46 protein-coding genes and 2 riboswitches (1 of these 48 only partly in view) are annotated in these 57671 nt (G+C 50.4%); of the genes, 20 read left to right on the top strand and 26 right to left on the bottom strand.

What is annotated here, in order from left to right; translation table 11 throughout:
- The 8 genes from ACN5NT_RS19795 to ACN5NT_RS19830 all read left to right on the top strand — a co-directional run.
- A protein-coding gene (locus ACN5NT_RS19795; protein ID WP_419176608.1) for a xanthine dehydrogenase family protein molybdopterin-binding subunit crosses the window boundary here: on the top strand, nucleotides 1–1305 show its 3' portion. Its footprint begins 567 nt before the window's first position; the window shows 1305 of its 1872 coding nt (coding positions 568–1872); the start codon falls outside the window, past its left edge; its stop codon occupies nucleotides 1303–1305.
- Nucleotides 1306–1330: 25 nt separating this feature from the next.
- Nucleotides 1331–1936, top strand: coding sequence for a nucleotidyltransferase family protein (locus ACN5NT_RS19800; RefSeq protein WP_419176609.1), 606 nt, complete (start codon nucleotides 1331–1333; stop codon nucleotides 1934–1936).
- A gap of 290 nt (nucleotides 1937–2226) precedes the next feature.
- Complete coding sequence (locus ACN5NT_RS19805; protein ID WP_419176610.1) at nucleotides 2227–2619, top strand: hypothetical protein; 393 nt, start codon at nucleotides 2227–2229, stop codon at nucleotides 2617–2619.
- Nucleotides 2603–3163 carry a hypothetical protein gene (locus ACN5NT_RS19810; protein ID WP_419176611.1) on the top strand — a complete coding sequence of 187 codons (561 nt, stop codon included), beginning with the start codon at nucleotides 2603–2605 and terminating at the stop codon, nucleotides 3161–3163. Before ACN5NT_RS19805 ends, ACN5NT_RS19810 begins: the two co-directional genes overlap by 17 nt.
- A gap of 21 nt (nucleotides 3164–3184) precedes the next feature.
- Nucleotides 3185–3592, top strand: coding sequence for a putative zinc-binding protein (locus tag ACN5NT_RS19815; protein WP_419176612.1), 408 nt, complete (start codon nucleotides 3185–3187; stop codon nucleotides 3590–3592).
- Between the two features lie 567 nt (nucleotides 3593–4159).
- A complete protein-coding gene (locus tag ACN5NT_RS19820) occupies nucleotides 4160–4435 on the top strand; it encodes a hypothetical protein (protein WP_419176613.1) in 276 nt (91 codons plus the stop codon).
- A 230-nt stretch (nucleotides 4436–4665) separates the two neighbouring features.
- Complete coding sequence (locus ACN5NT_RS19825) at nucleotides 4666–5061, top strand: hypothetical protein (RefSeq protein WP_419176614.1); 396 nt, start codon at nucleotides 4666–4668, stop codon at nucleotides 5059–5061.
- A gap of 207 nt (nucleotides 5062–5268) precedes the next feature.
- Nucleotides 5269–5718: a hypothetical protein gene (locus tag ACN5NT_RS19830; RefSeq protein ID WP_419176615.1), complete on the top strand. Its 450-nt coding sequence runs from the start codon at nucleotides 5269–5271 to the stop codon at nucleotides 5716–5718.
- A gap of 209 nt (nucleotides 5719–5927) precedes the next feature.
- Here ACN5NT_RS19830 and ACN5NT_RS19835 read toward each other — a convergent pair whose 3' ends face one another.
- The 10 genes from ACN5NT_RS19835 to ACN5NT_RS19880 form a co-directional block, all read right to left on the bottom strand.
- Nucleotides 5928–6194, bottom strand: a complete 267-nt coding sequence (locus ACN5NT_RS19835; RefSeq protein WP_419176616.1) for a hypothetical protein — start codon at nucleotides 6192–6194, stop codon at nucleotides 5928–5930.
- Between the two features lie 151 nt (nucleotides 6195–6345).
- Nucleotides 6346–7029 carry a hypothetical protein gene (locus tag ACN5NT_RS19840; protein ID WP_419176617.1) on the bottom strand — a complete coding sequence of 228 codons (684 nt, stop codon included), beginning with the start codon at nucleotides 7027–7029 and terminating at the stop codon, nucleotides 6346–6348.
- Between the two features lie 117 nt (nucleotides 7030–7146).
- A complete protein-coding gene (pstB, locus tag ACN5NT_RS19845) occupies nucleotides 7147–7968 on the bottom strand; it encodes a phosphate ABC transporter ATP-binding protein PstB (RefSeq protein ID WP_419176618.1) in 822 nt (273 codons plus the stop codon).
- A gap of 38 nt (nucleotides 7969–8006) precedes the next feature.
- Nucleotides 8007–8885, bottom strand: a complete 879-nt coding sequence (pstA, locus tag ACN5NT_RS19850) for a phosphate ABC transporter permease PstA (protein ID WP_419176619.1) — start codon at nucleotides 8883–8885, stop codon at nucleotides 8007–8009.
- Nucleotides 8882–9853 carry a phosphate ABC transporter permease subunit PstC gene (gene pstC / locus ACN5NT_RS19855; protein ID WP_419176620.1) on the bottom strand — a complete coding sequence of 324 codons (972 nt, stop codon included), beginning with the start codon at nucleotides 9851–9853 and terminating at the stop codon, nucleotides 8882–8884. The genes pstA and pstC overlap by 4 nt, the downstream gene beginning before the upstream one ends.
- A 68-nt stretch (nucleotides 9854–9921) precedes the next feature.
- Nucleotides 9922–10947, bottom strand: coding sequence for a phosphate ABC transporter substrate-binding protein PstS (gene pstS / locus ACN5NT_RS19860; RefSeq protein ID WP_419176621.1), 1026 nt, complete (start codon nucleotides 10945–10947; stop codon nucleotides 9922–9924).
- A 459-nt stretch (nucleotides 10948–11406) separates the two neighbouring features.
- Nucleotides 11407–11838, bottom strand: coding sequence for a hypothetical protein (locus tag ACN5NT_RS19865; protein ID WP_419176622.1), 432 nt, complete (start codon nucleotides 11836–11838; stop codon nucleotides 11407–11409).
- Nucleotides 11839–11911: 73 nt separating this feature from the next.
- Nucleotides 11912–13339 carry a carbon starvation protein A gene (locus ACN5NT_RS19870; RefSeq protein WP_419176623.1) on the bottom strand — a complete coding sequence of 476 codons (1428 nt, stop codon included), beginning with the start codon at nucleotides 13337–13339 and terminating at the stop codon, nucleotides 11912–11914.
- A gap of 310 nt (nucleotides 13340–13649) precedes the next feature.
- Nucleotides 13650–14513: a carboxylate/amino acid/amine transporter gene (locus ACN5NT_RS19875; RefSeq protein WP_419176624.1), complete on the bottom strand. Its 864-nt coding sequence runs from the start codon at nucleotides 14511–14513 to the stop codon at nucleotides 13650–13652.
- 439 nt (nucleotides 14514–14952) lie between these two features.
- Nucleotides 14953–16854, bottom strand: coding sequence for a response regulator (locus tag ACN5NT_RS19880; RefSeq protein WP_419176625.1), 1902 nt, complete (start codon nucleotides 16852–16854; stop codon nucleotides 14953–14955).
- A gap of 774 nt (nucleotides 16855–17628) precedes the next feature.
- Between ACN5NT_RS19880 and pdhA the strand changes: the two genes are divergently transcribed.
- The 5 genes from pdhA (at nucleotide 17629) to ACN5NT_RS19905 (ending at nucleotide 23734) form a co-directional block, all read left to right on the top strand.
- Entirely contained in the window at nucleotides 17629–18750 is a 1122-nt protein-coding gene (gene pdhA, locus ACN5NT_RS19885) for a pyruvate dehydrogenase (acetyl-transferring) E1 component subunit alpha (protein ID WP_419176626.1), read from the top strand.
- Complete coding sequence (locus ACN5NT_RS19890; RefSeq protein ID WP_419176627.1) at nucleotides 18743–19720, top strand: alpha-ketoacid dehydrogenase subunit beta; 978 nt, start codon at nucleotides 18743–18745, stop codon at nucleotides 19718–19720. Before pdhA ends, ACN5NT_RS19890 begins: the two co-directional genes overlap by 8 nt.
- Before the next feature lie 70 nt (nucleotides 19721–19790).
- Nucleotides 19791–21119 carry a dihydrolipoamide acetyltransferase family protein gene (locus ACN5NT_RS19895; protein WP_419176628.1) on the top strand — a complete coding sequence of 443 codons (1329 nt, stop codon included), beginning with the start codon at nucleotides 19791–19793 and terminating at the stop codon, nucleotides 21117–21119.
- A gap of 9 nt (nucleotides 21120–21128) precedes the next feature.
- Nucleotides 21129–22550, top strand: coding sequence for a dihydrolipoyl dehydrogenase (gene lpdA / locus ACN5NT_RS19900; protein WP_419176629.1), 1422 nt, complete (start codon nucleotides 21129–21131; stop codon nucleotides 22548–22550).
- A 71-nt stretch (nucleotides 22551–22621) separates the two neighbouring features.
- On the top strand, nucleotides 22622–23734 hold the full coding sequence (locus ACN5NT_RS19905; RefSeq protein ID WP_419176630.1) for a Glu/Leu/Phe/Val family dehydrogenase: 1113 nt from the start codon (nucleotides 22622–22624) through the stop codon (nucleotides 23732–23734).
- An 11-nt stretch (nucleotides 23735–23745) separates the two neighbouring features.
- On the opposite strand, the gene ACN5NT_RS19910 is transcribed toward ACN5NT_RS19905, so the two are convergent.
- Complete coding sequence (locus tag ACN5NT_RS19910; RefSeq protein ID WP_136796866.1) at nucleotides 23746–24222, bottom strand: PaaI family thioesterase; 477 nt, start codon at nucleotides 24220–24222, stop codon at nucleotides 23746–23748.
- A 92-nt stretch (nucleotides 24223–24314) separates the two neighbouring features.
- Here ACN5NT_RS19910 and ACN5NT_RS19915 point away from each other — a divergent pair, with 92 nt between their 5' ends.
- The 3 genes from ACN5NT_RS19915 (at nucleotide 24315) to ACN5NT_RS19925 (ending at nucleotide 31606) form a co-directional block, all read left to right on the top strand.
- Nucleotides 24315–27413 (top strand): methylmalonyl-CoA mutase family protein, encoded by a 3099-nt coding sequence (locus ACN5NT_RS19915; RefSeq protein WP_419176631.1) that lies wholly within the window; start codon nucleotides 24315–24317, stop codon nucleotides 27411–27413.
- 766 nt (nucleotides 27414–28179) lie between these two features.
- Complete coding sequence (locus ACN5NT_RS19920) at nucleotides 28180–29799, top strand: ABC-F family ATP-binding cassette domain-containing protein (protein ID WP_136796868.1); 1620 nt, start codon at nucleotides 28180–28182, stop codon at nucleotides 29797–29799.
- Between the two features lie 190 nt (nucleotides 29800–29989).
- Nucleotides 29990–31606: an ABC-F family ATP-binding cassette domain-containing protein gene (locus ACN5NT_RS19925; protein ID WP_419176632.1), complete on the top strand. Its 1617-nt coding sequence runs from the start codon at nucleotides 29990–29992 to the stop codon at nucleotides 31604–31606.
- A gap of 482 nt (nucleotides 31607–32088) precedes the next feature.
- Here the strand turns inward: ACN5NT_RS19925 and pepT are convergent, their stop codons facing one another.
- The 6 genes from pepT to ACN5NT_RS19955 all read right to left on the bottom strand — a co-directional run bounded on the left by pepT (nucleotide 32089) and on the right by ACN5NT_RS19955 (nucleotide 40122).
- Entirely contained in the window at nucleotides 32089–33351 is a 1263-nt protein-coding gene (gene pepT / locus ACN5NT_RS19930) for a peptidase T (RefSeq protein WP_419176633.1), read from the bottom strand.
- A 377-nt stretch (nucleotides 33352–33728) separates the two neighbouring features.
- Nucleotides 33729–34937 (bottom strand): gephyrin-like molybdotransferase Glp, encoded by a 1209-nt coding sequence (glp, locus tag ACN5NT_RS19935; RefSeq protein WP_419176634.1) that lies wholly within the window; start codon nucleotides 34935–34937, stop codon nucleotides 33729–33731.
- Nucleotides 34938–35004: 67 nt separating this feature from the next.
- On the bottom strand, nucleotides 35005–36024 hold the full coding sequence (gene moaA, locus ACN5NT_RS19940) for a GTP 3',8-cyclase MoaA (protein ID WP_419176635.1): 1020 nt from the start codon (nucleotides 36022–36024) through the stop codon (nucleotides 35005–35007).
- Nucleotides 36014–36147: riboswitch (molybdenum cofactor riboswitch) on the bottom strand. It overlaps the preceding gene by 11 nt.
- Nucleotides 36148–36332: 185 nt before the next feature.
- Nucleotides 36333–37523, bottom strand: a complete 1191-nt coding sequence (locus ACN5NT_RS19945; RefSeq protein WP_419176636.1) for a YibE/F family protein — start codon at nucleotides 37521–37523, stop codon at nucleotides 36333–36335.
- Between the two features lie 107 nt (nucleotides 37524–37630).
- Nucleotides 37631–39064, bottom strand: a complete 1434-nt coding sequence (locus ACN5NT_RS19950; RefSeq protein WP_419176637.1) for an alkaline phosphatase — start codon at nucleotides 39062–39064, stop codon at nucleotides 37631–37633.
- Between the two features lie 140 nt (nucleotides 39065–39204).
- The gene (locus ACN5NT_RS19955; RefSeq protein WP_419176638.1) at nucleotides 39205–40122 is read right to left on the bottom strand and encodes a LysR family transcriptional regulator; all 918 of its coding nucleotides are present in this window, start codon (nucleotides 40120–40122) and stop codon (nucleotides 39205–39207) included.
- A 130-nt stretch (nucleotides 40123–40252) separates the two neighbouring features.
- Between ACN5NT_RS19955 and ACN5NT_RS19960 the strand changes: the two genes are divergently transcribed.
- Together ACN5NT_RS19960 and ACN5NT_RS19965 are read left to right on the top strand one after the other, a co-directional pair.
- Entirely contained in the window at nucleotides 40253–41296 is a 1044-nt protein-coding gene (locus tag ACN5NT_RS19960) for a YeiH family protein (protein ID WP_136796876.1), read from the top strand.
- A gap of 161 nt (nucleotides 41297–41457) precedes the next feature.
- The gene (locus tag ACN5NT_RS19965) at nucleotides 41458–41817 is read left to right on the top strand and encodes a hypothetical protein (protein ID WP_136796877.1); all 360 of its coding nucleotides are present in this window, start codon (nucleotides 41458–41460) and stop codon (nucleotides 41815–41817) included.
- A 27-nt stretch (nucleotides 41818–41844) separates the two neighbouring features.
- Here the strand turns inward: ACN5NT_RS19965 and ACN5NT_RS19970 are convergent, their stop codons facing one another.
- Nucleotides 41845–44814 (bottom strand): ATP-binding protein, encoded by a 2970-nt coding sequence (locus ACN5NT_RS19970; RefSeq protein WP_419176639.1) that lies wholly within the window; start codon nucleotides 44812–44814, stop codon nucleotides 41845–41847.
- On the bottom strand, nucleotides 44811–45938 hold the full coding sequence (locus ACN5NT_RS19975; RefSeq protein WP_419176640.1) for an ABC transporter substrate-binding protein: 1128 nt from the start codon (nucleotides 45936–45938) through the stop codon (nucleotides 44811–44813). Before ACN5NT_RS19975 ends, ACN5NT_RS19970 begins: the two co-directional genes overlap by 4 nt.
- Nucleotides 45939–46361: 423 nt before the next feature.
- Nucleotides 46362–46579: riboswitch (cobalamin riboswitch) on the top strand.
- Nucleotides 46580–46715: 136 nt separating this feature from the next.
- Here ACN5NT_RS19975 and ACN5NT_RS19980 point away from each other — a divergent pair.
- The gene (locus ACN5NT_RS19980; RefSeq protein WP_419176641.1) at nucleotides 46716–48596 is read left to right on the top strand and encodes a sodium:solute symporter family protein; all 1881 of its coding nucleotides are present in this window, start codon (nucleotides 46716–46718) and stop codon (nucleotides 48594–48596) included.
- 78 nt (nucleotides 48597–48674) lie between these two features.
- On the opposite strand, the gene ACN5NT_RS19985 is transcribed toward ACN5NT_RS19980, so the two are convergent.
- From ACN5NT_RS19985 to ACN5NT_RS20015, 7 genes are all read right to left on the bottom strand, one after another.
- On the bottom strand, nucleotides 48675–49826 hold the full coding sequence (locus tag ACN5NT_RS19985; RefSeq protein ID WP_136796881.1) for an ABC transporter substrate-binding protein: 1152 nt from the start codon (nucleotides 49824–49826) through the stop codon (nucleotides 48675–48677).
- Between the two features lie 30 nt (nucleotides 49827–49856).
- Nucleotides 49857–51953 carry an ATP-binding cassette domain-containing protein gene (locus tag ACN5NT_RS19990; RefSeq protein ID WP_419176642.1) on the bottom strand — a complete coding sequence of 699 codons (2097 nt, stop codon included), beginning with the start codon at nucleotides 51951–51953 and terminating at the stop codon, nucleotides 49857–49859.
- Entirely contained in the window at nucleotides 51953–52717 is a 765-nt protein-coding gene (locus ACN5NT_RS19995; RefSeq protein ID WP_419176643.1) for an ABC transporter ATP-binding protein, read from the bottom strand. The genes ACN5NT_RS19990 and ACN5NT_RS19995 overlap by 1 nt, the downstream gene beginning before the upstream one ends.
- Nucleotides 52704–53792, bottom strand: coding sequence for a branched-chain amino acid ABC transporter permease (locus ACN5NT_RS20000; protein ID WP_419176644.1), 1089 nt, complete (start codon nucleotides 53790–53792; stop codon nucleotides 52704–52706). Before ACN5NT_RS20000 ends, ACN5NT_RS19995 begins: the two co-directional genes overlap by 14 nt.
- A 2-nt stretch (nucleotides 53793–53794) precedes the next feature.
- Nucleotides 53795–54295 carry a 2-oxoacid:acceptor oxidoreductase family protein gene (locus ACN5NT_RS20005; RefSeq protein WP_136796884.1) on the bottom strand — a complete coding sequence of 167 codons (501 nt, stop codon included), beginning with the start codon at nucleotides 54293–54295 and terminating at the stop codon, nucleotides 53795–53797.
- On the bottom strand, nucleotides 54292–56112 hold the full coding sequence (locus ACN5NT_RS20010) for a thiamine pyrophosphate-dependent enzyme (RefSeq protein ID WP_419176645.1): 1821 nt from the start codon (nucleotides 56110–56112) through the stop codon (nucleotides 54292–54294). The genes ACN5NT_RS20005 and ACN5NT_RS20010 overlap by 4 nt, the downstream gene beginning before the upstream one ends.
- 254 nt (nucleotides 56113–56366) lie before the next feature.
- Nucleotides 56367–57227, bottom strand: a complete 861-nt coding sequence (locus tag ACN5NT_RS20015; RefSeq protein WP_419176646.1) for a branched-chain amino acid ABC transporter permease — start codon at nucleotides 57225–57227, stop codon at nucleotides 56367–56369.
- A gap of 126 nt (nucleotides 57228–57353) precedes the next feature.
- Here ACN5NT_RS20015 and ACN5NT_RS20020 point away from each other — a divergent pair, with 126 nt between their 5' ends.
- Nucleotides 57354–57608 (top strand): Trp family transcriptional regulator, encoded by a 255-nt coding sequence (locus tag ACN5NT_RS20020; RefSeq protein ID WP_419176647.1) that lies wholly within the window; start codon nucleotides 57354–57356, stop codon nucleotides 57606–57608.
- Nucleotides 57609–57671 lie beyond the last annotated feature (63 nt).

A 57671-nucleotide genomic window follows, 5' to 3' on the forward strand; every position in this document is an offset into this window, starting at 1 on the left:
ACACCAGGCACAATGCCCGATCTTGATTCCGGGATCATCAAAAGGAGCTTTCAAGAGGGCCTTACCAAACAAGGCGCAGTGGCCGAAGAAACAGGGGATGCCGCCAAAGCAATGATTGAGGCCGACGTCACTGTCGACGGAGATTACACTTTTCCATACCTTGCCCACGCAGCTCTTGAGCCTATCAACTGTACCGCCCATGTGGAAAAGGACCGCTGCCGGGTATGGGTTCCCACCCAGGGGCAGACTATGGCCCAGATGATGGCAGCAAAAATCACCGGGCTCCCGGATAACAAAGTTGAAATTATGACAACTCCAGCAGGTGGCGGTTTCGGGCTACGCAGCGAACCAGATCCGGTTGAAGATAGTGTTACCCTCTCCAAAATAGTTGGTCTCCCTGTCAAAGTGATGTGGACAAGAGAAGATGATTTCACCAATGACTATTTTCGCCCAGGCGCAGCCACCACGATCAAAGCCGGTCTGGATAAAGAGGGAATGCCCATCGCCTGGATCCAGAAAGTTGTCGCACCGTCAATAATGAGCCGCTTCGCACCCCAATCTGTAAAAAACGGCGTTGACTCAACCGCTGTACAGGGGATTCCAGACATGGTCTACAAATTGCCAAACCGGCATGTGGAATATGTCATGACTGACCTGCCCATCCCGGTCGGTTTCTGGCGCTCTGTTGGCTACTCCTACACCACCTTCAGTGTCGAGACAATGATGGATGAACTTGCCGCCAAGGCAAACAAAGATCCGGTGGAGTTTCGTCTCAGCCTGATGGAAAAAGATTCAAGACCTTACCGCGTGCTACAGCTTCTTGCTGACAAATCCGGCTGGGCTGACACTGTGCCAGTCGGCAGGAGTCGGGGTGTCGCCATCGCAGAATGTTTTGGCTCATCTTCAGGCTATATGGCGGAGGTCTCCGTTGATGAGGACAGTGGCGGGATCACGGTACAAAAGCTGGTTGCGGTTATCGACTGTGGGCTTGCAGTATTTCCCAATGCTATCAAAGCTCAGATGGAAGGCGGAGCAATCATGGCCCTCAGCGCAGCTTTCCATGAAGAGGTCGAATTTTCAGGTGGAGGCGTAATTACCTCCAACTATGATGACTATCCGATCCTGACCATGGCTGAGGTACCGGAGATTGAGGTGCATATTGCCCAAAGTGTTCACCCCGTCGGCGGCACCGGTGAACTGCCCGTACCTCCCCTGGCTCCCGCCGTTGCCAATGCAGTCTTCAAAGCTACAGGCGTAATGCTCCGGGATCTGCCATTTAAAACCGACTTACTCAAAAAAACGTAACAGTATTTCCAAGGCAATAGGACCTATGACAAACCATAAATCCGGAGCACTTATTCTTGCCGCAGGTCTTTCTACCCGAATGAAGGGATTCAAACCCCTTCTACGGGTGGGAGACAAACGGTTGATCGAACATGCCATCACTCTATTTGAAAATCTGGGTATCCCCAGCGTTACCGTAGTCGGTAATCGGAGCCAGGAGCTTACGCCTATTATTGCCCAAACCTCATCTCGCCCTGTTTATAATGATAATTTTCAGGATGGCATGTTCTCTTCAATCCAGTGCGGAGTCAAAGAGCTCAAAGATTGTGGCGCATTTTTTTTGTTGCCGGTCGATATTCCTCTGGTTCATCCAGCAACGCTCAAAAAGCTGCTATATGCCAGAGATAATGATGCCTCCCGTCTCATCTACTACCCACAGTTCCTCGGCAGGAGAGGACATCCTCCACTTATCTCAGCGAGGCTCATACCCGAGATTCTCAACTATAATGGTCAAGATGGCATGCGTGGCCTGCTGCGAAGATATACAGATAAAGCCCTTGCGGTGCCTGTGGAAGATCAGTTTATAACAATTGATGCAGACACCAGAGAAGACGTATTGCATCTGCGTGAACAGTTTCTGCAGACTTTTTGAAACCAAATGACTTCAATGTAATTCTTCACCATTACCTTCCTCCTGGATTTACCCGATTACAGTAAAAAATGATTGTTCCGGCAAACGAGTACGCAGATCTGTGAAAATGGTCGAGTCGTAATTTTAAATCGTGGCAAGCAACACTTGCACCAACAACTAAAATAATGTTAATTATTTGACTTCATTGGTTTTTTACACAACCAATTATTACTCTATGCAGCTTGCATAGCGTGTTGCACCGTTGCAATTTCAGATGGTTCAGCCTATGACCTGGGGGGGGTAGAGATACTATGCTGAAATCAATCAAGGTTGTTGTGGCAGCATTATTTATCGCCTTTATTCTTGTACCGTTGGGCAAAAGCAGCAACGATACGGACAGTGCCACCACAATACCTCTACTGTTTTTTGCTATTCCATTCATTCTGGTATACGCAAAAGAACAATCTGTATCCACACCGTCCGGTTATTATTTTTTCACTCTTATTGAGCTAGCGGGATTGACTATTTTCATCAGTTATCTATGTCAGTTATTATTTGAACCTCATCTCCACCCTATTATTTTCGGCCTTCTGGTTCTCGTACTTTCTGCGTTATATATCATAATCCTTCTACTGGAAATCTATCAGATGTTCACCGCTTCTCAACCACCTTCAACTTACAGAAAAGATGAGCGGATTAGTTGAGCAGTGCAAAAAAATCATAGGTTACCTCTGGGGGAAGAAGGGAGAACTCCAGGATATGGATGCACGGGACGCGCTCCTCGCCAAAGTAGTGCTCGATATACACAGAAAGCGTACCCAATCCGATTTCGTCATGGTACCACTCTTTTCCCTATTGCCGATCCATCCAATCAACAGGGAAAATGCCCTGATTGCAACCCAGGCCAGAATTGATACCCTTACACAGCACCGGGATGAATTAACAGAAATCAAATTGCTTCCCAGGGATATTCTCAACCGCTACATGCCATCAGTTTCCGGTATTAAGACCGTCCGGATTTCTACGGGCTGTCACATTGCATTTGAGGGAAACGGCCGCCTCTATGCCCTGCAGAATGTGTTCAACCCCGGAGATGGTCTTGTGGTTGAAGTAGAGCAGTATCAATTTGACAACAGCAACACCATATGTCGCCGAATCGAGAGAGTCCGAAGAACGCATGGTCTGGATAAAATAGAATGCCCGGAATTCTCTACTACCAGCACCAACGATGCCAAAGGCCTGATGTGAAATCGAAAAACCATTTTTACTATGGATAAAACGTACCCGAAGAAAGAAATACTCTACATCTTACCTTGCCGTGGTCCATCGAACGCAGGCAGGCTTACCGTTGCTGCAACTCAGGAATTGGTTCTCGAAAAAGAGGGCCGCTGGCTCGACACTGAGCACATTGCGCTCTGCCAAAAGACAGAGGCAAACGGTCCTGAAATGCCACCAACCATAATTGTAGATGGCTGCGAACGTAGATGTGGAGCAAGGTACGCTGAACAGACCGGTCTCCAGGCTGATTTCCATCTGGTCCTCTCCGATCTGGGAATCGATGATAACGATCTACAGGAAAACTTTGCCGAAGCGCTTATCCTGGCAAAGGATGGTATCGTGGCAGAGGCCACTTTAGTCACCATGACAATTCCCATGATTCCTGGTTGTTGCTGTTAATGCTTTTTATGCTGTCCCTGCTCAATTAAACTCTCTTCATCTTTCGCTGCGTCACTCCTACCGACCATCCTGACAGTCCCTGGCCAAAGCAGCCATATCGGACCTAAGGCAACGAAATCACACCGCAATATTAAGCTATTTGACCTGCACAGCCTGCTTTTTATTTACAAGTTCCCATTCCCCTGCTATTTCAGGCGTGCCATAAAATCACATAAAAATTTGACTAATTTAAATATATTACAACTTCTACAGTACATCATCCCAGGAAGATGGGGATACGATGGTAACTCATATGCCCACCCCCTCTCTCACTAGTACCTGTTCAGAAATCATCCCAAATGAAAACCACATCTCTTTAAAGATTTTTGGCTTTTTCAAGTGCTATACTGCTAAGTTCAGCATCATTTACCGTCGCGGGCAAACAGGAGAACAAAACTAAGGAATCTCCTACCCGCTTTTACCAGCAATTCGACAAACAGCTTGGTCAATCAAGGTACACGCAGCCATGAGGCCAGATCAACCGCTGCGCCAGAAAATTGCAAAACGCGATCAACAGACAACTGGCAATTGACATTATCCCTCACACTTCCCAACTCACCTCAATGCCCCAGACACTCAGCGAAAAAATGGGGGGGGGAAGAACTCATCCCGGTGTTGGTTTTTGAAGATGTGACATTCATTGAGAAAAAGCACGGTTACCTCCTGAACAACGTGCAAAAGAGCCTGGTCGATCTCTACACCGAGATCAAGAAATACAGCGAAGACGTCAACGTAAACCGGGCTGCCAAGGGATTGAACAATGCTGTCATCAACCACGAACAAACATTGCCTATTACGATCTGATTCACTATATGGTGATCCTTGACACGCTCATGGGAGAGGCGGTGAATAACCTTGGAAAGAGGGAAACAGCACGCCAGGAAACCATGAAAGTGGCGAGATCTGGAACGGTTTCGTAGCCAGTTCCATCTCTCTGAGGCTCACCTCGCCCAATGGCCTAATGGCCTAATGGCATGAGCTTCGCAACTCCAGCGAAATGAAGCCGATTTCAGATGAATGGAGGCAGGAATTTCATGACGCGCCCGGTGTACTGGAAGCCCTGGACGCTATCCTGCTGGCAGATGACAAGCTGGAAACAACTGCCGAAAAGCAACATTCAACAGGATGAGAACACCCAGGAGCAGGTTCTTAACCCCCTGCAGCATTTCGCGGAAAAACATGAATACCTGAATGACATCAAGCCCGCACCATACCAGACCAGTAGATCGTGGTATCAGGAGAACCATTCACTTACCGGTGAACCCCAGAAGCAGGAAGCAATTTTCACGGCAGGAGTACAAAATGCTGAAGGTGTTTGCCACGTACTGAAAATCACCCTCTCCCCTATCCACACCGGCGGCGGCAACTGGAGCAAGGCTTCGGTAGATGGCTTTTACAGGGAAAATCGCATTCTGTGTGATCGCCTTTAGTTGAAATTAATTCAGGGAGGTTATGATAATATCTTTTCATGCAGCCTCCCTGATTTCTCCCGTCTGGGTTTCAATGCTGATTACAATTGCCCAACCCTCACCGGTTCTTTATATTAAAAGAGTTCACTCCCCACCCGAACTGATGGTCAGGCAAGGCTCAAACTCAACTTTTCGTCACTTTGATACGCTGATAGCTGAAAGATACTCATGACCAATCCAGATACTGACCCGCTTCGCTTTCGTCAACGCACCTTCATCGGTTGCGCACTTGCACTACTGTTTACAATTGGTGCTTGCACTTCTCAAGTACAGGATATTCAGTTTGAGACACGTTCTCTTCATTCTCTGCCAGCGCAGATTGAAATGGAAAGTACCGCCTCCGATGTTATTTTTGAAGTTTTCTCCAAATCGGGAATAGGCAGAGCTTCAATCACTAAAGCTTACGGGAGCTGGCCCGCCAAAACAATCATCCGCCTCCGCCTAAACAACCTCGAGGGCTTCACATTTACGGCTGCAGACAGAATTTTTCAGATAGACGAGTTGGAAATCAGGAGCGGCATTGACCAGAACGGGAAGTATTTTGATGTCTGCCTGGCAAGAGAAACATTCAGCGACGCCAATAGCATATTCTTTAGCTGGGTGGATTATTACAGGTAAACCAATGTGTTGGAGGGCATGCCGCGCGAGAAGGTGATACAGCGCAGAACGCACAACGCACAACAACCATTTCTTACCCTGAAAAATTATGCCCCACTTCAGGATAGGAAAACCCGAAATGAGGCAACCGATATCTCCTGCCACCCTGCTCTCATTGCAGCCCTGGCACAACCCACTTTGAGCGTTGGGCTATTGTATACTTCGAACATTTATTTTGACAGGCGCTCGCTGATTCTCTTATAAGCCTCTTTTAATTCATTACCTACAACTTTGGCCTTATCGAGATATTCTTCCGAGGTCTCCACTGCCTCGTCTGTGACATTTGCTGCCTTGTTTTTCAGCTGCTGCCACTTCTTTTCTGCCTCATCAAACTCCTCACGCACCTCCATAGAGCCGAGGTGAAGTTTGAGTTTCAAGTTGTCTCTTTCTGTTTTTAGACGCTCAAATAGTTTTTCAAAATCAGATGATACGGCCATAATCCACCTCCCGTTTGAGTTCAAACCATGATAGCAGTCATGCCTATCACTCAATTATACCACGACGCATATCCTAAGATGAAGAGAACCAGGTCACGCCAGAAAATACAAAAAAACTGAAACAGTATTCTTACCGGCCCTTGAGCGACACTTAACGTTTTGATTTCTTAATTTTAGTGTTTAAAAAATCGAAATTCGCCTGGGCTTCCAGAAAAGTGCAAAAGTTTCGTTTAACTTTAGGCAGCTTATAGTAGACGCCCAGAAAATCTTTGTTCGTCTGCTTGGCCAGTGTCGATGGGTCGAAATAGGGTTTTGCATTGTCAACCGTCAGCACAAAAGGTGGAAAACCGTTTCGAACCAGGATGTGACTCATGAGCAATGCCCCCGTCCTGTGATTCCCTTCAAGGAAGAGCTGTGGTTGACTGATGAGCATTACATAAACACCAGCCGCCTGAATCCAGGGAGAGTCATGCTTATGCTTTTTAGCCCATTTTTTAATAAGCCCGATACTGCATTTATCCTGATTATAAAAACGCTCGGTTGTTACTTTGATATGATGTTCAAAATCCTTTCTCTGTTTGGGATCCGGACCACAGAGAACAATATGATTGAGCTCCAGCAGATGATTCAATTCGTGTTTGTTCAGCAAACTCGAACCTTTTGTCAGGTGCTTATCCAGATATATGTACCCGGCCAGCATGTTCTCCAGGATAACATCCTCCAGCACCTCACGGCGCATCAGAAGAGTATCATTAATTTTGGCAAAATTTTCCTGAACGTTTCGCAGAGACCATTCTATCTCTTCGAGATTAAGTCGAAACTTATCTTTTGGCATCGTTATTCACTGAGTTCCGCACCACTTTTTTCGATATGAAACACGACCAATAGAATGGTGGTGAAATTTGCACAAAACAATTGCAATTGCAATCTCATATCATCGTCCTCCCTACCATTAGGAGAATTCACCGTGGAGGTACTCTTTGGTTAACTCTTCTTTCGGATCTTCAAACAGCTCCATGGTGGGCCGCATCTCAACCAGGTAACCGGTTCGGCCTCCATGGGAAATATCCACCGCAAAAAAGGCTGTTTGATCGGCGACACGTTGGGCCTGCTGCATGTTGTGGGTCACGATAGCCACCGTAAAACGCTTTTTCAAATCATGCATCAACTCTTCGATCTGCCTGGTGGCAATCGGATCCAGTGCGGAGCATGGCTCATCCATGAGCAGGACCTGCGGTTCGGTAGCAATAGCCCGGGCAATGCAGAGGCGCTGCTGCTGACCGCCGGATAATGCAAGGCCATTGCTTTTGAGTTTATTTTTCACCTCATCCCACAAGGCAGCACCCTTTAGAGCTTTTTCCACCTGTTCATCCATATTTCCTTTGAATCTGCTGAGACGCAAACCAAAAGCTACATTTTCATAAATGGACATGGCAAATGGGTTCGGCTGCTGGAATACCATACCTATATTCCTGCGAACAGAAACCGGATCGACCTTTTTGTCGTAGATATTCACGCCGTGAAACTGCACCTTGCCGTGGAACTGGAAGCCCCGAATAAGGTCGTTCATGCGGTTGATACTCTTGAGCACCGTGCTCTTACCACAACCTGACGGGCCGATAAAACCTGTCACCTGATTTTTGCGAATCGGTACGTGGCTGTTGCGCACGGCAAGAAAATCACCGTAAAATATTTTTTCAGCCTGGCAATCGAGCACTATGTTGTCTGAAAGCTCTGGAGTTTCGCCAGTATTTGTTGTCTGGTCTGGAGTCATAATTCAACGATTTCTTTTTCTGCGGATGGAAATCTCTATTAAATTCTTGTACGTTGGCCAATGGCACGACTGATCATATTCAATACAAAAACAAGCAGCACCAGCACCAGCGATGCCGCCCAGGCGAGTTCGATCTGATTTTCGAACGGCATACCCGAGTAATTGTAAATAAGTACCGCGAGGGACGCTGTCGGCTCATTGGCCCGTAGCCAGTAATCACTGAAAAGCGCCGTAAAAAGTAAGGGTGCGGTTTCACCTGCCGCTCGTGCCACGGCAAGCACCACACCTGTAATAATACTTGGTAGGGCCACCGGTAAAATAACCTTGGTCATCGATTGAGCCTGGGTACATCCCATACCAAACGCAGCCTCTCTCATCGGATTCGGCACCATCTTGATCGCCTCTTCAGTAGTCAGCATCACGACTGGAATCATCAGCAGTGACAGCGCAATACCACCAGCCCAGGCAGAGTACGTACCCATGACGAGCACAACGGCCGCATAGGCAAACACACCGGCCAGAATCGACGGCAGACCGGTCATGGTCTTGGCACAGAATCTCGCCACCTTGGCGACCTTACTGTGAGAACCCAGTTCAGCCAGGAATATCGCCGCCAGAACACCGAACGGCACACTGATCAGAGCACCAATACCAACCATAAACAGGGTACCGAGGATGGCGTTGCCGAAACCGCCGCCCAGGTCAAAAGCCGTTGGCGGCAACGCGTAGAACACTTCTAAATTCAGTCTTTTGCCGCCCTTGTAGATCAGCATCAGCAGTACCGAGAAGAGCGGAACAATCGCTATCAGCGCACAGATGACTGTAATGGTGCTGAGAACGATGGATTTCAGAGCGCGCGGTTCAAAAGGCTGACGCTCAAGGTTGAGTAGGATATCCTGCTTTTTCATATCACTCATTTCTTACCTCCCGGCCCCATCAAAGAGATGAAGGCAGCTCCTGCGATATTCACCAGCAGGGTAATCAGCAGCAGCACGCAGGCGGCGTACATGAGAACCGAAGCCTCGTGCGGTCCGGCTTCCGGAAAGTTTAAAGCCAGCAATGCAGCGAGGGTATTGGCAGGTGCAAATACAGAGAGACTGATCTGGTTTGAGTTACCAACCAGCATAGCCAGCGCCATGGTCTCCCCGAGTGCGCGGCCGAAACCAAGGACCAGTGCACCAAAGATACCACCGGAGGCGGTGGGTAACATCACTCGCAGTATTGCCTCCCAGCGTGTGGTACCCATACCGAAAGCTGCTTCTTTGGTTTTGAGCGGGATCGATCTGAGCGCATCCTGGGATATGGCGGCAACAGTCGGTAAAATCATGATGGAAAGTACTATAGCCGCCGGAAACATTCCCGGCCCACTCAAGCTGGTTGAGAAAAACGGCACCCAGCCGAATGTGCTGTGCAGAAATTCGGCCACAGGCCTGATCATTGGAATCAGGACATAAATACCCCATAGGCCATAAACAACACTTGGAATCGCTGCCAGTAACTCAATCAGGTTTTTCAGGACCAGTTCCACGCTTTTCGGCAAAAAGTCCTGGGTGACAAAAATCGCAATGGTCACCCCGAAGAATCCACCGAAGATAAGGGCAAGAAACGAACTGTAGAGCGTTCCCCATATTTCCGGCAAAATGCCAAATTGGCCGGCATTCACATCCCAGGTAGTGGTGGTGAGAAATTTAAAGCCATATTGGCTGATCGCCGGCAATGCCTGTCCACCGATTTTAAAGACGATGTATCCAAGCAAAAAAATGGTTGCCCAGGTAAATGCCAGGGTCAACCATCGAAATGATTTATCAAATAAGATGTCGCCCTTTGACGGTGGTCGCGACAAAGAGCCTGCTTCAGCGGTATTCGGGTCTGTATGGTAAGACATTTCTCTTAAACTCCATGAGGCGGGTTTCCCCGCCCCAGGTGGTACACTAACAAGTATCCAGGAAGGTCTTACTGGATATTTTTAGAAGCTTCGCTGACACGTTCTACAACGTTTGCAGGCAACTCGATATATCCTGCCCTGTCAGATATTTTCTGACCTTCGTCGAGACAGTATTCCACCATCTTGCGAAGAGCCTCTGCTTTTTTCGGATCGTCGTATTTCTTGTGGAAAATCATCCAGGTGTAGGTAACGATCGGATACGAGTCCTTGCCGGCTGGATCGGAAGCCCATACGATCATGTCTTCCGGAATTTCAACACTGGCCAGGGCTTTCATACCACCCTCTTTACCAGCCTTCACGTATTCACCCTCTTTGTTCTGAAGCACCGCCATATCAAGCTTGGCCATACGGGCAAAACCCATCTCAATGTAGCCGATAGCACCCGGGGTCTGCTTAATGGTCGCAGTTACACCGTCATTTTTCGGCGAGCGTACCAATTTAGCATCATTTGGCCAGTTTATTGTTTTACCAATACCCGGCCCATTGCTGAAATCTTCGCTGATGGTGCTCAGATGCTTGGTAAAAACATACGTAGTACCGGAGCTGTCAGCGCGTGTCACTACGGTGATGTCAAGATCAGGCAGAGTAACTCCCGGGTTTGCTTCAGCAATCTTGGGATCGTTCCATTTTTTTACCTGACCAAGGAAAATTGCAGGATACACTTCACGAGGAAGTTTGAGTTCCGCAACACCCGGCAGATTGTAAGCAAGCACAACCTCACCTGCGGTCATAGGCAAAAGCTGTACACCGCCTTCAACTGCTGCAATCTCTTCTTCTGACATCGCGGCATCACTTGCTGCAAAATCGACGACACCGTTCTGAAAATCACGAATACCTGCACCAGAACCTTTGGACTGATAGTTCACCTGAATATCGGAATTCGCCCTGCTGAACTGCTGAAACCAGATTGAGTACAAAGGCGCGGGGAAACTTGCTCCTGAACCTACCAGGCGGGTATTGGCAAGTGCTGATTGAACAGTAGATACGGTAAGCATGCAAAAAGCCGCAAATGCGCACAACAATATTTTCTTCATTATATTTGCTCTCCTTATTTACGAATGTGTTCGAGACAGATCATTCTGTCGAGGAGATGGATATACGTTCGCTAACAAAAAAACAAGTAACCCCGGCTTCCGCAATCGACAGCAATCACACACCAAATCCCGTCAGCCTAAAATCATATTTTGCAAAACAATTTCAAGCAATTAAGCAGGCGAAACACCACTCCATAACACGCGCCACCCCGTTACATTTGTTACGATTTCATTAAGACACTTTTCCCCACCATAACAGACAGTTACCAACCAATGGATCGTATCCAGTCTGGAATTATGAGTTTTCTGTTAAATCTACTGCCAGAACAAGTTCTTCACTCATCATAAAAAAATATCTGGACAAATTGATTTTCTTGTCGCCAGTTACAGCTAGCACACCATTCAGCGCCCGAAGACACAAGCCCCTTCACAACCACCCATTTTCCTGTAGAAAATCTCTCACTTGTACGGTCGTATCCTGGTCAGGGCAAATGAAAATCGTCCACCGCAACCATGATACCCATCCGACCAACGCCAGACAGACTCACCCTCCCCCCTGCTTTCATCGGTAAACTGGATAGTAACAAGCTCACTTATATAGCCCCCGTCTTTGACATATGTTCCCTGAACAAACACTTCAAGCGGCTTCTCCGGACGGACCACCCCGGTGTAGGGTTGCTGTTGTACATTATCCATGATGGTTATATCAGGCCCCCGCTGGATTATTGTCAGCTTATAATCACCTGGTTCCGCCTTCCCCAATCCTTCGCACATGTTGATCGACTCTTTAATAGTTCCCAGCCACTGCCCTGCGTAATCATTAGCGAATCCTGACATAGGCAGACAAAATGTAAGCCCCAGCAAAAGAAAATATTTACGACCTTTCTTCATCCGAGCCACCCTTTACGGTCTGTAGATACATACGGAACAAGGAGGATGCGCCTGTGGTGATTGAAACTGGAATTTATTGCGGTTCGCCAAACTCCTTTCCCTGGATACGAAGCATCCTCGCTTTATTGAAAAAGGCCACAACAACCACGAACGCCACTCCCAGACCTATTGAAGTAGAGACGTTCATCGGCAAGCCAAATCCTATCCCGGAGTTTGCAAGAAAAGTAACGACAACAACCGTCATGAACGTTGCCGGAATACTTGCCACCCAATGCAGTTTACCGTGTTTCAGGAGATACATAGCAGCCGCCCAGAGAACCACTGTTGCCAGAGTCTGGTTGGCCCAGCCAAAATAACGCCAGATAATTCCAAACTCTGACAAGGAAATAATAAAACCAACAGCAAAAAGCGGCACCGCTATCAACAGGCGTTTGACCGGTTCAACCTGGGAGAGTTGGAAAGTATCGGCTAATATCAGCCGGGCACTTCGAAAAGCAGTATCTCCTGAGGTAATCGGTAACAGTACAACGCCGATAATGGCCAATACCCCGCCAAATGGACCAAGCAGAGTTGTGGAAACCTGATTGACCACCAGCCCCGGACCACCTTCTCCGAGAACCTTGTTCAACATTTCCGGGGTATGAAAAAATGAAATGGCCAGAGTACACCAGATAAGCGCGATTACTCCCTCGGCTATCATTGAACCATAGAAGACGCTACGGCCATATTTTTCATTCGGCAGGCAACGGGCCATGAGAGGTGACTGGGTGGCATGAAATCCACTCACCGCCCCGCAGGCAATCGTTATGAACATCAGCGGCCAGAGTGGCAGATTTTGCGGATTGACGTTCACCAGCGTTCTCTGGGGATAAAAATCATATCCTTTGGCTATCAGCATAGTCATGAGACCAACCGCCATAAAGATCAGTATGGCCCCGAAAATTGGATACACTCTGCCAATTATCTTGTCGATGGGAAGAATTGTCGCCAGGAAATAATATGCCAGGATAATACCGACCAGAATCTTCACGTCAATGCCGGTCAGATTCTGTAACAATTCCGCAGGACCGAGAAAAAACACCACACCGACTAAAATCAGGAGAATCACAGAGAAACCACGCATGAACTGCTTGAAAAGCATTCCGAGATTTTGCCCCACCACATCCGGCACACTTTGTCCGTTATAACGAACCGAGAGCATGCCGGAAAAATAATCGTGTACAGCACCGGCAAATATTGCTCCCAGCACAATCCAGACCAACGCCACAGGCCCATACAACGCCCCCAGAATCGGGCCGAAAATCGGGCCTAGACCGGCTATGTTCAATAGTTGAATAAGAAAGATCTTCCAGGGTGGAAGCTCAAGGTAATCTACCCCGTCCTGCATCGTTTCTGCCGGGGTTTTCCTGTTTGGGTCCGCACCAAACAGCCTGTCAATAAACGCCCCGTAAACCAGATAGCCAATTATAAGCGCGGCAACGCTCGCAAAAAATATTATCATAAGGTCAACTCAGGTAAGGCGTTCAGAAGGAGGATTAAGGAGTCAACACATGTCAGATCTGCAGAGGACAGCGTAACAGTTCCCCACCTAAAGCCTATCATAAGGATGACCTCATGTGGCGTCTATTGATTTTTTATTTTTACTGGCAACAGCCCGCCCCGGTAGAATATTCGGAGACGGGCTGTTCAAGGGAGGTGAGCCGGTCAAAGGTGCCGGCTAACAAGTGACTATTTCAGCAGGTCGGGCACATTCTGTTTGTCGTCCTTTCGCTCCAACAACTCACTGGAACGCACCTGATTTACCTGCAATATCAAAAAACACGTGAGATATTTCGGTTAGCCCAATACTTGTGGAAAAACAAGGAAAGTAGCAGTACTCCGCCACCAAGACTCAACCGCAACAGATCCGCCTCCCGGTTCCAGATCAAGAGATTAACTATGAGGCCCGCCGGTACCAGCGCATTGTTCATTATCGCAAGTACTCCTGCATCCACCATGGTAGCACCCTTGTTCCAGAGAAAATAACCAAGCCCCGAGGCGACAATTCCGAGGTAAATCAACACACCCCACTGCGTTGTTGTGACAGGCAATTTTTCCGGATTTCCGAAAATCATCCAGGAACAACCTGCCACCATCAAGGCCCCGAGATAGAAGTACCCGAACACGGCTCGCTGGGGCAGATCAAGCTTGTTTCTCTCCAAAACCACCTTATAGCCGACCTGGCCAAGCGCAAAACAGAGATTTGCCCCCTGTACAACCAGAAAACCCAGCAAGACCTCGGAACCAACCGCGTTGTAGCGAATAATTGCAGCGCCGATCACGGCCATCACAGCGCTGACCAGATAGCGGTAGCTGAACCGGCCCTGCATTATATCGTAGATCAGGGTAACATAGACCGGTGTGAGAATCGTGAAAACAAGTACTTCCGGCACAGATAACAGCAAAAAGGACTTGTAGTAAAATACATACATGAGCCCGAGCTGCACTGCACCAAGAGCCATAAATTTCGTTGCAAGATGTATGGGGATTCTGCGTATCATAGGCAGGAAAACCAGGGCAGCCAGAAGCACACGGGTCAACACCGCAAAGTATGAGTCAACCTGACCTGCCAGGTAGACACCGATAAGACTGAATGAAAACGCCCACAGACAGGTGATGACAACCAGATAAACCATAACATTCTCCCGATTACATGGCTGAAACTCTCTTTATGGCAGCATACTTCACCCTTACTTAAGATCAGGCTGCTGCGGCTAAAAGTTTCAAAAGATCTTTTATTGTTCCATCTCTCCCATAGCCCAAACGCCGTATCCCACCCTGTTTCGTGCAGGACAGCTCTCATTTATACGAGGCTACCACCATCCAGGTCAAGACGTTTCCATTTTCATTCATGATCAAAGAAACTTAAGAAGAAAAAACCTGACTCCTGCTAAAGCTCAGTCGAGAGCTAGAGAACTCTTGCCAACACCCTTATATGCTCATTAAATCAGCATGGAGTCACTTGCCTCCCACGCCTATCTCCTATCTCCTATCTCCTCACCTTTTCAAGCTGAAGATTATGGGGAGTCAGAAAAAAAAACGGCAACAAGAAACCTTGTGAAACTACTCTGGAGGCTATGAGTCCAACACGGCACGTACGGCACTGTCCATATCCGCAAGGGTTACTGGTTTTTCGAGAAATACATTAACACCAAGTTCCCTGCTTTTCAGAAACTCTTCCTTCCGCGCATAACCGCTCACTACAATGACTTTCAGTTCAGGCCACTCCTTGAGGACAACCTCCAGGGTCTCACGCCCATTGAGTCCCTGCCCCATAAGCATATCGATCATCAGCAGGTCAACCCTGTTCTCCCGCAAGAACTTTATAGCTGCCTCACCACTGGTGAGCGAGTGAGTGTTATAGCCAAGTTTCCGCAGGGCAGCTTCAAAGATCTCATTCTGCTCGACTTGATCATCAACAACCAGAATCCGCTCTCCTCTTCTCGATTTCACCGAGCCGCAAATAACCGATACCTCGCTTACACTCTCGGCTGAAGCAGGCAGGTAGACATCAAATCTCGCGCCGGGATTTGTGTTGTGCACCTCGATCCAGCCACCATGGTCCTGTACTATATTCCACACCACAGACAAACCGAGGCCTGTACCGCTTTTGCCCATAACCTTGGTCGAGTAGAAAGGATCAAATATCTGTACGAGGTCTTCGTCACTTATTCCAGGTCCATCATCGGCGACCGTCAATTTAACAAATGAGTTTCCCCCGGCCCCCAGCGAATTGTTCAGGGGATGTTTGAATGAGCAATTATCGGTACTCACCTTTACTGTACCTTCCGGGCCAATAGCCTCAAGAGCATTGCCGATCAGATTGAGCAACAGCTTATGGAGGTGTTGTGGAGAGCAGTAGAGATTCGCCACCTCCGGATGTAAGCCGGTCTTCACCTCCGCTCCTGGAAAATGGGTGAGTCGCTCCGTATGTTCCAGTGACTCCAGGTACCTCTTTATGAGTTCATTTGGATTCTGGATACTTTTCGGCTGATTGCGGCCACGGGTTATGGCCATAAGATCGGATACCACTGCGGCTGCTCTCATCCCGGCTTCGCGGATCTTCTCTATCTGAGAATAAAACGGATTGCTGTTATCCATCTGCCGTAGCAGCAGATCGGGATAACTCACCACTCCTGTCAGGATATTGTTCAGATCATGTGCGACGGAGCCGGCCATGAGACCAAGGGCGTTAAGTTTTTCAGCCGCTGCTAGTTTACGCTGCAACTCAAGTTTTTCCTGCTCGACCTGCAACCGCCTGGTCATGTCCCGCAGCACCCAGACCTGCATTGGCTGCTCCTGATAAACGATTTCCCGTGCTTTAGCCTCCACCGACAGTTCCCTGCCATCAGGTCTGCACATCATAACCGCACCCACTCCTTCCGCCCTTTCGTCCGGGCAGGTGGGGAGCTTTCCTCCAACCTCAGGCTGCAGCAAGCGTGCAACGTCAAATCCCTTGAGCGACTCTTCGGTATCAAAACCGAACATCTGGCGAAACGGTCTGTTTGCTTCGACGATTTTCCCGTCTTTATGGATGACGATCCCTTCCCAGGCACCTTCGGCCAGTACCTTGAAACGGTATTCACTGTTTTGGAGTTCGGTCTTCAGGCGATTATGCTCAACCGCCTTTTCCAGGGTCTGCAAGAGAAGTTCATGGTTCAATGGTTTATGCAGGAAGTCATAAGCGCCAAGCTTCATGGCCTGTACCGCTTCCTGAACAGTGCCACCGCCGGTGAGCATGATCGCAATTGTCTGTGGGCTGGTGTCAGCAATATATTTAGCCACATCACAGCCTGAAATATCCGGCAGATCTATATCGAGCAACGCCAGGTCGAATGATCTGGATTTTAGCAGGTGAATTGCCTCTGCACCGGTAACTGCCTTTTCACAGGCGTAGCCATGGTGCTCCAGGATAGGCTGCAGCATCTCAATAAAACGGGCTTCAGCATCCACCAGTAAAATTTGAACTGCAGTCATGCAACATCTCCCGAGGATCCATTTTCATCGGAAGCTACAATAAATCCTGCAATATTTCTGCAAAGCACAGAAGCCTTTTCCGGCAGGAACCTGCTGGAGTACATCGCAATGCCCAAAGAAACAGTGCTGACTGGGTGGGGGGTAATTTGCATGTGTTTCAGTGTAGTTTTAAAATGGTTGATCTTATCCTGCCTACTCACATTCCTGCCTGCTACCAGGTAAGAATCGTACACTTGGGTTCATGGTAGAAATCATACCTGAAAGCTGAAAACGCGCGGAAACACCCTGTTCCATTCGCCCAGGTTGCATCCACCAGTTCCAAGCCTGATTTCCCCTAAGTGTTCCCTATAACGCGACAGCTCCGACACCGGAGCAAATGCGCCCCTGGTCTAAAGCATTTTTCCAATAAATCTAATACTTTAAGCATATCCGCTCAATTTTCCCCCCAGAGATGTGATACCATCATCTGAGGATTTTTCAATGAATTTTTACATGGCTTTTTATGGTAGCACCTAAAATCACAGTAATTATTCCCAATTAGCCATAAAACATTTATAAATTCCCAATCTAAAAAAGTTACAAGCGCACTTCTGAGAGCCGGCCACACCATATCCAGCCTTTTCTGCAGGCCAATTTGCTATTCTTCTAACCTTAGGTATACTTCAGTTAGGATCGTTTAATATACAGACACTTAGGGTGATTTTTCAGACTCCCCGGACCATCTGTTCACCCGTCCGATTATATAAAAAACAACCTCCTGATTCCGGAGCTGCCATGCCACGCACAGCAATAACCCTTACCGAAACAATAGAACATCTTTCAGTACTCAATGAGCATGGAGAAGTCGATACCGATCTTGAGCCTGAAATTTCACAAGACACCCTGCTGGAACTTTACAGGGCCATGCTGCTTGGTCGACGTTTTGATGAGAGGATGCTCGATCTGCAACGACAGGGAAGAATTGGCACATTCCCCCCCATTAAGGGACAGGAAGCTGCCCAGATGGGTTCGATCATACATCTCAAGGAGAGCGATTGGCTGGTTCCTGCCTTCCGGGAAACTGCGGCGGAAATCTGGCGCGGCAGGTCACTGGAGAGCGTTTTGCTTTATTATAACGGCTTTAACGAAGGCACCATTATCCCGGAACAGCAGAAGGATATGCCCATGTCTGTGCCGGTCGGTTCACAAATTCTCCATGCGACGGGCATTGGCTACGGGGCAAAGTACAGAAAGAATGGTGAGATCGTCATGACCTATTTCGGGGACGGCGCCACCTCTGAGGGTGACTTCCACGAAGGCCTGAACTGTGCTGCCGTGTATCAGGTACCGGTGGTGTTTATCTGCCAGAACAACCAGTGGGCCATCTCTATTCCACTCAAGCAGCAGACCCGCTCCGAAACCATTGCCCAGAAGGCACTGGCCTACGGAATGCCAGGTATACAGGTTGATGGCAACGATATTCTCGCCGTCTATGTCGCAACGCAGGAAGCGGTTCAGCGGGCGCGCAATGGCGGTGGCCCCACCCTGGTCGAATGCGTCACCTACCGGGTGATGATGCACACTACCGCAGATGATCCCAGCCGCTACCGTTCGGACGAGGAAGTGGAAAAATGGATGTTGAAATGCCCGTTAAGCCGCTTTGAAAAATATCTGCGACAGAAAAACATACTCAACGACACCAACTGCGAGGAAATCGAATCGCTGGTGCTGGACCGGATACAGACAGCGATCCATAAAGCTGAACTACAGATGGCTGAGCCCCCCGACCCACTCGACATGTTCGACCACCTCTTCGAAAAACTGCCTCCACACATAACCAGACAAAAAGAGGAGATGTCACGATACCTGAACTCTCTTAGAACCGGGAACAGGCGAGAAGGTGAACATGATGGCTAAAATGACGATGGTACAGGCCCTCAACCTGGCGCTGAGGCAGGAAATGGCCAAAGACGACAGCGTACTCATCCTGGGCCAGGATGTCGGCCCCGATGGCGGTGTCTTCCGGGTGACGGACACGCTCATTGATGACTTTGGTCCCGAAAGAGTGATAGACACCCCGCTGGCCGAAGCAGCCATAGCCGGAATGGCGATCGGTATGGCAGTCTACGGCCTGAAACCCGTCTGTGAAATACAGTTTTCCGGCTTTGCCTACCAGAACTTTCATCAGATCGAAAATCATGCCGCCAGAATGCGCTGGCGCAGCCAGGGCAGACTCAACGTACCAATGGTCATGCGTGCACCGTATGGCGGCGGCGTACGGGCCCTGGAGCACCACTCAGAAAGCCGTGAAGCCTACTGGGCGCATACCCCGGGCCTGAAGATGGTGATCCCATCCGGTCCCCGCAATGCCAGGGCCTTGCTGGTTGCTGCAATCCGCGATCCGGACCCTGTCATTTTTTATGAGCCAAAAGCCCTCTACCGTGCTTTTCGCGAGGAAGTTCCCGAGCAAGAAGAATCCATGGAAATCGGGCGTTCGCAGTGTATCAGGGAAGGCGATGACCTGACCATGATCGCCTACGGGGCAATGATTCCGCCTGCAATGGAGGCCGCCAAGGAATTAGAGAAACTTGGCATCAGCGCGGAGGTTATCGATCTGCTGACAATTTCCCCGCTCGATGACTCTGTTATGATCGAGTCGATCAAAAAGACCGGCCGTGCGTTGATCGTGCATGAAGCCCCCCAAAGTTTCGGGGCTGGCGCCGAGATCATCAGCCGTTTGATGGAAGGAGCATTTTACTACCTCGAAGCACCGCTTGTACGTGTTACCGGTTACGACATTATCATCCCCTATTTCAGTCGCGAAAAAGCATATATGCCCGATGTACAGCGAATCCTCGCGGCTGCTCGGGCCACATTGAACAACTAACCTGCAGTTCCCTCGGGCCGAATTCTACCAAAGCTGCCCATGGGAATTGCGGGCAAAGTCTGGAGCACATATGACCTCATCATTTCGGTTGCCTGATCTGGGTGAAGGAGTTCATGAAGCGGAGATTCTTGCCGTGGCCGTAACAGAGGGTCAGAAGGTTGCGGAGGGAGATCTCATCCTTGAAGTTGAAACAGATAAAGCCGCGGTTGAAATCCCCTCTCCCACCACCGGTACGGTAACGGAAATTCATGTCAAACAGGGGGAAATCGCCAAAGTCGGCGATATTCTCATCACCTTTGACGGATCAGCAGTAACCGACGAGACAGCGCCCACAAAGATAAACATTGAACAGGAGGCTGTGCAGCAGGCCGAGCCGGCTCCCGAGCCTGCCGCTGACACCAGGGCTGAAGCCCGGGAACGTCAGGCAACAGCGCAGCACCCTCCCGACCGACCGGTTCCGGCCGCCCCATCCACCAGGAGGCTGGCCCGAGAGCTTGGGGTCGATCTGCATCAGGTATCCCCCACCGGGACCAATGGTATTGTCACCGCAGAAGATGTCCGTAATTTTGCTCAATCCGGTGGATCGGTCAACCTGGACCAGAATAAAATGGTTCTCCAGACAGCATCCGAGCACTGCGCCTCATTTCTGCCCGTTGAACCACTGCCGGACTTCAGCCAATTCGGGGAGGTTGAACGCCAACCGTTCCGGTCCATTCGTCGCGCAACCGCCATCCGCATGTCCGCATCCTGGTCACAGATCCCCCATGTCAATTGCCAGGACGTCGTGGACATTACCCGCCTGGAAGAATTCCGACAGCGTCATAAAGATATAATCCGGGCCAACGGCGGCAGATTGACCATGACCGTTTTCGCTTTAAAAGCCGTTGCAACAGCCCTGAAAGCCTATCCCCACTTCAACGCCAGCCTTGATCTGCCTAAACAGGAGATCATCATCAAAAAATATTTTCATATCGGTGTGGCGGTGGATACGGAGCATGGTCTGATGGTACCGGTGATACGCGATGTCGACCGAAAGAGCATCAAGGAGTTATCTGTTGAGCTGCACGAAGCGATCACCAGGGCACGTGAACGAAAGTCGAGCCGGGAGGAGTTAATCGGCGGCTCCTTCACCATTACCAACGCAGGGGCCATAGGCGGCAGCCATTTCTCGGCAATCATCAACTATCCGGAAATTGCAATTCTCGGTCTTGGCCAGAGCAGGATGCAACCGGCGGTAATCACCGAGGGCGGTAAAATGCAGATCGTACCGCGCCTGCAAATGCCCATTGTGCTCTGCTTTGACCATCGTGTGGCAGACGGAGCCGACGCCATACGCTTTATGCAGGTAATCATAAAAGCTCTGGAAGATCCCGACGAACTTCTCATTTCGATGATATAGGAGCCGCATATGGTAATGGGCGATATGGAGATGAAGGTAGATGTGGCGATCATCGGCAATGGCCCTGGCGGCTACGGTGCAGCCTTTCGCGCAGCAGACCTCGGCCTCGATGTGGCGATGATCGACCCCAGGCCCGAACCTGGTGGAGTGTGTCTGCACCATGGTTGCATTCCCTCCAAGACCTTCTTATTTCTGGCAGAGCTCATCCTTGATGCCAGACGCGCAGCCTCCATGGGAGTCAGATTCGCTGAACCGGAGATAGATCTTACGGCCATGCGGGGCTGGAAGAATCAGGTTATCGAAAACATGGTCAGCGGTCTGATCGGTCTCAGCGACAAACGCGGAGTGCAGCTTGTCACCGGCACCGCCCGTTTTGAAAATGCCAATTCCATTAAATTAGAGGGTGCTGAGGTTAGCCGGATCAGTTTTAACCACTGCATAATCGCCACCGGCTCAGTTCCCATTGACTTTCCAGACACAACCCCAGGCAGCAGGATAATGAGCTCAGCAGGAGCTCTTGCCCTCAACGATATTCCGGAGGAGTTGTTCATCATTGGCGGCGGCTATGTCGGTCTGGAGCTGGGTACCGTCTACGCGGCTCTGGGCAGTCAGGTCAGCCTGGCCGAATTGCAGGATCGCCTGCTTCCCGGGGTGGATGCTGACCTGGTGGCCCCTCTCCACAAGCAACTCACCAGGCTGTTCGGCGAAATTCACCTCAAAACCAGAATAACAGAGCTTACAGAACATGACGACCATGTAGCGGTTCGCTTCGTCACTCCCGAAGGTGAAGAGGCACGGCAATTTGACCGGGTGCTGGTTGCCATTGGCAGAAAACCTGCCTCACAGGATCTGGGTCTGGAGCACACTGCGGTAGTGGTGGATGATCGTGGCTATATCCAGGTTGATGATCAGCAACGCACTGCCGAGAAAAATATCTTCGCGGTCGGCGATGTAGCCGGCGGCATGATGCTGGCCCATACCGCAACGCGGGAGGGTCGTATCGCGGCAGAAGTCATCGCCGGCATCAACTCTTCTTTCGATGTCCGCGCCATCCCGGCCGTGGTCTACACCGACCCGCAGATAGCCTGGTGCGGTCTCACCGAAGAACAGGCCAAAGCTGAAAACATAACCGTTTCAGTGGAAAAATTCCCCTGGAAATACTCGGGTCGGGCCCACACCATGGGCACCACCGACGGCGTAACCAAAATTCTGGCCAACCCTGAGGATGGCAGAATTTTAGGTGTCGGCATCACCGGGCGTGACACCGAGGGGCTCATCTCAGAGGGAGTGCTGGCCATCGAAATGGGCGCACTGGCCGAAGATTTGGCCTTGAGCCTGCACCCACACCCTACACTAAGCGAAACAGAGGGCGAAGCAGCGGAGATCTTCCAGGGCAGCCCGACCCACATGTTGCCCAAGAAGCGCACGTAACCAATATTTTTCATGAGCAATCAGGGATCATAATCCTTATCCCTGGCCAGGAGTCTGTCGGAGGTGATTATATGGATGAACTTATTCGATTTGCAGATGAATTGGGACCTGCCAAGATTCTCCATGTCTATGAGCCCAAGTCAGGGTTGAAAGCGATTTTGGTGGTAGACAATGTGGCAGCGGGCCCATCCATCGGTGGTATCCGCATGGCTGAGGATGTGAGCGTCGAAGAATGCTTCCGACTGGCAAGAGCCATGACCCTGAAAAACATTTCGGCAGGTCTACCTCACGGTGGTGGCAAGGTTGTGATCTATGGCGACCCCAAGATGGATAAAACAAAGAAAGAAGTTATAATGCGTGCTCTGGCAAACAGTCTCCGTGATATCAAAGAATACGTGCTGGCACCGGACATGGGCACAAACGAAGAGTGCATGGCCTGGATCCACGATGAGGAACCCCGTGTTGTCGGTAAACCGGCTGAGCTGGGTGGTATCCCGCTCGATCAGATTGGAGCCACTGGCTGGGGTCTTTTCCATGCGATTGATGTCACCGCCGAACATTGCGGACTGGAACTTGACGGCGCCACATTTGTGGTTCAGGGATATGGCGCTGTAGGGCGGCATGCTGCCCAGTTTCTGGCAGAAAAAGGTGCAGTGATGGTCGGTGTCTCCGATTCGGGAGGGGCGATAACCAATCCTAAAGGTATCGATATTAAAACCCTTGGTGCAGTGAAAGACAGGGGAAAAGGAGTACTGCAGTATTCCCAGGCAGAATCTATACACCCCGAAGAGTTGCTGGCAATAACCTGCGATATCTGGATACCCGCCGCACGCCCGGATGTGATCAACGACAACAACGTCAGCCTCATGCAGACCAGGATCGTTGCGCAAGGGGCAAATATTCCCTGTACAGAAAAAGCCGAACGCTATCTTCACCAGAAAGGTGTCTACTGCCTGCCTGATTTCATCGTCAACGCAGGCGGGGTGATCTGCGCCGCCACCGAATATCGGGGTGCAGGTGAGTTACAGGCCATGGAAAGGATCAAGCATACCCTCAGGTCAAATACCAGAGAGATCCTGATGCGCTCAAAAGAGCGTTCTATTCCTCTGAGGATGGCAGCCGATGAGTTCGCCAGGGAAAGGCTCTTGAAAATCATGGCCACCAGACGCTGGTCTATTATCTGATAATACAAATATTACATATCATCAGGCTGAAGATGTTCGGGCATACGCACTGCAACGACCCGGCCTTTGGCGGTAACCTGACCTTCGGCTATGACTTTGGCACTGACGATTGTCTTTCTCCCTTGAATTTCTTCCACCCTGGCCCTGATAATCAACTCTCCTCCCAGAGGCGTCGGGGCCAGGTAGTCTACCTGCAGTGAACCGGTCACATACCTAAAGGCAGGCAGGGTGCCAGGTTCCCTTCCCTCTTGCCGGTATGCAGCGGCTGCTGCGGTACCTATACAGTGACAGTCAACCAGTGAGGCAATGAGACCGCCATAGACATAACCTGGAAAAGCGAGATGGTACTCACGGGGGGAAAATCGTGCCACTGATTCCTCCCCTTCCCAAAAGCTTCGTATCTGCAACCCGTTGGGGTTTTTGGGACCGCAACCGTAACAATGCTGCAGGGATTCCGGATAATAATCCTGAAATGATTTATCGGCCATAACGCCTCCTGAAACGAGTTTAAAGAAAGCGACACCAACAGAGAATACTCCCGTAACTATTAGAAAAGCAATGAAAATAATTGAGAATTGCCATGTGTCCAAAACCTAAATCACCGATCAGAATTCTCACCGCTGTTGCCCATTACGATGGTCACGACGCCTCGATCCTTGCCATTAACCGCGCCCTTTTACAACACCCGCGCGAAGTCGAGATTATCTATACCGGTTTCAACATGGCCGCCGAAGATATCTGCACAGCGGCAGTCCAGGAAGATGTACACGGCATTGCAATTGCTTCTTATAACGGCGGTCATATGCAGTTTTTCCAACATCTCGCGATAGAAGTCCAAAAGCGATGTTGCCGACCGGTCTGTATCTTTGGTGGGGGAGGCGCCACAATCACTGAAGAAGAAGCACACATCCTGAAAACTGAGGGTATCTCGAATATATACAGACAAGGAATAGCACTGACTGAGGTCAGTGATGATATTGTACAGACAATTGACCGAAATCTCGAAGAATTCTATGCACCTTCAAACCCGCCTTTACCGGTTGCGATCTCCCTGGCCGATCTTTCCGGCAGGCGTGCTGCACATACTGGCGGACGCCAGATCAGCACCCCCACAAACGCCAAAGTAATAGTCATTACCGGTGATGGTGGAGCCGGGAAATCAACTCTTATCGACGAGCTGATTTTTCGCTTCAGGGATCACCTGCCGGGAAAACGGGTTGCGATTCTCGCCAATGACCCGACCACCGTAAGTGCAGAGGGAACATCGGCATTTTTAGCCGATCGGGTGCGTATGAATTACATCTATGATCCCAATATATTCATGCGCTCTCTTTCCACCGGCAATGGTTATATTTCGCTGAATTGCGCCTTGCCTCAAATGGCGCAACTCTGCATTCGGGAGGGCTACGACCTGGTGATCATCGAGACTCCGGGAGTTGGCCAGGCGGGGTTGGATCTTAAGCTTCTGGCCCCTGATCTCACGATCTGTGTCAAAACCAGAGAGTATGGCAGCGCCCTGCAGCTTGCTAAGGACCAGATGCTCCAGGAAGCGGATATGGTTGTACTCAACAAGATTGACCTGGCGGGCTCAGAAGCTGCCTACCAGGAAATCGGCATGATGTTCCCCCCGGCTGATCGTAGCAAAAAGCTCTTTGGGGTGTTGGCCAAAATGCACCGGGATAAGGGGATGGACCATTTTTTCGCTGCACTCTGCGAGCGGCTGGGATGGCAGGCCCCGGAATTCGCCCCGGTCAACATCTTTGAGCATGCCAAAAAGATGGAACTGGTCCCCTACGGACGCCGAAATTACCTTGCCGAGGTTGTAAAGACCGTACGTGACTATGACCAATGGGCCCGGGACCAGCTGTCATTGCTGCGTCAAGACCCGCACAATCCTGACAATCTCGACCCCTTTTGCCGGGAGCTACTCGAAAACTGGCCCGGACAATGGCAAGAGACCTCAGCTGCGGCAATGCATAAATTCGGTATGACCAGCGCTTCCAGTTCAGCTAATGATTTCAATTTGCCAATGGTCGCCCTGCCGGACCCGCAGGACCTGGTGGAAAGCCTTCGCTTTCTGCTCGAAGAAGGTTTGCCCGGTTCCTTCCCTTACGGTACTGGCATCTATCCCTATCGTCTGCCCACAGCAGGCGAAACAACCCGCCAGTTTGCAGGTCTACGCGGCCCAGAAGAGACCAACCAGAGGCTCCACCTGCTTAACCGGGGCGTCGCCAACCCCCGTTTGTCAATTGCTTTCGACGGTATCACCCTCTATGGAGATGACAGTGACAGCGACCCCAGTTCAATGGGCAAAATAGGAGAAGGTGGAGTCTCCGTCGACAGCTATGAGGATATGAAACTGATCTTAAAAGGTTTCGATATCAGAAAGATATCCACCTCGCTCACAATCAACGGCCCAGCCCCTGTAATTCTTGCCATGTATTTTGTTGCCGCGGGAGAACTCGAACAGGAACGTGAGGAGGTAAAGCGAGGCGCTCCAATGTCGGAAAAAGAGCGCGACACCTTCTTTAATCAAACGTGCCGGAATCTGCGGGGCACCGTTCAGGCTGATATCTTAAAAGAGGTTCAGGCTCAGAACGAGTGTATCTTTCAGACAGACTTCTCCCTGAAAATGCTTGGCGATATCCAGAGCCACTTCATAGAAAAGAAGATCAACTCGTATTATTCGATGTCGATCTCCGGATATCATATCGGCGAAGCCGGGGCAACACCGGCCCAGGAACTGGCCTTCACCCTGGCAAATGGTTTCACTTACGTTGAATACTTTCTCAAGCGCGGTATGGCAGTTGATGCCTTTGCCCCCAGTCTCAGTTTCTTCTTCCGTGTCTCCCATGAGGCCGAGTGGCTGGCATACGGCCCTGTATGCAGGCGCATATGGGCTATCGCCATGCGTGACCGTTACCAGGCAGATGACCGCAGCCAGAGATTCAAGTTTCATACGCAAACCTCGGGCCGCGCCCTGCAGGCGGCGGAGTGGGATACCCTCAACCCCATCCGTCAAACCTACCATGCCTACATGGGCCTGTTGAACAACACCAACTCCCTGCATGTCGATTCCGCCGACGAGCCGATGACCACACCCAGTGAAAAATTTGTTCGGCAGGCAACACTTATCCCGAACTATCTGAGTGAAGAGGCAGAAGCCTTTTTGATCCAGAACCTGCTCTCAGGCTCATACAGCCTACGTGCTGTAACCAGTCAATTACAGGAAAAAGTACTGCAGGAACTGGAGCGCATCGACCAGCTCGGCGGTGTCGGCCCAGCCACAGAGATGGGCTACCAGCGCAATTCCATCGCCGAGAGCTCTGCCCGTTATGAGTGGGAGAAATACCCACCAACTGAAGACGAGCCGCCACCACGGAAAATTATCGGTTTCAACACCTATATTCAGCCGGTGAAAAATGAAGCGGCGGTTCCGGAACAGGCGGAACTGATCCGCCCCACCAAGGCCGATTGGGAACGCCAGATTCGTCGGACCCGCGCCTTCAGACAAGAGCATAAAGACCAAAGCGGTGAATATTTGCAGCGACTGGAACACGTAGCCCTGTCCGGCGGCAATATTTTTAGTGAATTACTGCACACCGTGCGCCACGCCACACTCGGTGAAATCACCCGATGCCTCAGGAAAGCCGGTGGCAGCTATCGAAAAATGGTATAACCACTGGTAATTGAAACTAATTTTTCAGATCAGTGATACTATCATATTTTGTATCACCACCAGCTACCGTTTCAACTCCGCTTCCGGATGGCGATTGATGGTGTATAACCATAGAGTCTGAATAAATAATGTGCTGTAAATCACGTATTGACAGAACAAACTATAGCGGTACAATCACAATATCCGGAACATCTGGAATTAAGAGAGTAAATGAGAAAAGTGGAAAAGCAGTTTGTCATAGATTCCGACCTGGCGTAGCATAAAAAGTCGTTTTCAGGCTTTCATGGTACCCACCTGAAAAGGAGGTCGGAGTCGCCGCCTTGGGGAGGGTTGTCATGAAACCGAAACATTTTATTCATCTCACCTTTTTGTTTCTGAGCATTGCATGCCTGGCACACTCTGTCTGTGCCTCCATACTGTTCGGATAGTCCAAAAGAGCCAATAGATTCAATTCTTAAAAAGGTCTCTCCTGCCAACAGGGAGCCCCATGCCCTGCCAATGGGCTAACGGGTATTCTCCCTGTTGCAGTCCGTCACCTTTTCCTGGCCCATCCTGCCGCCACGATTTCAACGGAGCATTCGAGAGATAAACCTCCAAGATAAGCCTTGCACCCATCGCCCTCCTGTGGTAGTTTCCGTCGCATTTTTTGCCCATCCGCATATTCCATGAGCTGAGACAGCCAGGTCCTTTGGTTAAGAGATAATCCAGGAGATTCGCTGCCATTTTTTATGAAATGTGCCGACTAACCCCAGCTTGATAGCACTCAATGGTACACCTGAATAATATCTATAAACAGTTCGGTTCGCAGATCCTCTTTCGAGATGCCAGCCTGCAGATTCTACCCCAGACCCGCACCGGCCTCGTCGGCCCCAACGGTGCAGGAAAGACTTCAGTATTTCGACTCATTACCGGTGAAGAAGAACCGGATAAGGGCGATATTTCCTGTTCAAAGAAAACGGTTATCGGTTACTTCTCGCAGAGTGTCGGCGAAATGAGTGGCTGCACCGTACTGGAAGAGGTCATGAGCGGTGCCGGTGAAGTGGTTGCTATGGGCCGCCAGATGCGGGAAATGGAAGCGCAGATGGCCGAACCCATGGACGACGACGCACTCGCGGATCTGCTGGAACGCTACGGGGTAATCACGGAGATGTTTGAGCACCGCGGCGGCTACGATCTCGATTCCCGTGCCAAAGCAGTCCTCTCCGGGCTCGGTTTTGGAGAACAGGATTTCAGTCTGCCTGTTGAGACTTACAGTGGTGGCTGGAAGATGCGTATCGCCCTGGCGAAAATTCTTACCATCAATCCGGACGTACTGCTGCTTGATGAGCCTACCAACCATCTGGATATCGAATCGATCCTCTGGCTGGAAGAGTGGCTGGCAACTGATTACAAAGGCGCCCTGCTGATGACCTGCCATGACCGTGATTTCATGAACCGCGTGGTCAACCGTATCATCGAAATTGCCAACGGCCAGGCCACCACCTATAGCGGTGACTATGATTTCTATCTGCGTGAGCGGGAAATCCGCCGCGAACAGTTGCTGGCAAGTTATCGTCGCCAACAGGAAATGCTGGCCAAAGAAGAAGATTTCATCGCCAGATTTGCCGCCCGCGTCTCACACGCTGCCCAGGTGCAATCACGCATCAAGAAGCTGGAAAAAATTGAACGCATAGAACTGCCTCCCGAACAGAAGGTGATGAAGTTCGACTTTCCCATTCCCCCCCGCAGCGGGGACGATGTGATGCACCTCAGAGATCTCGCCAAAGAGTGGACCACGGTCAACAATGAGATCAAACCGGTTTTCAGCGGGCTTTCGGGTACCGTCCGCCGGTTGGAGAAAATAGCTCTCGTCGGTGTAAACGGTGCCGGTAAGTCAACCCTGTTGAAAGTCATCACCGGCCAGACCGAACCGACTTCCGGCGAGGTGGTTATGGGCGCCGGGGTTACCACTGGCTACTTCAGCCAGCACTCCATGGACGTTCTCCATCCGACCCACACCGTATTTGAATCTGTGCAGGAAGTACTGCCACTGGAAAATATCGGAGTTATCCGTAACCTGCTGGCAGCGTTTCTTTTTCAGGGAGACGATGTGGACAAACGTATCGCTAATCTCTCCGGCGGTGAGAAAAGCAGGGTTGTCCTGGCCCGCCTGCTGGCAAGACCACTCAACTTCCTGGTACTTGATGAGCCCACCAACCACCTTGACATTCTCTCCCGCGAAGTTCTGCTGGAGGCACTGCAGAAATTTGCAGGTACCGTCATCCTGGTCAGCCATGACCGCCATTTCCTGCGCTCACTGGTGAACCGCGTTTTCGAGATTGACCACGGAGAAATGCGGGCTTATGAAGGTGACTATGATTATTATCTGCGCCAGACCAACGAATAACCCGAATCTCTTATGAGCACTTCTTCAGTCAGTAACAGACATTCATTGAAAGAAATGACACCAGCAAAACTTTCTAATAAATGCCCATGAGAAATCCAGGTTAAAGAAAAATTTCTTTCTTCCTGCGACAAACCATTATCCTGAGCAATCGTGCTCCGCCACGACTGCTCTTTTTTTGCGAGAAAACCTAATGATACATGCTTCAAACATTGCCCTGTCTTATGGTAAACGCGTCATTTTCAAAGACGTCAATATCAAGTTCACCCCTGGTAACTGCTACGGCCTCATCGGTGCCAATGGTGCCGGAAAATCAACGTTCTTAAAGATCCTGGCCGGCCAAATGGATCCGGACCACGGTGAAGTGTTCGTAGGTGCCAAACAGCGTATTGCCATGCTCGCCCAGGATCAGTTCGCTTACGATGAATCCACTGTGGCTGAAACCGTGCTCATGGCTCACGCCCGCCTGCACGAAGTTATGGCTGAGCGAGAGGCTCTTTACGCAAAGACCGAATTTACTGAGGCAGACGGTATCCGCAGCGGAGAACTGGAAGCAGAGTTCGCCGAGATGAACGGCTACGAAGTTGAATCCGAGGCGGCAACCCTGCTGAGTGGTCTTGGTATCAACGAAGATCTGCGCGACAAAAAGATGAAAGAACTGGAAGCTGGTGAAAAAGTACGGGTGCTGCTGGCCCAGGCTCTATTCGGTAACCCCGACATCCTGCTGCTCGACGAACCTACCAACAACCTCGACCGCAAATCCATTGTCTGGCTGGAAGGTTTTCTGGAAAGATTCCAGAACACAGTCATCATCGTTTCCCATGATCGTCATTTCCTCAATCAGGTCTGTACCCATATGGCGGATATCGATTACGGCCAGATCAGAATATACGTTGGTAACTACGATTTCTGGTACCAGGCCAGTGAACTGCTCCAGCAGCAGCGCCAGGACGCAAGCCGTAAAGCAGATGCCAAAGCCAAGGATTTGAAAGAGTTCATCGCCCGCTTCTCCTCCAACGCCTCAAAAGCCAGGCAAGCGACTTCCAGAAAGAAGCTGCTCGACAAGCTTGAAATGGAAGACCTTCCGGCCTCATCACGCAAATACCCGTATATTTTGTTTAAAGCGGGCAGAACCTGTGGCGATGTTATTCTGGAAGTAAAAGACCTGAGCAAGACCATCGACGGTGTAAAGGTGCTGGACAACTTTTCCATGGAGGTCAATAAGGGGCAGAAGATCGGCTTTGTCGGTACCAACAACGTCGCGATCACTACCCTCTTTCAGATACTGGCAGGAGAACTCGAACCTGACAGCGGCAGTTTCCGCTGGGGTCTCACCATGAGTACGTCCTATTTCCCTAAGGAAAACAGAAGCTTTTTTCAGTCCGACAAAACTCTGGTCGACTGGTTGAGCGAGTACACCCCTGTCACGGAAGGTGAGAGCTTTGCCCGTGGTTTTCTCGGCAAGATGCTCTTCTCCGGCGATGAGGCTATGAAAAAGACCAGCGTGCTCTCCGGTGGCGAGAAAGTACGCTGCATGCTGTCGAGGATGATGCTCTCCGACGCCAACGCCCTGATTCTGGATGAGCCCACAAACCATCTCGATCTTGAATCAATCACAGCGCTCAACAACGGCCTGAAGGCCTTCCCGGAGATTATCCTCTTCTCCTCCCATGACCATGCGCTGATGGCCACTGTTGCAGACCGCATCATTGAGATTCTGCCAGGCGGCGTCATCGATAAGATGCTGCCCTATGACGAATACCTGAAGGACGCTGGAGTGCAGGAGCAGCAAGAGCAGTTTCGCAACTAGCTTGAATTCCTCATGAGTATATTGTCGTAATAAAGAAAAAGGAGTTGATGCTCAGGCATTGCCTAAGTCTAATTCTCCCATTTTTTTCGACAATATACTCACCGAAGGTACCCTGAAAGAAATGCCCTTGGGGTACAGTCCATACAGTGCCATCTTCTTCAGTTTGTGGCAGTAAGCATAAACGACTATAGCTTACTACCAAAAACTTCGAACCTGACACTGCCTGAACTGATGAGAAATCCAAGCGACCCGAATTCCTCATCAGTATATTGTCGTAATAAAGAAAAAGGAGTTGATGCTCAGGCATTGCCATAAGCCCAATCCTCCCATTTTTTCGACAATATACTCACCGAGGGTACCCTGAAAGAAATGCCCTTGGGGTACAGTCCATACAATGCCATCTTCTTCAGTTGTAAGGTACAGTTGACACTGCCCGGGAAATTCATGAGTCGATACGACGCCGAATAGCTGGCCGTATCAACTCATGAATTCGACTTTTCTTCCCAGATCATGGCCAGATGGACAATAGTCTCCACCGCCCTGGTCATATCCTGTACCGAAATCCACTCGGTCTTTGAGTGAAAGTTGTGGCCGCCTGTAAAAATATTCGGGGTCGGCAAGCCCATTTCGGAAAGCCTCGCACCATCCGTGCCGCCACGAATCAGCCCCTGCCTGGGAGTGAGCCCGCAACGGCGAATCGCTTCGCAGCAATATTCGGTCACCCTGGGGTACTGATCAAGCACGTATTTCATGTTCCTGTAACTCTCCTCAACCTCAAACGTATAGTCAAGAGCAGGGTACTTTGCTTTCAGAGCCCGCAGTGTCTCCTGCATCAGCGTCTCTTTTCGCAACAATCCTTCCAGGGTAAAATCACGAATCAGATATTTCAGCACAGTCGTATTGACCGTTCCCTCCATACTATGCAGATGCATAAAGCCTTCACGGTCTTCAGTTGTCTCCGGAGTCATCTCCCTTGGGAGGAAACTGATAAACTCCGCGGCAACGGTTGTGGAGTTGAGCATCTTGCCCTTGGCATAACCGGGATGAATATTGACACCCTGAAAAGTCACCGTCACCGAATCTGCTGAAAAAGTTTCATCCTCCACCTCCCCCGCGGTTGAACCGTCAATGGTGTAGGCGTAGTCGGCAGCGAACTTTTTCACATCAAAATGCTTGGTGCCGGTGCCCACCTCTTCATCCACGGTAAAGGCGATGCGGATCGGGCCATGAGCAAGCTCCGGATGATCGACCAGGTAACGAATCGCTGTCATGATCTCTGCCACCCCCGCCTTATCATCTGCCCCTAATAAGGTAGTACCGTCTGAAGTGATTATGTCATCTCCGATGCATGCTCCCAGTTCCGGTGTTTCATCCGCCCTAATCACCTGAGTTGCATCACCCGGCAACACAATGTCCCCGCCGGAATAATTTTCATGGATAACCGGCTTCACGTTCTTCCCACTCACATCGGGTGAAGTGTCAACATGGGCGATAAGGCCTATGGTCGGCACCTTCTTAACACTGTTGGCTGGTACGGTAGCTATCACGTAGCCAGGTTTAGTCATTCTGGCGTCTGTTATCCCCATTTCATACAACTCCGCCACCAGCATGCGACAGAGGTCCAGCTGCTTGAAGGTTGATGGATAGGTTTCCGACTCTACCGCCGCCTGGGTGTCGACGGCAACATAGCGGCAAAAACGGTCAACCAGCTCTGCGACTGGAATATCAAGAGTAACCTCTGGCATATTTTTCTCCTTGAACCATAGGGTTCAAAAACTATGTATTAAGAAAAGAAGGTATATTCAATAAATTGACAGTATAACGTATTCAGATAAAAAAGCGGAAACGATCAGGAATCACTGACGCCCCTGTTTCAATTCTGACCCTATCTTCAAGACTACAAAAACTACGCTATGACTGAAACGGTAAACAACGGGAAAAACGTAAATACAGAATTTCTGGCGGAGATCACGGAGCTTATTGAAGATCTCACGTCCGAGTTGCATTTTCGCGGCTGTGACGAGGAGCACAGGTTAATACAGCGGGCAAGAAAAATACGGAGGGAATTACTCATTGCAAGAGCTGACTGAATGCGCCAACCCTTGCAGCAAGCAATCAGATATCAGAACCTGAACACTTCAATTAAGTCATCCGGTTGCAAGGTTGTTTTTGGCTCTACCACAATATAGCCATCGGCTTTGACAATGGAGGTCAGCATATGGGAGCCCTGCTGCGGGATAGGTTTTACGGTGGGGACAGTATTGGGCTCATCCCGGATTGTTACCCGGATGAAATCGGTACGGCTGCCGCTGTTTTCTATGGCCACCTCGGCACGTGCTGAAAGAGATTTCTTCAGATAATCGACACCCTGCAAAGCGGCCAGACTGGGAATCACGTAATTCTGGAAGCACATAAAGGCCGACACCGGATTACCCGGCAGGCCAAACAACAGGGTCCGCCCTTTTTTAGCGACAAAAAGAGGCTTTCCCGGCTTTTGCCGTATTTTCCAGAACAGTTGTTGAAAGCCCACACGTTCTGCCGCCTCTTTGACATGATCATGTCTGCCCACCGAAACGCCACCAGAACAAAGAATAATATCACTTTTATGTTCCAGGGCCTCTGCCATCGAATTGACAGTGGTTTCCAGGTCATCTTCTACGTGCATGCAATTCACCAGGGTGCCACCAGCTTCACGCACGGCGCATTTCAGCATCGGCGCGTTCGAGTCACGAACCTGATAGGGTTTGATATCGCCATCCCCATGGTGAGCAAGCTCAGTACCGGTGATAAAAAGTGAGACACGGGGCGTATCGTATACCGGCACCTGATGGGCACCAACCGCCGACAACAGGGCAACCTGCCTGGCGGTAACAACCAGGCCATGGGCCATAATCACTGTCCCGGCAATGAACTCTTCACCGGCATAGCGGACGTCCTGCCCCTGTTTTCTGCATGCCATAATCTGAACGACATCGCCCTGTTCACTGGTATCCTCGACCCTGATAACAGTATCCGCGCCATCGGGCAGCATCGCACCGGTGCTGATTCGCACAGCCTCGCCAATGGCTACCACACCCTCATAGGGCACACCAGCCTGGCTTTCACCAGCAAGCTTAAGACGTGCGGGATTCGACTCGCTTACATTCTGAACATCCTGCCAACGCGCAGCATAGCCGTCCATGGCAGAACTGGTATACCTTGGAGATGGTTCGGGGGAAGTTATGTCTTCTGCCAACCTGCGTCCCAGTGCTTCCTCTACGGGCACATATACCACTTTGGGTTCTGGAAGGTTTTCACGGAGCAGTGAAAGAGCCTCAGGTACCGATATCATAGATCATCCTCAAAAGGTTAAGCTTGTCCGCGGTAACTACGTACTTTTGGTGAATGGCGTTAAATTCTCAACCACCAATGGAGGCCATGGAATCTTCGCTGCTATTCCCGTTGAGCTTGGCAGCCTCCATGCCGTTCTTCAGTTTTTTGCTCACCGCTTTACGAATTTCACCGGCAACTTCTGAGTCATCTGGGGTTGCCCGCAACAGATCGCGCAGGTTCAATGCTCCCTGGTCGTAGAGGCAGTTTTTCATCATGCCGCTCGAGGTCACTCTAAGTTTATTACAGGTGGCACAGAATTTTCGGGATTCACCCTCGATGATTCCCAGGGTTCCGGCATAACCGGGCAGGGAGAATTTTCGGGCGGTCTCGACATATTTTGAGGAAAGCTCGGTGAGCCCTGGGAAGAGTTTGAACAGTCGCGACTCAAGAGTCTGGGACATCTCGATAACGTGATGTTCTTCAGCGCCGGAAAAAGGCATCAGCTCGATGAAACGCATCGCCACCGGATAATCCTTGACCAACTGCGCCATGCGGAGCAACTCATCATCACCGGTATCTTCCTGAACAACGGCATTCACTTTCAGGGGCAGTTCAAGCCTGAGGATTTCGTGAAACACAGCCAGCACTTTTTCCAGCTTGTCGCGGCGGGTAATCTCTTTGAAGCGCTCGGCATCAAGTGTATCAAGGCTCAGGTTAATGCCTTTTATGCCTAACTCTTTCAAGCCCTGCAAATACGGCCCGACTGCAACACCGTTGGTGGTCAGGTGAAGACTCAAGCCGGGGCTCTGCTCTTTGAGACGCTCCATAAACTCCAGACACCCTTTGCGAACAAAAGGTTCACCGCCGGTGATCCGGATTTTATTGACCCCCAGACTTACGAAAATTCTGGAGAGACGCTCCATCTCCTCGTAGGAAAGTATCGATTTATGGTCAAGCACATTAACCCCGTCTTCCGGCATGCAATAGCGGCAACGCAGGTTACATCGATCGGTGATTGAGAGACGGAGATAGGTAACTTTACGCCCGAATGAATCAATTAATGGCGAAATATCGGTGGAACAGCTTTGGCAGGTTCGTGCATTCATGCAGACTCCTTTTCAAATTTCGGAAGGCAACGTCGTTTCCAACGCAACCCTATCGGCATCAGGCCGTTCTTCCGCATTTAAGCACGGAAATTTAGGCCTTTCAGCTCGGAGTTATATGTAATTTCAGGCGCTCTACAGAGCCTCTCGCTCTATAGCCTTTACCTGCAGTACATTTACATAAAAAGATAAGACATTGCAAGGCCAGTACAGAACAATTTCACGAAAAGGTTATACTCCCGTAATCTGACAGCCGGGTTATCAACGCAAGTCAGTTAGCAAATTGTAAATATAACATGCTGCCTATATGACTAGATCTTGTGGTTCACCCTGGACTCCGACGCAATACGCTCCTGTCGTCCCGAAGAGAGAAGCCGTACCCTCTTGGTAAAATATCCAGAAATAATCAGACCCCCAACCAACGCCGTGATTGGCGCGACCAACACCAGACCGATAGAACCAACCAGCGTGCGCATAATCTCAGCTGCGACGATCTTCAAATTCAGCATACGCATGATACTTGGCTCTTTCACCTGGAAAATCATCAACAAAGTCAGGTACCCACCCGAGTACGCCAGCAACAAGGTGGTTGCCATGGTACCGATTACATGGCGACCAACATTGAAGCCTGATTGAACCAGTTCCCAGGCAGTTATCTCAGGCTTTTTCAGCTTTACCTCATCCATGGAAGCCGCAATATCCATAGCGATGTCCATACACGCCCCGGAAGCTCCTAAAATAATCGCCGAATAGAAAATTTCCCTGATATCGAGCTGGTAGTAGCCGCTGAAAACTAATGCGTTCACATAGGGTTGGGTCATACCAACCAACCCCACCCGGTTGCAGAAAAGCAAGGTCACCAACAAGGTGACACAGAGCCCGCAGATAGTACCGATAAAGGCAGTGGCCCCTCTTCTGTTCAAACCGGCTACCAGAAAAATAATAACCGCCGATAAAAGCACCAGGGTGAGAGTTGTCGTCATAAGCGGGTCATAACCAGCCAGAATCCGCTGCACCAGCACTTCCCAGATGATGAGAACAGTGAACATAAAGGAGAGCAGCGCCTTTATGCCGACTACTCCGGCATACAACAGGAGGGCCAACACAAAAATACCAAACAACAGCAAAAGAGCATCCTGCCTGTAGAGATCAACTGCCTTGACATGGGCTATGCCACCCTCCTCCAAAATCACAGCAACGATAATTTCATCACCTGGTTTAAATATGTTCTCGATATCGCTCTGTCCTACCAGACTATTGGTTGCTGAAACACTTTCTCCTGCGAAACTCCCTTCGAGCAGCGTAACCTCAAGTTCCTGATAACCGATGTGGGACAGACCTGAAGAACGAACCTCCGAATTGTCTACAAGAAGAACTTCTGCCCGCACCTCCTCCACCTCAGCATTCATTGGGTCAGAGACACCAGACCATGAATAATAAGCTACAATTACAGATACTATTACAACCAGCAGAAGCAGATGTGAACCAAGCTTTTTATACATATTGCATCCAGAGAGGAAAAACGAAAAAAGCCCGCTCCGATAGGAAGCAGGCCTTTTCCAGTGCATACAACCAGAACAACCGGGTGATCAAAACGGCCTGCGGCTCATTACAGAGTGAAATTCAACAAATCGGCCATGGTATCGGCGATCTCAGTGTTATCCTTGAAGCCTGCAAAGCGCTGGGCCTCGACACCGGTGGCAGACATCGGAATCATGGTTGCGGTATGGATGGTGGTGGTCCAGTTGATGTTGGCGCGCTCGGAGAGGATGTGCGCCGCAGTAAGGGCCGCCGGATTCACTTTGTAATAGCCTGAGGTTTGCCCTGCATCGGCATCAGTCATGGCCCGCTCAAGCCTGGCCGCCTCACTCTCGTTCAGGTTGTCGAGGCCAAACTCATTTTTTAAAAAAGCGAGGTATGCAGCCTTGTCACCTTTATACTGTCCTTTACCATAGGCCAGAGTATCCTCCACGCTGATCCTGGTGGCGAGCAACTGGCTCATGTCCAGCTTATATCCTTTTGAATCCATACCAAGCCCCATGCCGCCGGTCTCATGATCGCCAACAACGACGATCAGGGTCTCTTTCGGATGCTGCTGGTAAAAATCATAGGCAACCTTTATAGCCTCATCAAATGCAATGGTATCATAGATAACACCGGTGGGATCATTGGCATGGGCAGCGTGGTCAATACGACCGCCCTCAACCATCATGAAAAAGCCATCGTTATCCTTTTGCAGAACCTCGATACCGGCCTGAGTCATCTCAGCCAGTGATGGAACCGCGCTGTACGTGTTTATTCGCTCAATCTCATACGGCATGTGGGTGTACGTGAAAAGCGCCACCACCTTTTCTTCCTTGGTAAAATCAGTCGCACCGAATGCTTTGGCCCCTTCCATGCCGATGAAGGTGCTATAGCCTGACTGGTGAAAGGCTGCTACCAGATTTTTCTCATCTTTACGCTTGGACTTGATAGTCTTGCCAATGGCATCACCGTTTTCGATCTTCATACTTTTCGGAATGAAATGGCGGATACCTCCTCCCGCCAGGAAGTCCACACCACTCTTCAGGTAGTCTTCGGCGATCTCGTTCTCATTGTTTCTGGAGATATTATGTGCGGCAAACGCAGCCGGAGTAGCGTGGGTGAGGCGGGTGGTGGTGATGATACCGGTTGCCATACCCTCAAGCTCGGCAGCTTCCACCAGGGTTTTCACGTCATTGCCTTTGGCATCCTTACCGATAACCCCTTTATTGGTCTTGACACCGGAAGCGAGCGCGGTGCCTGCAGCTGCAGAATCGGTAATCAGGGTATCGGCAGCATAGGTGGTGTTCAGACCCGCCACCTCAAAGGTATTCATCAGTAACTCTTTACTGTTGTCCTGCTCTTTCTCGCGAACAAAAAACTCGCTGAACTGCCGTTGGGAAGCGCCGAGACCATCACCAATCATATAAAAGACATACTTGGGCTGCTCTGCGCCAATGGCCGGTGCGGAAATGAATAGAGCCACCATACACAGGCCAACGGTTTTCTTGATTCCTTGCATTGTTTATTCTCCTGAATGGATTTGTGGTTTTACTTGTCTCAACAAAAACCTCTATCAACCATCAGCAATGAACCGTATTCCTGTTAGCGAACTATTATATTTCGTTTAATATCAACACAATACCACTTAGTGGCATTGCACTATAACTTTTCACTATCAACCGACATGTGCCCGGTTCCTGTAATTGCCGCCTCCACCTCTTCGAAAACTGCTTGCATCAAAAGCGTTACCGACTGTCGAGGATGCATCACCCGGTATAAATTCCGCATAAAACGTTGCCCTGAGACCTGTACAGGATACAGCGCCCCACGCGCCATTTCCCGCATTACCGCATGCTGGGAGAGACAACTCAGGGTGCCGGGGTTGCGTAAGACGTTCTTGATCGATTCTATCTGATCCAGTTCCATAAAGAGATTCAGCTGCTGTCCCTTTTCCTTGAGCTGATGTAAAAAGGCCTCTCTCGTTCCTGAGCCGCTCTCACGCAAAACCCAGCGGTAATCAAGCAGTTCGTCGATAGTATACTGTTTTGCCCCTGCGAATTCTTTGTCTGAAGTAACCACCACCAATTCTTCAGAACCAATACGGGTGATATCTAAAGTCCTGCTCAACACCTCTCCTTCAATAAAGCCGACCGGCACCATTCCAGCTTCCACCTCGTGAACCACCTCACTGGAGTTACCGGTTTTAATTGAGATCAGTGCCTTAGGGTGACGAAGCTGAAAATCATACAGCATCTGGGGGAAGAGATAATCTGCCATTGTCTGGCTGGCACCGATTTCGAGTCTGCCCGAGATGCAATCGGTTTTAAACATCAAGGTGACATCTTGGAATCGCTTCAACACCGGTGTCAACTCTTCTGCCAGTACCTGACCATTGCTGTTCACGGTTATCTTCTTATGCGCCCTATCGAAAAGCGGAACCCCTACCGCCTCTTCAAATCGCTTGATGGCTGTGGAAACAGCCGATTGTGTCAGATAGAATTCATGCGCCACACTCTGGATTTTACCGGTGCGTACCAGAGCCAGAAACAATTCCGCCTGCCTGAGAGTGATATCCATATATGCCACCTTATAAGAGAATCGGCTTGATTAGATTCATTTTAGTCAATAGCAAAAAACTATCAATTTGACTGAACCATACTCCTCCTCTATATTTCGGTCAACATTTCAATAACCATGGAGTACTATCATGCAGTTATCACTACGATCATCACAACTCCCTTCGGCACAGACGTTGAACGGGTTGTGGTTTGTGGCCCTTTTCGCCATGTCAGCAACCCTTATTTCACAACATTCACTGATAATCACCCTTGGTCTCAGTCCCCTGATCATCGGCATTCTGCTCGGGACCGCCTACGGGAATACCCTGCGCTCACATATGCCAACCACCTGGCTCCCAGGAATCACCTTTTCCACCAGACCTCTCCTTCGTTTTGCCATTGTGTTGTATGGGTTTCGCCTGACTTTTCAGGACATCCTTGCCGTAGGTCTTCCAGGCATAGCCCTTTCAGGCACCATGATTGTTTCCACGCTGCTGCTCGGTTATTTCACCGGTACTCGCCTGCTCAAGATGGATAGGGACACCGCTTTTCTCACCACCATCGGCAGTTCGATCTGTGGGGCTGCAGCGATCCTTGCGGCTGAGCCGGTATTGAAATCCAAATCCCATAAGAGTGGTATTGCAGTGGCTACAGTTGTTGTTTTCGGCACCATAGCCATGTTCCTGATGCCATTTCTCTACAAAAGCGGGCTGCTGGGGATGGACGAAAAGACCTACGGAATGTTTGTCGGTGGCACAATCCATGAGGTAGCCCATGCAGTAGCGGCTGGAAGTGATATCTCTACCACGGCAGGCAGTAACGCTATCATTACCAAGATGATCCGGGTGCTCATGCTAGCACCGGTGTTGATTATCGTTGGCCTGATTTTCACCAGAAAAAACGCCAACGCTCAAGATGGCAGTACAGGTTTTGCAATTCCCTGGTTCGCCGTGATATTTCTCGCCGTTGTGGGCTTTAACTCACTCAACCTGCTGTCGGTAAGAATGGTTGATTTCATCAATAATCTTGATATCTTCCTGCTCACCATGACCATGTGTGCCCTGGGCATGGAGACCAGCTTCAGCAAACTCAAAAAAGTCGGTCCTGCCCCTATTTATCTGGCTGCTATCCTTTTTGTCTGGTTATTCGGCTTCGGTTACCTGGCAACGATGTTCTTCACCAACTGGCTCTAAGCCGAGTTTTCACAAAAATTGAGTTACAACCCTGAGAACCGCAATACGGAAGGAATGGTTTGCAAGAAAGAAACTTTTTTACATAGAATTGCAGTAGGTACAAATTAAGGGAGGGCCGTAACAGAATCGGCCCGCCAATATTTTCGGCCAATGGAGATCAGATGGCGGCCAATGCCGGAAAGCATGTACGCATAGTCTGTTTTATCCTGAAAGTTCTTGGTGTTCTTTACCTGATCGGTGCTGTCGCTTTTCTGGTGATGGGTACAACCGCCTTCTTCAATCAAGGCAATTCTGGTTTTGCATCTGCAACTGCGGCTTCGCCCACCGGTGCGGTGGTGCTTATCCCGCTGGTACTCTTCGGGGTACTGCATATCCTTGTCGCGCGCGGTTTTACCATAAATACGCGTTGGGCAAGAAGTCTGTTGTGGATATTTTCGCTCCTGAACCTTACCAATATCCCGTTCGGCACAGCCTTCGGAGCATATTCGATCTGGGTTCTTTACCAGACCCGTGAATGCTAACCTGGGTTTCTCATGAGATATTCGGGGCTAATTCACCTCACCTGAACTCAACAACAGTTCCGACGACTCCTTGGCCAGTTCCGCTTTTACCGCCGAGGCAATCTCCTCAAAAAGATACGGTTTCCTGATATAACAGCCAGCACCCAGGCGAATGACCTCTTTCACCTGATCGGTTTCTGTGTAACCGCTGGCGACTATCGCTTTCTGGAACGGGTGGAGTTTAAGGATCTCACGATAGGTTTCCAAGCCATTCAAACCATTTTCCATTATCATATCCAGCATTACCAGATCAACCTTGCTGGTCTGCAGATATTCTATCGCCTCTTCTCCGCTGCCGGCGGTTTTCACAGTATAACCAAGTTGGGAAAACATCATGGAAACGATCTCCCTCTGCTCCAGCAGGTCGTCCACCACCAGGATGGTTTCACCTTTACCGGTAAACTCTTCCCGCGCTACAAGGAGCTGCTCCTGTAACAGTTCTTTTCTGGTCACAGGAAAGTAGAGGGTAAAGGTCGAACCGTCGCCCGGAGTGGAAGTCAGGTCGATGTGGCCCTCATGATCCTCTACAGTCCCCCACACCACTGCCATACCGAGCCCGGTTCCGCTTCTGCCCATCGTTTTTTTGCTGAAAAACGGTTCAAATATTCGTTCTTTGTCATCCTTATCAATACCGCAGCCATCATCAGAGACAACAAGCACTACATATTCGCCGGGCTCAACTGTTGACGAAAGGCTCCTACCGTTGATTGTCTCCATGTGAGTGGAAATGCTGATTGTCCCTGGCCCTTCAATCGCCTCCGCGGCGTTAAAGATGAGGTTCATTACCGTTTTGGCAAGATGAACTGTAGAACCCAGAATGTTCAGCAAATCCGGCTTCAGATCAAGTTCAATCCTGACCTCTGAAAATTCCTGAAGCAGATTTTGATGTTCAGGGCTATTCAGATAATTCCTGATGATGTCATTGATGTTGACAACCTTATTTCGTACCACACTTCGCCTGGAGAGTGTCAGCAGGTCCTGAACAATTGCCGCAGCCTTCAACCCTGTCTCCCGAATAGTCATTACCACGCTGCGCATGGGGCTGTCTTCGGGCATATCCATCAGTAGCAAATCAGGATAACTCACCACGCCTGTGAGAATATTATTCAGGTCATGGGCCACACCACCGGCAACAGCACCGATTGCCTCCATCTTCTGGCTGCGACGCAGTTGCTGTTCAGCCTGTGCACGCTTGATTTCAAGCTCTTTCATTTGCGTAATGTTAAATGAAATCTGCATCTTCACTTCACGTCCATCAATCCAGTTGACGATGCGGTCATAATTGACATACCAGATGTTGCTTATCGGGTTCTGCCCCTCCCAGATAATTTCCCGTTTACCATCATCGTGCATTTTTCTCAGGGCACTGCTGGTACAGTGCTTGCAGGGCTCCGATAAGCGGCGGGTGACCTGGTAGCATTTGCGGCCCTCTAAATTCTCACCATAGGATTGCTTCATTTGTCTGTTCATGAACAGAATTTCATGGGTATCGAGATCGGCAACATAAATCGTGGCATGAATACTATCCATAACAGTCAGCAGTCTCTGCTGCGACTCGTTCAGCGCCTTAACCGCTCTGACCCGGGCAGAAATATCCCTGACCACATTGAGCACCACCTCCTGACCGATATATTGTATGCGCCTGGCATGACACTCCACGTCTATTGCCAAATTATTTCGATCCAACAGCCTGGTGGTAAAAAACAACTCAGTCTGAAGAGGAAGGATCTGCCCAAACGTTTCATCAATAGAGTCTCGCTCTGATTCGGGAACCAGTTCCCGGAAATTTGTCTTGAGCAGTGTCTCGCGGGAGTAACCCAGCATTTTCAAGGTCACCCCGTTGAACTCAACCAATTCCCCATGAAGGTTGTGAATAAAAACCATGTCCGCTACGCCCTCAAACAGGGTCTGGTAACGCTCATTTTCCCTGGCCTGCTGAAGATAGTTGACCATCCGGTTCAGAGAGTCTTTCAACTGCTCGACTTCCACGATACCCGTATGGCCGATCTCTTCTGAGAAGGCGTCCTTCCCTTCAGAGATCTTCAACGCCAGCGAGGAGAGTTTCTGCATGGGTTCAACCAGGGTGTAACTCAGAAAACGTGAGACGAGGAGGGCAATAATAGTCAGGGCTATCCCTGTCAGTAAAAAACTCAGAACAACTTTTACTTTGGCCTTTTCCAGCTGCTCAAGACCGGAGACGAAAAACAGCCCCGGCAATTGACTGATCGACATCGCAACATGGTCACCATCATCGAGATAATGTGCCCCGATGAAGTTCTCTGCCCCCTGCATCGACTGAACTGTGAAGTCAGTGACCTCGCCATTCAGGGCATCCCAGACCACACCGTCTCTCACCATGACCAATTGCTGGCTCTTCAGATTCTGGATGATATTTTTAAGAAAACTATCTCGTTGCAGATGATACACCGCTGCCGCAGCACCAATTTTTTTCCCCTGTCGCATCACCGGAAGATGATAGCTTATGAGCACCTCGCCCTTTTCCAGAATATCTACAATACCGAAGCTGCCGGGAGGTTTAGTAAAAACTTTTTTAAAGGGTACAGCACAGTAGTTTTCCTCAAAGGCCCTGTAGGTATTGCCGTCATTGTCCTGAACAACAAAATGAAGATCATTATCATATGAGTAGACTTCACGCAGATACTCATCCAGCTGTTTGGTGGCTCCAAGCATCAGGGTTACGCGCACAGTATTATCAAGCGACAGAGCTTTTAAACGGGTCTTGACCCTGTTGAGGCGATTATCGACAGCCAGCCCTGCCTTGCCTGACTCTGCAGCAACCCGGTCTTCGAACTCTCTGGTGAGACTTTTTGCAAAGCTGAAATACAGAATCCCGTAGACAGCAATAATAGAGACGATTACCAGACCGATAATTGTCAATGTGACCAGGGTTGAGGCTTTTCTGGAGCCCAATCCAGAGGCTTGCAATTCTCGTATCACTTTCTGAATACCTCGTCCGCCGCCAGCAGGATATCTGAAGGAATTTCCAAACCAAGTGATTCAGCCCGTTGAAGGTTGAAGACCAGCGCCACTCTTGGTGCATCTTCGATGGGCAGCGTACCGGCTTCCGCGCCGCTCAGAATTCTCGCAACTTTCTCCCCCGCAAGCTGGCCCATGGCAAAAAAATCGACGGTCGCACCACCATACAGTCCCTGCTTGATGAAGGCATAATTCAAGCCTATGGCAGGCTTTGTAGAATGGGATATATAATAACTGATAATTTCCTCTGCAGTATAGGTCTCTCCGGAACTATCGTGGAGTAACAGTGTGCCCAGGTATATGGCGCCAATCTCCGGGTCATCGTTTGCCTGGGCAATAATTTCCTGAAACTCTTCCCAGGAATGAACTTTTGTTCTGGCCACCTTGTCGACCACATTTGACACCGACTGTTGCCCAGGCAAGGACAACTCAAGATCAACCTGCCGGGAAATAGCCTTACCTGTCGGCGAAAGGTCCTCCAACACCAGAATCTTGTTATATTCATGCATGATCGACATCACTCGCACCGCTTCAAAGAAATGAAGCTTTTCATACACACCGGTAATCCTGCCACCGGGGTTTTCGCGGCTACTCATAAAGGTATATTGGGAGTTATATTCTTCCGGCTGAGCGTTCATCCCGCTGAAGACAAAGGTCTGGTTTTTCATCCCAGATGAAAGAGCAATGGTTTTAAACGCGTTATCATCAAGGGTAAGGACAACATCAGGCTGATATTGCTCTATTTCCTGAATAGCCAGTATTGCCTGCTGTTGAATAAGAGCGGGGCTATTATTGGTGCGCTTGGTATCCATATAATAGGTGCGCACAGCCAGATTCTCATCAACAATCCAGCCTGATCTGGCCAGGCCTGCTATCGCACCGTCATGCTGGGGCTGACCGCAGAGGTGCCCTGCTTCATAACTGTGAACGATGAAGAGTTTCTTTATCGCCGGAGAAGATGCTGAGAGTTGAGCGCTCCCCTCGTGCGGCAAAAGAAGTACCAGCACCCAGAGGGAACACACCAAACTTTTATTTGCAACTTTTCTTAATTCTGACAACACTTTACGTTCATGCACAGATACCATAACGCTCTACTCATTTAAATAAAAGAGAAGCCTACCTACACGAAACCATTGCCACATCAGACTGATGTCGCTGTTTTTATAGACGAACAGAAGCTGAATGTAAACTACTCCCCAGCAGGCAACAACAGAAAAATAGTCCCTTTCCCCTTATCGTCACCAGCTGACGACACTCTACCAATCAACTGAAAACACAACTTTTTCTAAAAAAAATGACATTACCGTTTTCCAATATCCCAACTGAGTCTATACAAAAGATGTCGTAAACTTCTGAATAGTTCAATTAATCCTTTAACATATCAGGCAATGAACCGGCTTGACTATTTTTTGTATATACACTATTTCTGCAAGGCGAATTGGCCTTTTTCCTGATTCATAAATATTGGAATCAAGGGCTTAGCAACAAACACAACAAATGCTTGCTGGTGATCTTTAAATGATCCGGGTATCTGATCAACCATTGATCGATTCCCGCAGGGAATCCGGTGTAATTCCGGAACGGACCCGCCGCTGTGAGTGAGGACGAACACCGCATATACCACTGTACTGTAATTTCAGGTTGAAATCGGATAAACGGTACGGGAAGGTGCGGTAAGTAGGGTGATCCACGAGTCAGAATATCTGCCAACCAAGCCTATTGTTCTCGGAGAGATGGTAAATCCCCGGGCTGACACTTGTCGGTTCGGGGATTTTTCTATCTCCCTCCGGCACCAGATTGGCAACAGCATCGCGGCGTCTGATAACAGTATTGAGCGTCGCCCTCGGTTGCCGGGAGGGAGTATGAGCAGCTATTCGATATTTCTGGTTCTTTTTGGAGCCTACATTTTTTTCCTCATCGCCACGGGTTACTACTTTAACCGGAGGCAAAAAACCGTGAGGGATTTTCTATTGGCCGGCAAGAGCGCCGGAACGTTCTCCATTGGTTTTTCCGCAGCCGCATCCTGGCTGACCGCCGGAGCCATGCTGGCGGTTATCGGCTTTTTTATCCTTCTTGGCATGGGCTCTGTCTGGGGATTTGTGGCCCCAAATATTATCGCACTCCTGATTATCGCTCTTCTGGTCAAAAAGATCAGATCAATCCCAGCCATGACCCAGCCCGAACTGCTGGAAATCCGCTATGGTTCATTTATCCGCACTCCTGTGGCTATGATCATCATCGTGGTAATGATCCTCTTTGCCGTGGCCGACATCAAGGGCTTTGCCATGGTGCTGCAAATCTTTTATGGCATATCCAACCTGCAGGCTGCATTGATAGTAGGATTATCCGTCGCGGTCTATGTTACTCTGGGTGGCCTGTCTGCGGTCATTGCCTCCGATACTGTGCAATTTCTCTGCCTGTCATTCTTCGTGCTGATTTTCTCGGTCCTGGTCATGGGCAATGGCGCTGAAACCAGCAGCCAGGCGATATCTACCATGGTTACAACCACAGGTGCGGACTGGTGGAACCCACTCTCAATCGGTTTGCCTATGGTACTCATCTTTAGCGTTGCCATCATCCCCGGCTGGATAACTGAACAAGACCCCTGGCAGAAAGTATGGGCAGCAAGAGACTCCCGGTCAGCACGCAACGGCATGCTCTTCGGCTCTTTATTGGTCACTCTTGTTTTCGGAGGCTGTGCCTTCATAGCTCTGGGCCTGAGAAACATCTATCCTGATATTGCCGCGGCCGGCTTTCCCATGGGAATGGCCCAGGCAGAGCCTGCTCTTTTGCATTTCATCGTCAGTCAGAACTATTCAGATATTATCGTGGCCCTCTGCGCTGTAGCGCTTGCTGCTGCTGCCATGTCCTGCGCCGACACTTTTGCTGCGTCTGGTGCCTCATGCGTGGCCCGTGATATATATCAACGACTCTTCCATCCCGCAGCATCGATGAGTGAAATGATGCTGGTCAACAGGCTGAGTGTGCTCCTTATCATCGCCTGCGCCACCATTGGCTCTTTTCTGATTGACTCGATTATCGACGCCATCCATATCGCCACCTTCATAGCCAGTGCCTCGTATTTTTTCGCGTTGATGGGAGGTATGTACTGGAAAGGAGGAACCGCAGCAGGAGCGGGGGCTTCCATGTGTACCGGCTTTTTAAGTCAGTGCGCTTTTGTAGCCTATGATCTGTTCAACACCCTGCCCGGCGCGCCACCCGCACTTGAGGCTGTGCATCCAATCCTGATGGGACATGGCGTTATAGTCGCCATGGCTGTCAGTGGGCTCGTTTATTTTAGCGTATCTCTCGTTACCGCTCCTTCGCCGACATTCAGGCTGGCACCATTTTTTGCCGATGAGGGTAAAGTATTGGCAGCAGCAGCACCTCAAAACAATTTCCCTGAGCCGGTCTTCCCCCGTGAAATGACTATTACTGAACGCATCGAAGAGGACCAGATTTACCTTCGCGCCCAGGTCATTCTGCCCCGGGATCTTACCTGGCAGAGCATTGTAAATCTCATTCCACAGGGCTTTGCCCACTGGATCGTTTTCTCTGGTCAGGATTCGATACGGAGATGTACGGAAGCCGAGATCCAATCCTGCGTCTCTTTCACCTGCGGGGAAACTGTGCAGAAAGGTTACCTTGAGATTGAAGGCTACGGTAGGCCGGTCCATGAGCTGAAACGTGAGCTGGCACGTGCGTACGATGAAATCATGCAAAGTGCAGAAGCACCTCATTAAACAGGGCCATACAAAAAAAAATGCCCCGAGCCGCATATGCGACCGGGGCATTTTTTTTAACTCGAAGAGAATAGCAGGTTATCTGGCCATTACAAACTGACCATTTTTCACCTGCACCATGACCATGGAGTCCACTCCCAGTCCGTTATGGTCTTCTTCGGTAATATTATAGATACCTGAGATACCAATATAGTTTTTCGTCCCTTCAATCTCAGCCCGAATCGCCTCTCGATCGGTACCCACCTTCTCAATCGCGTTTGCCACCATCATAATAGCGTCCCAGGCGTAACCGGAGTGAGTGTTGATCGGGAACTGTGTATCGTACCCTTTTTCTTTATAAAGAGTTACAAATTCCTGGATAATGGCTTTCTGCGGGTCACTATCCGGCAGTTCGTCCACCACCATCAGCTTGGTGGCAGGCATCCGGTCTCCTTCACTGGCGCTGCCGGCAAGCTCGATATACTTGGGATCAGGCAGACCATGACACTGAAAAAGTGGAAGTTCAATACCTAACTGTGCCTTGTTTTTGGCAATAATGGAGCCTGCCGGGCCGATTGTCCAGGCAACAATGGCTTGTGGTTGAGCATTCTTCACCTTGGTCAACTGGGCGGTCATGTCAGTGTCCCGGGTACCGAACGATTCGCGGGCAACGATCTCGATTCCATATTCTGCAGCCAGTTTATCCATCCAGCGGGCACCATCTTTACCAAAACCATCTGCGGCTGAAAGTAGCGCGATTTTGCTCAGCCCTTTTTCCTGCAAATAATTAAAGAGTCGTCCTACGGCGATACTTGAACGCTGGGGTGACTTAAAAACGTACTTATATGGGCCGAACTTACCACCCATAATCACCGGATCACCGCCAACGGTCATAAAGATCGGGGTCTGGCCCTTATCCACAACTTTTTTTACATTCATACCTGTATCGGTCAGGGTTGGACCGATAATGGCAACCACATTCTCTTTGTGGATGAATTTCTTGGCAATGGAGGCAGTTTTAGCCGGGTTGGCCTCGGTATCTGCGATTATCAGCTCCAGTTTTTTGCCGTTAATACCGCCTTCTCCGTTTATTTTCTCCACCACCATCTCGGCGACCAGCTTCGTCGGCGTTCCGATAAAAGCCGCCCGGCCGGAAAGATCGAAAAACGCACCGAGCTTGATGGTCTCCGTGGCAAAAGCCGCGGGGGCCAGCAACGGTATCATGGTCAATGCTGCCAGTAATCGTTTCATACTCGTTCCCCTCTTTCTCAATTGTGTTTATCAGACGATTTCATCCTGTATTCTATTGTCGAACACCCGCTGACTCTTCCGCTCCGAGCGCGGCAAACCACCATATTCCGTTACCTCTACCTTTACCGAAACCAGCAACTGCTTTTTAACCTGATGGACCACTTCCTGAATGAGGTCATGAACACGTATATTCCCTACCCCTTCAGCCCGCTCTACCACCAGATTCATGTGATCACGGCCCGAGTCATCCCGTCGCAGATGGATCTGGTACTCCGAACCCAATCCGGGCACCGCCGACAGGATAGTGTCGATGCCGGAGGGGTAAATATTCACACCTCGAAACTTGATGGTATCGTCGGACCGGCCCCTGATACGTGAATGACGTGGCAAGACAGAGCCGCAGGTACATGCCCCCGGTATCTTTCTGGTGATATCTCTGGTTCGATAGCGAATGAGAGGTGATCCCTCCTTGCAGAGGGTGGTGATGACCATCTCACCCCATTCACCGTCAACCACTGGTTGCAGTGTCTGCGGATCAAGAATTTCCAGCAGATAATAGTCACCCCAGTAGTGAATGCAGTCGTGATCGGAGCACTCTATCCCGGTACCAGGCCCATACAACTCGGTTAACCCCGTAATATCAAACAGCTCTGCACCACCAAAAAGGTCAGAGATCTTCTGTCGCATGGAGCGGCTGGAGCGCTCTGAACCGTAAATAATCCTATTCACCGCAATCTTGTCGGCAATACCCCGTTTATGGATCTCTTCGGCCATGAGCAGAGCCATGGATGCCGTCGAACAAAATACAGTCGACTGGAAATCCAGCAGAAACTGAATCTGCATATCGATATTGCCAGGCCCGATTGGAACTGCCAAAGCACCTATTTTTTCCGCCCCCAACTGAAAACCCATACCAGCGGTCCAGACACCATAACCAACAGCAATCTGCACCCTGTCCAGAGGCGTCACGCCCGCCATCTGATAGCAGCGTGCAAAAAAGTAGATCCAGTCATCGAGATCTTTTTGCGTATAACAAAGCACCTTGCGTTTACCGGTGGTGCCGGAACTGGCATGAACCCGTACCAGCTGCTCGAATGGCACCGAACGGAGCGGAAACGGGTAGCCGTCACGAAGATCGTCGGCCGTGGTAAAGGGGAGTTTCTGCAGGTCGGCAAGGCTTTCAATATCGGCCGGCGTCACCCCGGCCTCTTCAAATGCTTTTCGATAATGGGCCGAACCCTCGTAGGCGTGGGAAACGGTCCACTTCAACCCTTTCAGCTGATGGGCCTCGAGTTCCTCCCTGCCGGCAAAGTCAGGCATAAAATTTCTGGTATGCATTGCGGGTTTCTCCAAACGTATATTAGTCAGACCCGCAGCCCCAAGACGGCTGGCTGCAGGCTTTTTATCACTTGCCGCTCCTAAGAATGCGGAACGCAGAGCGGGATCATTGAGCAGCGCGGCGCTTTCTCCCTGCTCAACTACTTTTCCGTTGGCCAGCAGGTAGGCCTTGTCAGAAGACGACAGTGCCCGTGCTGCATTCTGCTCCACCAGCAGAATGGTGGTACCTGCACGTGCGAGTTGGCGGATTATGGCGAAAATGTCATCGACGATAAGCGGTGCCAATCCCAGGCTTGGCTCATCCAGCAACAACAACCGCGGTTTCGCCATCAACGCCCGGCCCATGGCGAGCATCTGCTGCTCACCGCCGGACAGTGTGCCTGCGCTCTGTTCCCTTCGCTCGTAAAGCTTGGCAAACCGATCAAACACCCCTGCCAGCCGTCGCTCTTCTTCCCTGCGGGAGAGCTTTAGAGGAACCGCTCCGAGCCGAAGGTTCTCGAGCACTGAAAGCTCGGCAAAGACCTCGCGACCTTCCGGAGAAAGGCTGACACCGAGTCGTACCATCCTGGCAGGGCCGGTTTTGGTGATATCCTCACCATCCAGCAGTATCCGGCCACCGGTGGGCTTCTCCAGGCCGAGCAGACATTTAAGCAGCGTTGACTTACCGGCACCATTGGCACCAACCAGCGAGACGGTCTCGCCCGCTGCAACATCGAGATCAACCCCGAAAAGTGCCTGGGCGGCACCATAGTGAGCTGTGAGATTTTCTATTTTCAGCATCGGCGTCATTATGCAGTGGCCTCCATTTTCCCCAGGTACGCTTCCAGCACCAGTGGATTTTTCCGCACCTCTTCAGGGGTACCGATTGCAATGCAGCGACCGCTGTCCAGCACCACCACCTGATCGGCGATATCCATCACCAGTTCCATATCGTGCTCCACCAGCAGGATGGTGTGACCTTTGCGTCGAAGCATTTTCAGCTGTTCACCCACTGCGGCCGTTTCCTGGCTGTTCAGCCCGGCCACCGGTTCATCGAGAAGTAACAAATCGGGTTTACCGACTATTGCCCGGGCCAATTCCACCCGTTTTTTATCTCCATAGGCCAACACCTCAGCAGGCCAGCTCGCCTTTTCGCCGAGCTCGAAGCGATCCAGCGCTTCCAGCGCCTTGAGTTTCAACTGTCGCTCACGATGCCTGAGATACGGCAGTCGCAGCATGGCCATCAGCATTGAGGTTCCGCCCTGGTTGGTCAGACCCGTCAGCACATTGTTCAGTACGTCCAGCCTGGGAAAGAGCCTCAGATTCTGGAAGGTGCGGCTTATCCCCAGTTGACTGATCTGGTGAGCCGATAATCCTGTAATCTCCTGGTCTTTGAAAAAAATAGAGCCATCGGATGAGGGCAACACCCCTGTTATGCAATGTATCAGGGTCGATTTCCCTGCTCCGTTGGGACCGATCAGCGCTGTTAATTTTGCCTCAGGAACTGTAAACGAGACTTGAGACAGGGCAGGCAGGCCGCCAAAGTTTTTTGAGAGGCTATCAAGCTGCAACATTTTTCTGCCCCTCCTTATAGATGCTCCGGGACATATCACTGTTTTTCAATTGAGTGTTGTGTTCCACCTTCTTCCCGGCTGCCTGGTCTTTTGCATGTTTTCGCAAAGTCATTCTCACCCTGAACTCATGAGCGATACCGCTTACCAGCCCCTGGGGCAGAAACATCAGCACCAGCACCAGAATCGCACCGTGCACGAAATCCTTATAGGTTTCGAATATGTCCATGAACTCCGGAAGGATGGTGATCAACCCGGCTCCCAGGAGAGACCCCCATATAGAGCCCATACCGCCGACAACCACCATGATGACCATGTCTGTAGAGGTGAAAATGCCAAACGAGTCCGGGCTGATATACGAGTAACAGTGGGCAAAGAGTGACCCTGCCAACGAGGCCATCACCGCTGACAGCACAAACACTTTCACCTTGGCGCTACGGGTATCGACTCCAAGCGCCGCGGCGGCGGTCTCATCCTCCGCCAATGCTGCAAAGCCACGGCCAACACCGCTTCGAACCAGATTCAGGCAGAGCAGCAGACAGAGTATGGCGCAGCCCCAGAGCAAATAATGAAGCCGCACCTCATCATCAAAACGAAAATCACCAAAACCAAGATAAGGGATGCCGTAGAAACCGCTGGGCCCGCCGGTGAGCTCATCCCACTCCAGAAAAACCGCGTGCACCGTAAAATTAAAGCCGAGCGTGGCCATGGCCAGATAATGACCTGAGAGCCGCAATATAGGAATACCCAGCACCAGTGCCATCAGGCCAACAACCGTTGCCACCAGCAACATGGCAGGCCAGGGTGATATGCCAAAAGTGGTGGTGGCGATGGCAGATCCGTAGGCACCAAGCCCGAAAAACGCGGCATGCCCCAGCGAAATCTGGCCCGCATAGCCAATAAACAGGTTGAGCCCCAACACCACGATGACGTTAATGGCGATCAGGTTGGAAATACCCAGTGTGTATGGATTGTCCTCAAAAAGCGGGTAAACCAGTAAAACTGCAGATACCAGCAAGACAGTAAGCCCGGTTCGGTGCTGATAGACAGAGTAAAATAGTTTTTCTCTAGCCGACATACTCAGTTTCTCAGCCCGGCCTGAAATGCCTGCAGGTTCTGCTCTACAAACTTTGGTGGGGCAAGTTTTTCGATAGCCTCAAGACACTGCCCCTCCGTACAGAACAGAGCGTTACTGTTGACTGCCCTGCCCAGCAGCACCAGGTTTGAGAGTACCGCCTTACCCATTTCCCTGGCTATAGCCGAAGCGTCGATACGCTCGCCAACCCCTTCAGTATTGGAATTTATGAAAAGTGCACCTCCCTCTTTCATCAACGGCTGATGCACCGGTAAATTGGCATCCCAAAGAAACAGCGCCACATCGGCCTGGCCGGTGCGGATCAAGGGAGCTGCGAAATTACCGATCTTCAGGGTCGAGAGCACGGTACCGCCACGCTGGGCCATACCGTGGCTCTCTGAGGTCAATACAGGTATTCCCTGGTCCACGGCAACCTGGGCAATCACCCGGGTAAGAAAGAGCACGCCCTGGCCACCGATTCCGCTTACCACTATCTGCTGCTTCATATCATTCCCCCCTCTACAATGGCCTGGGCCGGGCAAACTGCGATACAGGTGCCGCAACCATGACAGCGATCCCCATCCACCCGGGCTGTCTCATTTTCCTTGTCCATGGAAAGTGCCGGACACTCAAAGATCTCAACGCACTGACCACACCCCAGGCAATCTTCGGTGATTTGCACCGGTGCAGCCTCCTGCGCTTTTCGTACCGCCGGGTCCATCAGGCAGCCATGCTTTGCAATCAGCACCGCCACTCCACCATTTTCATGACGAGTATGTTCATCCGCCTTACGCAGCAGTTCTTCGAAACGTGCCTGGTGATATGGGTCGCAACTTTCAATGAATTCAACCCCGGCGGCCTTCACTAACGGCATGATGGCAATTGCCTTGGTCTTCCTGCCACCTGCAGCAATCCCCATATGCGGTACCGGCTGACCACCGGTCATGGCTGTGGTGGCATTATCGAGAATCACCACGATAATGCGCGCATCCTGTACTACAGCATTGATAAGCGCCGGGATTCCTGCATGGAAGAAGGTTGAGTCGCCAATGGTCACCACCACAGTCGGTGTTGCTCCACCATCCTGCCTGTACGCCTGATAAAACCCGGCCCCCTGGCTGATACAGGCCCCCATGCAATGGACGGTATGTACCGCCTCGAGATTCATGCCGAGGGTGTAACAGCCGATATCGGAGGGAAAGATGCCATCGGGGAAGGTTTTCTTGATAGAGTAAAACGCGGCTCGATGCGGGCACCCCGGGCAGAGTGACGGACGCTGACCACGTGCCTGTACAGCTTCGTTTTGCTGCCTCTCCAAGCCGAGAAAATCTGCCAGTGCGGTGTACAGGACATCAGGAGTCAACTCCCCTTCCTTCGGGACCGCACCACTCAGTTTGCCTGCAGCCCCCGGGTGAGCAAGTTGCATCTCAATCACCGGGTAGGTCTCTTCCAGTACCAGGACTTTTGTATACGAGTTTTGCAGCGTATCGATGAAATCCGGGTTCAGCGGGTACGGCATCAACACCTGATACAGATCGACAGTACCAGTCAGTTCGAGTTCTGCCAGCAGATCGACCAGGTTCGCATAGGCGATACCGGAAGCTACCAGGGCCAAACCTTTATTTGTGCCGTCCCCCTCTACCAGTTTCGGCTGCCAGTCAGGCTCTTTGGCTATCTGCTCCAGTTTTGCATTCAGTGCTTTATGAAGCCGCGGCAAAAACGCTGGTGTGGCACAAAACCGGCCGGTATCCGGTACAAATTCCGATTTTCGATCAGGGCCCAAAGGAGTTGTAAGCGCAACACTCTGGCGAGAATGGCAGACCCTCGTCGTTGGCCTCAGAACCACATTCATCTCATATTTTTCAGATAAGGTAAAAGCCGGTGCAACCATCGCTTTGGCCTCGGCCGGACTCGACGGATCAAGCACCGGCACCCTGCCCTGCAGACAGAATAACCTGGTATCCTGCTCATTCTGCGAACTGTGGGGACCAGGGTCATCAGCCACAATGGTGAGCATGCCGCCTTTCACACCGAGATAGGCGGTGCGCATAAAGGGGTCAGCCGCCACATTGAGGCCAACCTGTTTCATTACCGCCGCAGAACGCTTGCCGGTGTAGCTTGCTGCCAGTGCCACTTCAAAAGCGATCTTCTCATTTACCGACCACTCCACATGTAGTGGATCTACAGCTTCATCCCGCCTGTTGATCACCGACTGTAAAATCTCAGTGGAAGGTGTTCCGGGGTACGCCGCCGCTACCTGGCAACCGGCCTCTATCAGCCCGCGGCCGATGGCATCATTACCCATCAATAATTCAATTGTCATACTCTCCTCTATTGTCTAATGCCACACGCCACATCATCAGCGACTAGCCTGAAACGCTGTATTTATCTCTATAACCCAACTCTCAATTCCCACGTCCAACCGGTAGTTCCCGTTGCAGTTCCGTCCAACGTCCAACATCCAACCTGCAGTTCCCATTGCAGTTCCGTCCAACGTCCAACGTCCAACGTCCAACCCGCAGTTCCCATTGCAGTTCCGTCCCACGTCCAACATCCAACCTGCAGTTCCCCTTACAGTCACTCTCCAAACAATCCCTTCGGCCGTACAAAAAGCACCAGCAGCAACACCACAAAAGCCACTACATCCTTATAGGCGCTGGAAAGATAGCCGGCTGAAAGGGACTCCAGCAGACCGAGACAGAGACCTCCCACAATTGCCCCGGGAAATGAGCCAAAACCGCCCAGAATAGCCGCCGCAAAACCTTTTAACCCCAGCAGTACCCCGACATCGTAATTGAGGGTGGTAATCGGTGTGACAAGTACACCCGCCAGACCACCCAAAGCACCGGCAATGGCGTAACTGGTCAGACGGATTCGACCGGCCGGGATACCAACTACAGCGGCCGCTGTGGGGTTGGAAGCAACAGCCCGCATTGACAATCCGAGCGATGTTCGATAGAAAAACCAGGTGAGCAGACTGATCGCACCAATGGTTAGCACCATCACCCAGAGCGCCTGGGGCAAAAGGCTCGCCCCCATAAAAGTGATAGGCACATCAGGTGTCAAAGGCGGCAGAGCCATCCGGTTCGTGCCCCAGATCAACTTGATGATTCCCCGCAATATTATGGAAAGCCCCACGGTGAGAAAGATCAGCACCAGATGATGGTTCGACCTCGCAGGCCGAAGCCCGAAGCGTTCCACAATCATCGCCACCAATGCCACTCCGGCCACAGCAAGCAAAATTCCGGGAATCATAGGCAATCCGGCACCAAAGAGACATGAGAACATCAACATTCCACCCAGGGTCACAAAATCCACCTGTACGAAATTGACGATCTTCATGGTATTATTGACCACACAGAAACCCAGAGCTATCAGCGCATAAATTGCGCCACTTGTCAGCCCTGAAAAGGTATATTGCAGTAGATCGGCAAACATACAGCAAACAGGCTCCTACATAACAACACTATCGCCGTGTGTTCAGCCTCTGTACCAGAGGGCTTTAGGGCAAACACGACAAAAAATAGCTTTACCCAAACCAAATTTGCACTATCGTACTAGTACATGGATACAAAAATAAAGAACATTTCCAGTTTAGTCAATTATTTGCTGGCCAGGACGAATCCCGAAGAGATGGAGCAGTCCCTCAACGAACTGCTAACTGCAAGCGAGTTGGACGAAATAGTTAACCGGTTGCAAATAATAAAAATGTTGAAAAAGGGCATCCCGCAACGCAAGATTGCCGAAGAGCTTGGCGTGGGCATCGCCACCGTAACCCGAGGGTCGAATGCCTTGAAGAAGAGCAGGGAAAAGAAATAGAAAAAGACAAAGGCTGTTGCCTGATTGCTGGTGATAGTAATCAGGCAGCAGCCTTAATAAATG

The organism is Desulfosediminicola sp. (assembly GCF_048381775.1).
GTDB lineage: Bacteria > Desulfobacterota > Desulfobulbia > Desulfobulbales > Desulfocapsaceae > Desulfopila > Desulfopila ganghwensis.

Coding starts and splice junctions, on each gene's coding strand:
- ACN5NT_RS19800 (WP_419176609.1), top strand. CDS start 1,331: ATGACAAACCATAAATCCGGAGCACTTATTCTTGCCGCAGGTCTTTCT.
- ACN5NT_RS20005 (WP_136796884.1), bottom strand. CDS start 54,295: ATGAAGCAGCAGATAGTGGTAAGCGGAATCGGTGGCCAGGGCGTGCTC.
- ACN5NT_RS19890 (WP_419176627.1), top strand. CDS start 18,743: ATGGCTAAAATGACGATGGTACAGGCCCTCAACCTGGCGCTGAGGCAG.
- lpdA (WP_419176629.1), top strand. CDS start 21,129: ATGGTAATGGGCGATATGGAGATGAAGGTAGATGTGGCGATCATCGGC.
- ACN5NT_RS19990 (WP_419176642.1), bottom strand. CDS start 51,953: ATGACGCCGATGCTGAAAATAGAAAATCTCACAGCTCACTATGGTGCC.
- ACN5NT_RS19895 (WP_419176628.1), top strand. CDS start 19,791: ATGACCTCATCATTTCGGTTGCCTGATCTGGGTGAAGGAGTTCATGAA.
- ACN5NT_RS19995 (WP_419176643.1), bottom strand. CDS start 52,717: ATGTTGCAGCTTGATAGCCTCTCAAAAAACTTTGGCGGCCTGCCTGCC.
- ACN5NT_RS19875 (WP_419176624.1), bottom strand. CDS start 14,513: ATGGTTTATCTGGTTGTCATCACCTGTCTGTGGGCGTTTTCATTCAGT.
- ACN5NT_RS19945 (WP_419176636.1), bottom strand. CDS start 37,523: ATGTATAAAAAGCTTGGTTCACATCTGCTTCTGCTGGTTGTAATAGTA.
- ACN5NT_RS19920 (WP_136796868.1), top strand. CDS start 28,180: ATGGTACACCTGAATAATATCTATAAACAGTTCGGTTCGCAGATCCTC.
- ACN5NT_RS19880 (WP_419176625.1), bottom strand. CDS start 16,854: ATGACTGCAGTTCAAATTTTACTGGTGGATGCTGAAGCCCGTTTTATT.
- pstB (WP_419176618.1), bottom strand. CDS start 7,968: ATGACTCCAGACCAGACAACAAATACTGGCGAAACTCCAGAGCTTTCA.
- ACN5NT_RS19915 (WP_419176631.1), top strand. CDS start 24,315: ATGTGTCCAAAACCTAAATCACCGATCAGAATTCTCACCGCTGTTGCC.
- ACN5NT_RS19815 (WP_419176612.1), top strand. CDS start 3,185: ATGGATAAAACGTACCCGAAGAAAGAAATACTCTACATCTTACCTTGC.
- ACN5NT_RS19905 (WP_419176630.1), top strand. CDS start 22,622: ATGGATGAACTTATTCGATTTGCAGATGAATTGGGACCTGCCAAGATT.
- ACN5NT_RS19980 (WP_419176641.1), top strand. CDS start 46,716: ATGAGCAGCTATTCGATATTTCTGGTTCTTTTTGGAGCCTACATTTTT.
- ACN5NT_RS19965 (WP_136796877.1), top strand. CDS start 41,458: ATGGCGGCCAATGCCGGAAAGCATGTACGCATAGTCTGTTTTATCCTG.
- pstC (WP_419176620.1), bottom strand. CDS start 9,853: ATGTCTTACCATACAGACCCGAATACCGCTGAAGCAGGCTCTTTGTCG.
- ACN5NT_RS20000 (WP_419176644.1), bottom strand. CDS start 53,792: ATGTCGGCTAGAGAAAAACTATTTTACTCTGTCTATCAGCACCGAACC.
- pstA (WP_419176619.1), bottom strand. CDS start 8,885: ATGAGTGATATGAAAAAGCAGGATATCCTACTCAACCTTGAGCGTCAG.
- pepT (WP_419176633.1), bottom strand. CDS start 33,351: ATGCCAGAGGTTACTCTTGATATTCCAGTCGCAGAGCTGGTTGACCGT.
- ACN5NT_RS19805 (WP_419176610.1), top strand. CDS start 2,227: ATGCTGAAATCAATCAAGGTTGTTGTGGCAGCATTATTTATCGCCTTT.
- glp (WP_419176634.1), bottom strand. CDS start 34,937: ATGATATCGGTACCTGAGGCTCTTTCACTGCTCCGTGAAAACCTTCCA.
- ACN5NT_RS20010 (WP_419176645.1), bottom strand. CDS start 56,112: ATGACAATTGAATTATTGATGGGTAATGATGCCATCGGCCGCGGGCTG.
- ACN5NT_RS19975 (WP_419176640.1), bottom strand. CDS start 45,938: ATGGTATCTGTGCATGAACGTAAAGTGTTGTCAGAATTAAGAAAAGTT.
- ACN5NT_RS19960 (WP_136796876.1), top strand. CDS start 40,253: ATGCAGTTATCACTACGATCATCACAACTCCCTTCGGCACAGACGTTG.
- ACN5NT_RS19835 (WP_419176616.1), bottom strand. CDS start 6,194: ATGGCCGTATCATCTGATTTTGAAAAACTATTTGAGCGTCTAAAAACA.
- ACN5NT_RS19910 (WP_136796866.1), bottom strand. CDS start 24,222: ATGGCCGATAAATCATTTCAGGATTATTATCCGGAATCCCTGCAGCAT.
- ACN5NT_RS19865 (WP_419176622.1), bottom strand. CDS start 11,838: ATGAAGAAAGGTCGTAAATATTTTCTTTTGCTGGGGCTTACATTTTGT.
- ACN5NT_RS19955 (WP_419176638.1), bottom strand. CDS start 40,122: ATGGATATCACTCTCAGGCAGGCGGAATTGTTTCTGGCTCTGGTACGC.
- ACN5NT_RS19985 (WP_136796881.1), bottom strand. CDS start 49,826: ATGAAACGATTACTGGCAGCATTGACCATGATACCGTTGCTGGCCCCC.
- ACN5NT_RS19870 (WP_419176623.1), bottom strand. CDS start 13,339: ATGATAATATTTTTTGCGAGCGTTGCCGCGCTTATAATTGGCTATCTG.
- pdhA (WP_419176626.1), top strand. CDS start 17,629: ATGCCACGCACAGCAATAACCCTTACCGAAACAATAGAACATCTTTCA.
- ACN5NT_RS20015 (WP_419176646.1), bottom strand. CDS start 57,227: ATGTTTGCCGATCTACTGCAATATACCTTTTCAGGGCTGACAAGTGGC.
- ACN5NT_RS19840 (WP_419176617.1), bottom strand. CDS start 7,029: ATGCCAAAAGATAAGTTTCGACTTAATCTCGAAGAGATAGAATGGTCT.
- ACN5NT_RS20020 (WP_419176647.1), top strand. CDS start 57,354: ATGGATACAAAAATAAAGAACATTTCCAGTTTAGTCAATTATTTGCTG.
- moaA (WP_419176635.1), bottom strand. CDS start 36,024: ATGAATGCACGAACCTGCCAAAGCTGTTCCACCGATATTTCGCCATTA.
- ACN5NT_RS19925 (WP_419176632.1), top strand. CDS start 29,990: ATGATACATGCTTCAAACATTGCCCTGTCTTATGGTAAACGCGTCATT.
- ACN5NT_RS19825 (WP_419176614.1), top strand. CDS start 4,666: ATGACGCGCCCGGTGTACTGGAAGCCCTGGACGCTATCCTGCTGGCAG.
- ACN5NT_RS19950 (WP_419176637.1), bottom strand. CDS start 39,064: ATGCAAGGAATCAAGAAAACCGTTGGCCTGTGTATGGTGGCTCTATTC.
- ACN5NT_RS19830 (WP_419176615.1), top strand. CDS start 5,269: ATGACCAATCCAGATACTGACCCGCTTCGCTTTCGTCAACGCACCTTC.
- pstS (WP_419176621.1), bottom strand. CDS start 10,947: ATGAAGAAAATATTGTTGTGCGCATTTGCGGCTTTTTGCATGCTTACC.
- ACN5NT_RS19810 (WP_419176611.1), top strand. CDS start 2,603: ATGAGCGGATTAGTTGAGCAGTGCAAAAAAATCATAGGTTACCTCTGG.